The sequence below is a fragment of the Streptomyces sp. TAA486 genome (genome assembly GCF_000426165.1).
On sequence record NZ_AUEV01000017.1, the window covers coordinates 115,343 to 173,013 of the forward strand.

General features: G+C 69.3%; 45 protein-coding genes and 4 pseudogenes (1 of these 49 cut by a window edge). 10 read left to right on the top strand and 39 right to left on the bottom strand.

The window, feature by feature from the left end:
- Positions 1–59: 59 nt before the first annotated feature.
- Positions 60–236 carry a hypothetical protein gene (locus I004_RS0122920; protein ID WP_158677074.1) on the top strand — a complete coding sequence of 59 codons (177 nt, stop codon included), beginning with the start codon at positions 60–62 and terminating at the stop codon, positions 234–236.
- Between the two features lie 1,644 nt (positions 237–1,880).
- Here I004_RS0122920 and I004_RS35495 read toward each other — a convergent pair.
- The 14 genes and pseudogenes from I004_RS35495 to I004_RS40460 all read right to left on the bottom strand — a co-directional run.
- A pseudogene (locus I004_RS35495) lies at positions 1,881–2,174 on the bottom strand (integrase core domain-containing protein); the annotation flags it as partial.
- Positions 2,175–2,178: 4 nt separating this feature from the next.
- Complete coding sequence (locus I004_RS0122930) at positions 2,179–3,540, bottom strand: IS30 family transposase (RefSeq protein ID WP_486580182.1); 1,362 nt, start codon at positions 3,538–3,540, stop codon at positions 2,179–2,181.
- Positions 3,468–4,232 carry a DDE-type integrase/transposase/recombinase gene (locus tag I004_RS35500; RefSeq protein WP_078511665.1) on the bottom strand — a complete coding sequence of 255 codons (765 nt, stop codon included), beginning with the start codon at positions 4,230–4,232 and terminating at the stop codon, positions 3,468–3,470. The genes I004_RS0122930 and I004_RS35500 overlap by 73 nt, the downstream gene beginning before the upstream one ends.
- A 723-nt stretch (positions 4,233–4,955) precedes the next feature.
- On the bottom strand, positions 4,956–6,011 hold the full coding sequence (locus I004_RS35510) for an AAA family ATPase (RefSeq protein ID WP_051345330.1): 1,056 nt from the start codon (positions 6,009–6,011) through the stop codon (positions 4,956–4,958).
- Entirely contained in the window at positions 6,008–6,877 is an 870-nt protein-coding gene (locus I004_RS0122945; protein ID WP_078511667.1) for a bifunctional DNA primase/polymerase, read from the bottom strand. The genes I004_RS35510 and I004_RS0122945 overlap by 4 nt, the downstream gene beginning before the upstream one ends.
- Entirely contained in the window at positions 6,874–7,149 is a 276-nt protein-coding gene (locus I004_RS0122950) for a hypothetical protein (protein ID WP_051345331.1), read from the bottom strand. Before I004_RS0122950 ends, I004_RS0122945 begins: the two co-directional genes overlap by 4 nt.
- 141 nt (positions 7,150–7,290) lie before the next feature.
- Entirely contained in the window at positions 7,291–7,575 is a 285-nt protein-coding gene (locus I004_RS0122955; protein WP_028437437.1) for a hypothetical protein, read from the bottom strand.
- A complete protein-coding gene (locus tag I004_RS0122960) occupies positions 7,575–8,468 on the bottom strand; it encodes a tyrosine-type recombinase/integrase (RefSeq protein WP_078511669.1) in 894 nt (297 codons plus the stop codon). Before I004_RS0122960 ends, I004_RS0122955 begins: the two co-directional genes overlap by 1 nt.
- A 108-nt stretch (positions 8,469–8,576) precedes the next feature.
- Entirely contained in the window at positions 8,577–10,196 is a 1,620-nt protein-coding gene (locus I004_RS0122965) for an RNA polymerase sigma factor (protein ID WP_486580177.1), read from the bottom strand.
- A 409-nt stretch (positions 10,197–10,605) separates the two neighbouring features.
- Positions 10,606–11,598 (bottom strand): FadR/GntR family transcriptional regulator, encoded by a 993-nt coding sequence (locus I004_RS0122970; RefSeq protein ID WP_078511671.1) that lies wholly within the window; start codon positions 11,596–11,598, stop codon positions 10,606–10,608.
- Positions 11,599–11,723: 125 nt separating this feature from the next.
- Entirely contained in the window at positions 11,724–14,336 is a 2,613-nt protein-coding gene (locus I004_RS0122975; protein ID WP_028437441.1) for an ATP-binding cassette domain-containing protein, read from the bottom strand.
- A gap of 121 nt (positions 14,337–14,457) precedes the next feature.
- A complete protein-coding gene (locus I004_RS0122980; protein WP_028437442.1) occupies positions 14,458–15,216 on the bottom strand; it encodes an NUDIX hydrolase in 759 nt (252 codons plus the stop codon).
- Between the two features lie 103 nt (positions 15,217–15,319).
- A complete protein-coding gene (locus I004_RS40455) occupies positions 15,320–17,494 on the bottom strand; it encodes a glycogen debranching N-terminal domain-containing protein (protein ID WP_078511699.1) in 2,175 nt (724 codons plus the stop codon).
- Between the two features lie 107 nt (positions 17,495–17,601).
- Entirely contained in the window at positions 17,602–18,849 is a 1,248-nt protein-coding gene (locus tag I004_RS40460) for a DUF4192 domain-containing protein (protein WP_078511698.1), read from the bottom strand.
- Positions 18,850–18,988: 139 nt separating this feature from the next.
- On the opposite strand from I004_RS40460, the gene I004_RS0123000 reads away from it, so the two are divergent.
- Positions 18,989–21,178 (top strand): RecQ family ATP-dependent DNA helicase, encoded by a 2,190-nt coding sequence (locus tag I004_RS0123000; protein WP_028437444.1) that lies wholly within the window; start codon positions 18,989–18,991, stop codon positions 21,176–21,178.
- Between the two features lie 65 nt (positions 21,179–21,243).
- Here I004_RS0123000 and I004_RS39600 read toward each other — a convergent pair whose 3' ends face one another.
- The 7 genes from I004_RS39600 to nrdR form a co-directional block, all read right to left on the bottom strand.
- Positions 21,244–21,852 (bottom strand): hypothetical protein, encoded by a 609-nt coding sequence (locus I004_RS39600; protein ID WP_078511672.1) that lies wholly within the window; start codon positions 21,850–21,852, stop codon positions 21,244–21,246.
- Between the two features lie 90 nt (positions 21,853–21,942).
- Complete coding sequence (locus I004_RS0123010; RefSeq protein ID WP_028437446.1) at positions 21,943–22,638, bottom strand: ribonuclease HII; 696 nt, start codon at positions 22,636–22,638, stop codon at positions 21,943–21,945.
- A gap of 279 nt (positions 22,639–22,917) precedes the next feature.
- Positions 22,918–23,571, bottom strand: coding sequence for a histidine phosphatase family protein (locus I004_RS0123015; RefSeq protein WP_028437447.1), 654 nt, complete (start codon positions 23,569–23,571; stop codon positions 22,918–22,920).
- A 28-nt stretch (positions 23,572–23,599) separates the two neighbouring features.
- Complete coding sequence (locus I004_RS0123020) at positions 23,600–24,208, bottom strand: YdbC family protein (protein WP_028437448.1); 609 nt, start codon at positions 24,206–24,208, stop codon at positions 23,600–23,602.
- A gap of 84 nt (positions 24,209–24,292) precedes the next feature.
- Positions 24,293–25,156, bottom strand: a complete 864-nt coding sequence (locus tag I004_RS0123025; protein WP_486580178.1) for an SDR family oxidoreductase — start codon at positions 25,154–25,156, stop codon at positions 24,293–24,295.
- 180 nt (positions 25,157–25,336) lie between these two features.
- The gene (locus tag I004_RS0123030) at positions 25,337–28,231 is read right to left on the bottom strand and encodes a vitamin B12-dependent ribonucleotide reductase (RefSeq protein WP_028437450.1); all 2,895 of its coding nucleotides are present in this window, start codon (positions 28,229–28,231) and stop codon (positions 25,337–25,339) included.
- A gap of 139 nt (positions 28,232–28,370) precedes the next feature.
- A complete protein-coding gene (gene nrdR / locus I004_RS0123035; RefSeq protein ID WP_028437451.1) occupies positions 28,371–28,982 on the bottom strand; it encodes a transcriptional regulator NrdR in 612 nt (203 codons plus the stop codon).
- 575 nt (positions 28,983–29,557) lie between these two features.
- Here nrdR and lexA point away from each other — a divergent pair.
- A pseudogene (gene lexA, locus I004_RS0123040) lies at positions 29,558–30,232 on the top strand (transcriptional repressor LexA); the annotation flags it as partial.
- A gap of 98 nt (positions 30,233–30,330) precedes the next feature.
- Here the strand turns inward: lexA and I004_RS0123045 are convergent.
- The 4 genes from I004_RS0123045 to I004_RS35520 form a co-directional block, all read right to left on the bottom strand.
- Positions 30,331–32,364, bottom strand: coding sequence for an ATP-dependent DNA helicase (locus I004_RS0123045; RefSeq protein WP_028437453.1), 2,034 nt, complete (start codon positions 32,362–32,364; stop codon positions 30,331–30,333).
- 52 nt (positions 32,365–32,416) lie between these two features.
- Positions 32,417–34,297: an IucA/IucC family protein gene (locus I004_RS0123050; RefSeq protein ID WP_028437454.1), complete on the bottom strand. Its 1,881-nt coding sequence runs from the start codon at positions 34,295–34,297 to the stop codon at positions 32,417–32,419.
- Between the two features lie 104 nt (positions 34,298–34,401).
- Complete coding sequence (locus I004_RS0123055; RefSeq protein WP_028437455.1) at positions 34,402–35,232, bottom strand: GNAT family N-acetyltransferase; 831 nt, start codon at positions 35,230–35,232, stop codon at positions 34,402–34,404.
- Between the two features lie 34 nt (positions 35,233–35,266).
- On the bottom strand, positions 35,267–37,342 hold the full coding sequence (locus I004_RS35520; protein ID WP_078511674.1) for an IucA/IucC family protein: 2,076 nt from the start codon (positions 37,340–37,342) through the stop codon (positions 35,267–35,269).
- Between the two features lie 288 nt (positions 37,343–37,630).
- Between I004_RS35520 and I004_RS0123065 the strand changes: the two genes are divergently transcribed.
- Both I004_RS0123065 and I004_RS0123070 read left to right on the top strand, forming a co-directional pair.
- Positions 37,631–38,836 (top strand): hypothetical protein, encoded by a 1,206-nt coding sequence (locus I004_RS0123065; RefSeq protein ID WP_051345333.1) that lies wholly within the window; start codon positions 37,631–37,633, stop codon positions 38,834–38,836.
- 182 nt (positions 38,837–39,018) lie between these two features.
- A complete protein-coding gene (locus tag I004_RS0123070) occupies positions 39,019–40,206 on the top strand; it encodes a hypothetical protein (protein ID WP_028437457.1) in 1,188 nt (395 codons plus the stop codon).
- 122 nt (positions 40,207–40,328) lie between these two features.
- Here the strand turns inward: I004_RS0123070 and hflX are convergent, their stop codons facing one another.
- From hflX to I004_RS0123110, 7 genes are all read right to left on the bottom strand, one after another.
- Complete coding sequence (hflX, locus tag I004_RS0123075; RefSeq protein WP_028437458.1) at positions 40,329–41,837, bottom strand: GTPase HflX; 1,509 nt, start codon at positions 41,835–41,837, stop codon at positions 40,329–40,331.
- A 207-nt stretch (positions 41,838–42,044) separates the two neighbouring features.
- Positions 42,045–43,538: a M1 family metallopeptidase gene (locus I004_RS0123080; protein WP_078511676.1), complete on the bottom strand. Its 1,494-nt coding sequence runs from the start codon at positions 43,536–43,538 to the stop codon at positions 42,045–42,047.
- Positions 43,539–43,645: 107 nt separating this feature from the next.
- Positions 43,646–45,832: an HD domain-containing protein gene (locus I004_RS0123085; protein WP_037977422.1), complete on the bottom strand. Its 2,187-nt coding sequence runs from the start codon at positions 45,830–45,832 to the stop codon at positions 43,646–43,648.
- A 211-nt stretch (positions 45,833–46,043) separates the two neighbouring features.
- Complete coding sequence (dapF, locus tag I004_RS0123090) at positions 46,044–46,913, bottom strand: diaminopimelate epimerase (RefSeq protein ID WP_028437461.1); 870 nt, start codon at positions 46,911–46,913, stop codon at positions 46,044–46,046.
- Between the two features lie 49 nt (positions 46,914–46,962).
- Entirely contained in the window at positions 46,963–47,598 is a 636-nt protein-coding gene (locus tag I004_RS0123095) for a hypothetical protein (RefSeq protein ID WP_486580179.1), read from the bottom strand.
- A 654-nt stretch (positions 47,599–48,252) separates the two neighbouring features.
- Positions 48,253–48,588 (bottom strand): hypothetical protein, encoded by a 336-nt coding sequence (locus tag I004_RS35525; RefSeq protein WP_199779450.1) that lies wholly within the window; start codon positions 48,586–48,588, stop codon positions 48,253–48,255.
- 537 nt (positions 48,589–49,125) lie between these two features.
- A complete protein-coding gene (locus I004_RS0123110) occupies positions 49,126–49,440 on the bottom strand; it encodes a hypothetical protein (protein ID WP_078511703.1) in 315 nt (104 codons plus the stop codon).
- 1,055 nt (positions 49,441–50,495) lie between these two features.
- Between I004_RS0123110 and I004_RS35530 the strand changes: the two genes are divergently transcribed.
- The gene (locus I004_RS35530) at positions 50,496–50,747 is read left to right on the top strand and encodes an ANTAR domain-containing protein (protein ID WP_051345334.1); all 252 of its coding nucleotides are present in this window, start codon (positions 50,496–50,498) and stop codon (positions 50,745–50,747) included.
- Between the two features lie 181 nt (positions 50,748–50,928).
- Here I004_RS35530 and I004_RS40465 read toward each other — a convergent pair whose 3' ends face one another.
- The 3 genes and pseudogenes from I004_RS40465 to I004_RS40470 all read right to left on the bottom strand — a co-directional run bounded on the left by I004_RS40465 (position 50,929) and on the right by I004_RS40470 (position 52,897).
- Complete coding sequence (locus I004_RS40465; RefSeq protein ID WP_486580180.1) at positions 50,929–51,057, bottom strand: LPFR motif small protein; 129 nt, start codon at positions 51,055–51,057, stop codon at positions 50,929–50,931.
- Between the two features lie 419 nt (positions 51,058–51,476).
- Positions 51,477–52,271: an SDR family NAD(P)-dependent oxidoreductase gene (locus I004_RS35535; RefSeq protein WP_051345335.1), complete on the bottom strand. Its 795-nt coding sequence runs from the start codon at positions 52,269–52,271 to the stop codon at positions 51,477–51,479.
- Positions 52,272–52,651: 380 nt separating this feature from the next.
- Positions 52,652–52,897 (bottom strand): annotated as a pseudogene (locus tag I004_RS40470) (DUF6411 family protein).
- A gap of 209 nt (positions 52,898–53,106) precedes the next feature.
- On the opposite strand from I004_RS40470, the gene I004_RS0123130 reads away from it, so the two are divergent.
- Together I004_RS0123130 and I004_RS39910 are read left to right on the top strand one after the other, a co-directional pair.
- Positions 53,107–54,339: a cardiolipin synthase B gene (locus I004_RS0123130; RefSeq protein ID WP_028437464.1), complete on the top strand. Its 1,233-nt coding sequence runs from the start codon at positions 53,107–53,109 to the stop codon at positions 54,337–54,339.
- 99 nt (positions 54,340–54,438) lie between these two features.
- Positions 54,439–54,600 (top strand): hypothetical protein, encoded by a 162-nt coding sequence (locus tag I004_RS39910; protein WP_199779451.1) that lies wholly within the window; start codon positions 54,439–54,441, stop codon positions 54,598–54,600.
- Here the strand turns inward: I004_RS39910 and I004_RS40475 are convergent.
- Both I004_RS40475 and miaA read right to left on the bottom strand, forming a co-directional pair.
- A pseudogene (locus I004_RS40475) lies at positions 54,590–54,691 on the bottom strand (sugar kinase); the annotation flags it as partial. The gene I004_RS39910 and the pseudogene I004_RS40475 overlap by 11 nt on opposite strands.
- Positions 54,692–54,825: 134 nt before the next feature.
- On the bottom strand, positions 54,826–55,773 hold the full coding sequence (gene miaA, locus I004_RS0123140; RefSeq protein ID WP_028437465.1) for a tRNA (adenosine(37)-N6)-dimethylallyltransferase MiaA: 948 nt from the start codon (positions 55,771–55,773) through the stop codon (positions 54,826–54,828).
- 242 nt (positions 55,774–56,015) lie between these two features.
- Between miaA and I004_RS0123145 the strand changes: the two genes are divergently transcribed.
- Entirely contained in the window at positions 56,016–56,237 is a 222-nt protein-coding gene (locus I004_RS0123145) for a hypothetical protein (RefSeq protein ID WP_028437466.1), read from the top strand.
- Between the two features lie 41 nt (positions 56,238–56,278).
- Positions 56,279–56,503: an antitoxin gene (locus I004_RS0123150; protein ID WP_028437467.1), complete on the top strand. Its 225-nt coding sequence runs from the start codon at positions 56,279–56,281 to the stop codon at positions 56,501–56,503.
- 140 nt (positions 56,504–56,643) lie between these two features.
- Here I004_RS0123150 and I004_RS0123155 read toward each other — a convergent pair whose 3' ends face one another.
- Entirely contained in the window at positions 56,644–57,366 is a 723-nt protein-coding gene (locus tag I004_RS0123155; RefSeq protein WP_028437468.1) for a class III extradiol dioxygenase subunit B-like domain-containing protein, read from the bottom strand.
- 100 nt (positions 57,367–57,466) lie between these two features.
- A protein-coding gene (locus tag I004_RS35540) for a hypothetical protein (protein WP_051345336.1) crosses the window boundary here: on the bottom strand, positions 57,467–57,671 show its 3' portion. It continues 80 nt past the right edge of the window; 205 of the gene's 285 nt are visible here — the last part of the coding sequence; the start codon falls outside the window, past its right edge; it ends in the stop codon at positions 57,467–57,469.

Here is a 57,671-nt window from a genome sequence, read left to right on the forward strand (position 1 = left end):
CAGGCGGATGAAGCGCTTCGCCTCGGTGCGTGGTGCTGCCGCGCAAGGAAGTCATCGCGGTGAGCTTGAAGCTCGGCCCCGCGGCAGTGGAGCTGGAGGCGGGCTTCACTCGGGACGTGACGAAGGTCTGCTGCCTCGCCTCCGGGGTCGAGGTGAGTCTGCGTTCGCCGGCAGACCTTGAGGCGCGCCGAGGACCTCATCCTGCACAGCGTCGCGGCATCCTGACCGCGGCATGAGAGGGGTGCACACCCGTATCGAGGGTGTGCACGGCGCCTTCGTGCATTCTGGCCTCTTCTCCGACCACGCGCCGCTCCTCCGGCCCAGCGAGATCAAAGTCGTCCTGGGTGAGGGCTTGGGCGGCTTCTGTTCCCTGGCTGGCCCGAGGGCACCGCCCTACGCCTGGTGCCCGAGGGGCACGTCGCCCGCGCCACCACTGTCATTTTCGGTGGTGTTGAAGCCCTTGCAGGCCGGGCACGCAGGTCGTGGAGGACCTGCCGCGCACTGCCGCATGACGCCATAAGGATGCCATCGTCAACCTGCCTGGGGGCGATGACGGCCGTGCGGACTTTGCGGCGCCACCTGGCGAGTACCGCGCGACCGTAGTTGTTCGTACCCGCCGCACGCTCAAGCTCAGCTCCCGTCGGGGTCCGGCCTCGGGCCCGCTCTCGCTGAAAGTGATTCCACATGATCTGCGCAGAGGTGGGCCTGACAGACCATTGAGACTCCCCGAGCCCCCGGCCCCGCTCGGTGGCCGTCGCCTTCTCGTCCGTACCGAGACTGCTGTCGAGACCCGCCGCTGCTGACTCCCCCTCCGCCTCGCCCGGCTCTCGCTCTCAAGCGACGGGTCATGCCCGGGAGTCGGCGAGAGCAGCCGAGCGACCGGTGGCTACCCGGCGACGATCACATGCTGGGGCTGCCACCCCAGATTGAGGGCCGCTGCGATATTGGCGAACAGCGTTGCCCAGCAGGAAAGCCATCCACATCGCGCTCCGCATACGACGGCCGGTTGCCACCTCGGCTTGAGCACCCCCGCCGGAAGCCAGCAACAGCACACTCGCGGCGGCCATCTGCATTCGGGGATGCTGTGAGAACCGCCTCTCGGAGTCAAAAAACCGACAACCTACTGTCTACGAGTTCTATTCGGCACGGCAGCCTGGAAATGAACCCAGGCCGGAGGCCGCGCTCCAGCTTCTACGTGGGGTGAGTTCTCCCTACCACTGGGTGGTCCTCAGTCGCGAAGCTGTCCGTCAGACTGACGAGTGCCTGGATCGAGGAGAGTGCCAGGTGCGCCAAATATCCACAAGAGAGAGAAGCAAGGTGAGTGCGGGGTCATGCGACCACTTTGAGTTACGTCGCCGGCCCCGGCCCCACCTTGGACAATTGCGCCGGTCCTTGCAAGGAAGTCCACTATCGCAACCTCGGGCCCGCCCGGGATCCGTCACTGATCAAGGGGGATGGATCCCCTTGGCGACCTGGCACTGAACCCCTTGCAGGAGCCCCAAGGGGGACGACCCTACTGGAGCTCCAACGGGTGGGATCTCCCCTTGCCGGAGTCCCAACAATGAATTCCTTAAGGGATCCGTTTGGTGGTCGATAGGGACAGGCGCCGACACTGACTGCACTTTTAACGTCCGCTAACGGATTCCTTGCTTTGGTTGCTGCTTACCACTATCAAGTATAAGCATAATCATAGTAGTTGAATAGCATCACACGCAACTACTCTGCTAAACACAGTACATGACGTGTTTAGTGCAAGAAGTAGATGATAGTATTCAATTACTCACAACACTACAGTAGTTGAGCAGTTTATCTGTCAACTATGAGTACAGCTAATATAGTTGATCAGGGGGCCTGATGCACGGGTAGGTGACAGTCGGTTTTCATGCCGCGAGGGTTGTGGCGGGCTTCATGGTGATCTCGTACTCGATGGGGGTCAAACGGCCCAGTCGGTGTTGTCGGCGGCGTCGGTGGTAGGCCCGCTCGATCCAGGTGACGATCGCGGTGCGGAGGTCTTGCCGTGTGGCCCAGGGGCGGCGGTCGAGGACGTTGTTCTGCAGAAGTGCGAAGAAGGATTCCATGGCGGCGTTGTCACCCGCGGCGCCGACCCGGCCCATGGAGCCGACCAGGCCGGGGCGGTGCAGAGCGTGGACGTACTTTCTTGATCGGAATTGGGCGAGTTCAACCGGTCGTTGCAACACCGGGCTGTTGCAGCGAGCGTAGCTGCTCTTCGAAGACCTCGGTCGGCGTCCGCCAGCCGAGGACCTTGCGGGGCCGGTTGTTGATCGCCATGGCGACGGCTTCGAGGTCCGTGGATGACCACCGGGAGAGATCGGTGCCCTTCGGGAAGTACTGACGTAGCAGCCCGTTCGTGTTCTCGTTTGTCGGGCGCTGCCACGGTGAGTGCGGATCGGCGAAGAACACCTTCGTCCCGGTATCGAGAGCGAACTGGGCATGGCCGGAGAGTTCCTTCCCGCGGTCCCAGGTGAGGGTCTTGCGCAGCTGCTCAGGCAAGTTGGTCATCGACGCAATCAGCGCCGCGTTCATCGCGACAGCCCCGTAGCCGCCGAGCGACGGCCCGTTCTTCACATACGGCTTCTCGCCCCAGCCCTCCATGCGTGGCAGATGGACCAGGAGCGTGGAGCGACTGCTGCGCTCGACAAGCGTGCCGATCGCCGACCTGCCCGTCCCAATGATCAGGTCACCTTCCCAATGGCCGGGAACGGCACGGTCATCGGCCTCGGCAGGGCGCTCGCTGAGGACGACGTCGGCGGTGATGTGCCCTTGGGGCTTGTTCCGTGACCGAGCCCTGGGCTCCCGCAGCGCTCGCCCCGTGCGTAGACACGCGACCAGTTCACGCTTGAGCGCACCACGCCCCTCGATGAACAGCGACTGGTAGATCGCCTCGTGGCTGATGCGCATGGACTCATCATCGGGGAAGTCGACCTTCAACCGTTGCGCGATCTGCTCTGGACTCCACGCCGTTGACCACCGCCGGTCTTGGCGATGGGGCTTGTTCAAACCCTTCCACGGCGGCGTCTTGGGGCCCGGGACGATCGTGCCGTCAGGCCCATGGACGTTCCCGGCGAGCCGGTCCTGCACGTACTCACGCAACTGCTCGTTGCCCGCCAGCTTCGCCGCCTTCGGACGCTTCGCCGCCTGCTGCGCCTTCCACTGCGCCACTACGGCGCGGTAGACCGGCTTGCCACCCCTGGTCGCGGCATTGCGGCGCAACTCACGAGAAACCGTCCCGGGGTCGCGGCCGATCGTGCGGGCGATCTCGCGCACGCCCTTGTCCTGGGCCTTGAGCAGCGCGATCTCTTCACGCTCAGCGAACGACAAGTACCGGCCAGTTGGCTCGTCCAGACTCAGCGGCGTCACCCCGCCAGCGTGTCGAAACCATCGAATCCCGACCGGCGCCGACACCCCGACCCCCTCGGCGGCCTGGACCGTTGTGATCCCGGAGGCGATCAGACGCCAGAACTCCCGTTGCACAAATCGCGACGGCTCGGGGCGGCCCGGCGAGCGCATCGGCGCCCGCATCGCCCGGTCCGCGGCCCACTGCCGTCGCGCCCCGGCCGGCTCCTGCGGCATCTGCTTCCTCGGTCGTCCCATCCCACACCTCCGTAATCAAGGTGTTGCGACGACCAGTTGAATCCGCCTTGCGATCCGCGATCGGAATGCACGATGCATCCGGCCACGTCCCCTCTTCTGGCGACCGCGCTCTCCAGCGCGTTCACCGCGAGACGGGCCTTCATCCGGTGATCGATGGAGTACCCGACGATCCGGCCGAAGAAGGCGTCCTTGACCGCACACAGATACAGCTTGCCCTGGCCTGTGGCGTGTTCGGTGATATCGGTCAGCCACAGCCGGTTCGGGGCCCGGGCGGTGAAGTCGCGCCGGACGAGATCGTCGTGCACGGGCGGCCCAGGCTTCTTGGCGTTCTTCGGCCGCTTCTTCCCGAACACCGACCACCAGGCGTTGTCACGGTAGATCCGCCATGCGGTCCGTCCACTCATGCCCTCGCCGGCGGCCTCGGCTTCACCGACGAGTAACCGATAGCCGAACTCCGGGTCATCACGGTGAGCGTCGAACAGGGCGTTCGCGCGGTAGGCCACGGTGATCTCGGCGCTGGTGACCGGCTGCCGCAGCCAGCGGTAGTAGTGCTGGCGGGAGAGCGTGAGCACCCGACACGCAACCGCGACAGGGATCTTGTCGGCGGCGAGCTCTCTCACGAGCGGGTAGAGCCTTTTGCCGGCAGGTGAGCCTGCGACAGGTTTCTTCGACTCACGGTTCTCGGCCGACTCCGACCTGGTGACGCCCGGCCCCTCGCCGTCATCAGACCTTTGCTTGGCGCAGCCACTTCGACAGCGTCATCTCATGTACGCCGAAGTCCTTCGCGATCTACGCGAGGGTGACACCGTCCGGGCGGTTGCGGGCCACGCGCACGAGGTCGTCACGGAACTCTTGGGGATAGGGAACAGGCACAGCAACATCCTTCCAGGCCGCCTCATGGGCAAGCCAGATCAGATGTCACCAGACCCTGCATCAGTCCCCCCTGCATCAGTCCCTGGCTTGTCACGACCTACGAGAGCCCCTACCGGCTTCAATCGAGCGCGGAGCGCGGGCATGGGCGTCGAAGTCGTCAGCCAGCGGGGGCAGCGATGGAGTTCGACCAGCCAGTAGTGATCGGCCAAAGGGGCGTCGTTCGTCCGGCTTCATGTTGTGGTCCACATTCGACATTCCTTGTCTTGATCATTTCCTCAGCCACTCACGCGCTGCCCCATTACAGGGGCAGTGGGGTTCGTGACGGGGCAGCCGAGTAGAAAGGCGTAGGGTGCGTGAGGAGAGCCGTGAGGGGTCTGATCTGCAATTTCTTGCTTCGCGTGAGGGGCGTGAGGGGTAGGTGGGGCAGCTGAGCGATTCGGGCGGCGTGAGGCGCCGTGAAGGGTCGTGGGTCACTGCGCACCCGCCGGGAAGTAGGTATCGGGCTTGCCCAGCGACTGCTCGCCAGGTTTCTTGCTCAGCAGGCCCGACCGCGTGAGCCGGTCCAGCTTCCGGCGGGCCTTCTCCCGCTCCGCAGGGGCCGGCTCTTCCTTGCCGAATAGAATCTGCGCGGCCCGCCTGGAGGTCAGCCCACCATTGCTTGAGTGAGTGGTGGCCAGGGAGACCAGATCGATCTGGTGGACGATCCAGGACACTCCCGCGTCGTGGTCATGCTGGACCTCGAACGGGCCTACTGGCTCGGCAGGCTGCTTCAGGTGTCGGAAGCCCACCACCGGATCTCCAGGGTCACCGGTCAGCAGCACCACGGAGCCTGCGCCTGTCGTGATCCAGGCGGAGCCGTACACGTCGGCGATGCTGTATGGCCTGCCCCCAGTCGAGTTGCGCTTGGTCTGGTGGTGAAGCTCGCTGACGTTGATGCCGCGGGCCAGCGCACCCTGCCGTGCTCTGTTATAGGCCGCCCCCACCTCGTCCTCACTCAACCCGAGCGCGGCGTCTTTAAGAGAGTCGATCATCACCGTGGTGGCGCTCAGCTCCTCGCACATGGCTGTCAGCAGGCTCGGGTGCTTGGCGAGGTCGTACGGCGGCGGCCCCTCCAACACCACCAACCGCTCGTCGAGGACAGTTCGGTCCTCCTCGGAGAAGAGCCGGTGGAAGGCACGCCGAATCTGCATGGGTCGGTCCATGGCCAGGTACAGCAGCTTTCCACCAACGGGCCGCACGGGGAACCCGAGAACCTTGCCGTCACCCAGGCCGAGATGGGCGCGGACCAGCTGTCCGGCGAGGGTGGTCTTGCCGACGCCGTTGCCCCCGCAGATCATCAGAGCTTCGCCCTCAGCCCACAAGACATCCGAGCCGCTACCCCAGACGGCGGGGACATCGGTGGGCACGTCCAGGATGAAGGGGCCTCCGAGCGTGCAGCGCTCGGCGAAGGTGCTCTCGGCCTGACTTCCGGCCTGTTCAGCTTCCGCGCTCGGGGCGGTCGACGGCGTCCACAGGCGGTCGCTCATCGCGCCGGCCCCCGATACGCCGACCGCAGATGCCGCTCGACATCCCGCTCAGTCCACGGCTCCCGCGAGCACGGCCACTGGGACACCACCGGCCACACCAAGTCGCCGACCTCCTGCGGAGTAAGCCCGTCATCCCTGAGAGTGCACACCGCCCAATGCAGGCCCGTGTCCTGCTCCCCCGGCTTGCAACTTGCAAGCCAGCGAAGGGCACCATCGGGCGACAACGGCGACGAGAACGGCAGCGACCTCGGAACGGCGGGAGCGGCCGGCCGCAGCAGTTCCAGAAGCCACTGGGGGGCGGCGACCGGCTCGCGGGCGTCAAGGACGGTGTACGGGCCGAAGTGGTGCGGATCCAAAACGCGCGAGGGCGGCGCGACCACCTGGCCACCGTTTCCGCGAACATCCAGGCCGCGCGGGAGTCCGTTGCTGCTGTTCGTCAGAGCGAAGTCCACCCCGACCCAGGTCCAGTAGTAGTGAACTCCACCACTGCCGGTACCGACGGTGTACGTGAGCGGAAGGTCTCCGTGCTCATGCTCAAGGGAGGCGAGTGCAGTTGAGCCACTGACGTCCTTCTTGTCGTCCACGTCGAGCACCCACAGGTTGGACGCCTCGCCGGTGACGACGTGGACGTTGGCGCCTCGGTGCTCGTACCACCACCTAGTGATCGTGTTCACGTCGATGGTGGCGAGTGTCGGCCAGCCCGCTGGGCTGGGGGACTTCCTATTCGGCGAACCCCAGACGACCCGCCAGCCGCGTGCGGCGTAGGAGAGTGCGGCAGCGACGGGGGTGGTGTCAGCTACGATGTGGGTAGATCTATTGATCCATACTGGATGAGCGCCCTGCCCGGGGCGCTCTTCCGCGTTCATGCCACTTCACCACCCCTGGCGGCCTTGGCGCGGCGGGCCTTCGCGGACCTCTTTGCCATGCGCTGGAAGTGGGCCTTGCGTGCGTTCTCAGCAAGGCGGGCCCGCAGCTCGGGCGGCAGGGAGCCGTCCGGGTCGACCTGGCGATCGAACCGGTCGAGGAAAGCCTTGCGGGCGGGTGCGGTGTGAGCCGAACGATCGACGGTCTGAGACCAGAGTGTGTTCGCGGCGATCTGTGCGCCGAGGCGGCGCTGTGCGCCGGTCGCAGTAGCCATGACAGGAAGAACCCTTCGAAGGATCTTCCCGGCCCGTCGGTCGGCCCTCTGGGGCCGCCGGGTACTGTCGCTACCGCGTGCAGCTCGTCTGCGTAGACGGTTACTCGGCGCCGTGAGCAGCGCCGGACTGCCTAGACTACCTCATGCGCTGTGCGGCAGAGGGGTGATCTCTACGGCGCCCTGCTGTTTGCGATCCCGCTTGTAGGCCCGGCGCTTTATCCCCACACGGCCCTTGACCGAGTCGAAGTCGAAGTCTCCGCACGCGATGTGATGGTCGTTGCTCCACCAGTCGAGTTCGCCGTCCGACCAGAAGGCTGCGACCTTGTGTTTGCAAACGGTGCAGCGCAACACGACGACAAGCTGGCGGGGCTGTTGAAAGACCGCATCCGGCGCTGCTGTGCGGTCGATGGGCGGTAGGTAGGTCATCACAGATCCCCCAGGTTGAGCCCGCGAGCTTCTTCGGCGGCGCGCTTCTCGGAGGAAGCGCGGGTGTAGCGGTCCAGCATGTCCCGTCGAGTCCATCCGGCCACCGCCATCAGACCGCCCTCGGAGCCGCCAGCCGCTAGCCATCGGGCGGCGGCGGTGTGGCGGAGCACGTGGGGGTGGAAGTTCTTGATTCCGGCGAGTTCGGCGCGGTAGGCCAGCGCGCTGTGGAGGCCGTAGTACGTGAAGCCCTTGCCCCGGTCTCCCAGCCACAGGGCGTCGGTGTCGGCGAGCCGGTGAGAGCGGCGCAGACGCTGGTAGCGGTCGATCGCGCGCCCGGTCTGGGGGCCGAAGGGGACCACCCGCGCCCGGTCGCCCTTGGTCTTGTGCAGGACGGCGGCGCCAGCCTTGAGGTCCACGTCGTGAGTCGTCATCGCCACCACCTCGCCGGGCCGGGCGCCGGTCTCGGTCATCAGGCGCACCAGGGCTTCGTCGCGGCGGTCGCGGAGATCCCTGCCACGACATGCCTTGATCAGCATCTTGAGTTCGTCTTCGGTCAGCTCGGGGGTCACCTTGACGTCGAGCTTGGGAGGCTTGAGCTTGGCGAGCTGATCGGCTTCGATTTCCTGCTCCTCCTCCAGCCAGGCGGAGAAACGGCGCAGGGCGAGCTGGCGGGAGCGGGCTGTCGACGGCTCCGCGCCGTCCGCCATCAGGGCGGTGACGAAGGCGTTGACCGTGGGCCGATCGAGGACTGAGGATGTTTCGCTCTGCTTACACCAACGGAGGAAGGCGCGTACGCCGTCGCCGTAGGTCTTGAGAGTCTGGTCGCTCTTCCGCTCGGCTGCGAGGTGGAGCAGCCAGGAGTCCAGAAGCTCACGCATGTCCGAATCGTTCATGCTATCGAGCGTACGACAGAGTTATCTGGACTAGGAGCGCTGTGCTGGCACAGAAAACGCCCCCGATCCCACAAGAGTGCAGGTCGGGGGCGTTCTGCTGTCCTGTCCTCAGTCCAGGTAGTCCCGCAGAACCTGGGAGCGGGACGGGTGGCGCAGCTTCGACATGGTCTTGGACTCGATCTGACGGATCCGCTCACGCGTGACGCCGTAGACCTTGCCGATCTCGTCGAGGGTCTTGGGCTGACCGTCCGTCAGGCCGAAGCGCATCGACACCACGCCCGCCTCGCGCTCGCTGAGGGTGTCCAGCACCGAGTGCAGCTGCTCCTGGAGAAGCGTGAAGCTGACCGCGTCGGCGGGCACGACCGCTTCCGAGTCCTCGATGAGGTCACCGAACTCGCTGTCGCCGTCCTCACCCAGAGGCGTGTGCAGAGAGATCGGCTCACGCCCGTACTTCTGGACCTCGACGACCTTCTCCGGTGTCATGTCCAGCTCCTTGGCCAGCTCCTCCGGGGAGGGCTCGCGGCCCAGGTCCTGGAGCATCTGGCGCTGGACGCGGGCCAGTTTGTTGATGACCTCGACCATGTGCACCGGGATACGGATCGTCCGCGCCTGGTCTGCCATCGCACGCGTGATGGCCTGCCGGATCCACCAGGTGGCATACGTCGAGAACTTGTAGCCCTTGGTGTAGTCGAACTTCTCGACGGCGCGGATGAGACCGAGGTTGCCCTCCTGGATCAGGTCCAGGAAGAGCATGCCGCGGCCCGTGTAGCGCTTGGCCAGCGAGACCACGAGTCGGAGGTTCGCCTCCAGCAGGTGGTTCTTGGCGCGGCGGCCGTCCTCGGCGATGATCTCCAGCTCACGCTTGAGCTTGGGTGCGAGCTTGTCGGCGGCGGCGAGCTTGTCCTCGGCGAACAGGCCGGCCTCGATCCGCTTCGCGAGCTCCACCTCCTGCTCGGCGTTGAGGAGGGGGACCTTGCCGATCTGCTTGAGGTAGTCCTTGACCGGGTCCGCTGTGGCGCCCGCGGCGGCAACCTGCTGGGCCGGTGCGTCGTCCTCGTCGTCGTCGGAGAGAACGAAACCCTCGTTCTCGTTCTTGACCTCGGCCGTGGGGCCGTCGTCGGCGCCGGGTTTGTTCGCGGGCTTGGCCGGCGCCTCGTCGGTCGCCTCGTCGGCGTCCTCGAGGATCTCGTCGACCACGGACTTCTTGGCGGCGGTCTTCTTCGGAGCGGCCTTCTTCGCCGTGGCCTTCTTGGCCGTCTTCTTGGCTGCGGCCTTCTTGGCGGCGGTCTTCTGCACCGGCTCGGAAGCCAGCTCGGCGGCGGCCACTTCGACGGGGTCCACGTCGACGACGCCCTCAGGGGCCGCGACGTCGGCCTCCACCGAAGACGTCTCCGGCTTGGCGGCCGCCTTCTTCGTGGCAGCGGACCTGGCCGGGACCGTCTTCGTGGCTGTGCGCTTGGCGGAAGTCTTGGCCGCAACACTCTTACGGGTGCGCTTGGGGGCCTCTGCGGCACTCACCATCAGCGTCACACCCTCCTCGTCGAGGATCTGGTTGAGGCTGCGCAGTACGTTCTTCCACTGGGTTGGCGGAATCTGGTCAGCCTCGAAGGCCCGACGCACGTCGTCGCCGCCGATCTGCCCCTCAGCCTTTCCCCGCTCGATGAGCGCCACCACAGATTCGGATTCGGCGATCTCCGCAGGGAGCGTACGGGATGTGCTGGCCGACACGAACAACCTCTCGGAACGATGGAAACGGCAAACCGCCGGTGGGGATGAACCGACGGCGCGGGCTGAGCTGTGGGAGGAATACAGGGCCTGTACGAGCACCGGGCTCCTGGGCCAGTATTCCCTCCGCGGCTGTCACCTCTTGAGTCATCGCGCTGGGACGCGAAGCGTTACGGGCAATACACGTGGCCCGGGTCACATCCTCCCTCCATACATTCTGGAAGGAGGCTGACGAAAAGGACATCACTCAAAGAAGCTGCCCCGTATGTGCAAGGGCGGAAACGGCTGCGCCGCCGAAATCCGGCGGCGCAGCCGTGCGTGCCACGAGACGGGACACATCCGGGGCCCCGACGCACAGGGCTCAGGGCCGGATACCCCCGAGCGCGGCACCGGACTCCCGGCATCCGCCCGCTCAGTGCTCGCGGGGCGGGGGCACCACGTGGTCGGACCCGCCGGAGCCGCTCCCGCCGGGCTGGGAGACGGGAGCAGCCGTCTCGGGGCGGCCGCTGAGCACCTGCCGCATCGCGGACTCCGCCGCGCCGCCCTCGCCGGAGGTGAGCGCGTCCACGACCCGCTGGTGCCGGGCGACTGAGGCCTCGGTGGCCACGTCACATCCCGTACCGGTTCCGCCGGACACCTGGAGGGCGGCGGAGACGATTCCCGAGAGGTGTTCGAGCATGCGGTTTCCGGCTGCCTGCAGCAGCTGCCCGTGGAACTCCGCATCCGCGCGCGAGAAAGTCAGAGTGTCTCCCTGGCCCACGGCGTGCGTCATGATTTCGACCATGTCCGAGAGTCGCTGACGCACCTCGTCCCGCACTGCGGCGGCGGCGAGGCGCGCGGCCAACGGCTCGATGGTGCTGCGCAGTTCGCGGAGCTCCCGGCGCTGGTCCTCGCGCTGTGGACCGAAGGCCCGCCACTCGATGATGTCCGGGTCGAGCAGATTCCAGTCGCTGACGGGACGCACCCGCGTACCCACATTGGGCCGGGCACTGACCAACCCCTTGGCTTCCAGGACGCGGAGGGACTCACGCACGACGGTGCGGGAGACCTCGAAACGGTGGCCGATCTCTTCGGGCACGAGGGGGCGGTCGGCCCCGAGGTCACCGGAGACGATCATCTGGCCGAGCTGCTGGACGAGTTGGCCGTGCAGTCCTCGGCCCCGACTGCCGCCCGCACGCCGCCCTGGGCGGTTGATGTCGGCCTCGGAGCCTTGCCATGCAGGGACGTTGCTGGAAGTGCGTGCCGTACCGGAGGACTCGGGATAGGCGTAGCGGTTGAGTTCGCCCGGGCCGGCCGGCCCCGAGTCGGCTGAGCGAGCGGCGGTCATCATGGAGTGCGCAAGGGTAGTCACGCATCCTTTGTCGGCGGCCCTCCCGGCCGCCTTGAGGGCTTTGGTGAAAAGCACACGAAAGGGTGATCACTGACTTCCTGTCAATTGACGCCTTATCGGAAAGAAAGTGTTTGGCGCCATCTGCCCGTCCTTCGCAGCAAGTTGACGTGATTCAGGACCCTCTGAGGCTGGGCTCGTGCCTACTCCGACCTGCTGTTCAGGGTGGTGACGAGGTACCCGGCCAGCAGTGCTGCCAGTGTCAACGCCAGGGCGAAGCCCACGGGTTGTGACGCCAGCTCGACCAGTGCGGCCACCCAGCGTTCGGTTCCGGGCGGCCAGGGCATCAGCAGCGTCGCTTCCAGGCGTCCGGGGAGTCCGTCGGTGGTGTGCCGGGCATCGCCGAGCAATGTCCGTACGACCGGCGCGAGCAGCAGGGGAACCGCCACCACCACAGCCGTGCCGACCACGCCCGACCGGAAGATCCCCCCAGCCAGAACTCCCGCCCAGGCACAGCCGACGGCGAAGGCGAACATCGCTGCGACATGCAGCTGCCACGGGCCGTCGGAGGCCGAAGTGACGTCGGAGGGAAGGGAGAGAGCTCCGGGACCGAAGAACAGCGACACGGCTGCTGCGTTGACGGCCGCGACCGTGATGCCGAGCAGCACCGCCAGCGTCGCGGACACGGCCAGCTTGGCCGAGAGAAGGCTCACCCGGCGCTGTACGGGGGCACGGGCGGGCGCGAGCGCGGGATAACGGAACTCCTCGCCGAACGCGAAGGCCCCCAGCAGGCCCGCGGCCACCGCGACGGGAGGCAGGACGTACACGTCGCCCGAAGGCCAGCCCGTCAGGAGACGCACCGCCGTTGTCAGTGAGTTGTCAGCTCCGGAGGGAAGCCCGAGGCCGGTGCGTGCCATGACGAGCGACACGCAGAGCGCCACCACGACGGTGACCGCCATAGCAATCCAGGTGCTGCGGACGCTGGCGAGACGGCACAACTCGTAGCGCAGGGGCGCGGCCGGGCCCGGGCGGGCGACGGCATACAGCTGCGGCGGGAGTTCGGCGGCCGCACGTGCGGGAGGACTCTTCGGTGTCCAAGGGGACTTGGGCTTGCGGGGGGCGTCCGGGTCGGCGAGGGGCTTCATCAGGACGGGGCGGGTCGGGGAAGGAGCCTCGCCGGAGTCCGGAGCGGAGTCGGAGGCCGGCGCCGTGGCGGCATCGGTGGACGAATCGACGAGAGGACCGTCGCTGAGTTGGAGTGTCGGCGCCTCGGCGGAAGTTGCCGCGGAGGCGGCTTCAACGTCCGGTGCGGGGACGGTTCCGGCGTCCGGCCCGATGGCGCCCTCGGCGTCCGTCGTCATTGCGACTGCCGCTTCCTGGGACGACGCGGGCCCTGCGAGGTCCGATTCGGTCAATCCGGCCGGTGAGTTGGTGGTGACCGCTCGGGCCGACGACGTGGACCCGTACGCGAAGCGTGTCAGGGAGGCAGCCGATGTCGTGACGAGCACGGATTCGTGCTCGGACGGGGGCTCCGACTGGCGTTCGGACGTTGACTCGGATGGGGAGCCGGAATCGCCGGCGGCGGGCCTTTCGGAGGCAGCGGCATGCGGGTCCGTGCATACGGGCGGCGTCTTCCGTCCCGAACTCCCAGCAGCGGAGCGGCTGTCCGAGGTGCTGCCGCGCGCGGAGTCGTCGGAACCGGGGGAATCGGCGGCGGCCTCGGCCGGCTCGTCGTCGAAGTCGTCGAGTTCCTCCAGCGTCAGCACCGGTTCCGTTCCGGAGCTGGTGCCGGGGGGCGCCTCACCCACAGCTCGAGTCCCGTCCGGCGCCGAACTCGGCGTGAGCGGCAGCGGATCCGGCATCGCGCTCTTGCGCGTCGAGCGGCGACCGTCGGCGCGGTCGAGCGGGCCAGGGGCGTGTGCATCCCCGATAGCACCACGCTCATCGGTGAGTTGGTGGACGAGAATGCCGTGCCGGTGGGCGTGCTCACCGACCTCCGCGCAGCTGCTGCCGTACACCGAGATCCTGGTGCCGCCTTCACGGACGACTTTGATGGGACCGTTGGCACGGTCCTTGCCCGCCTTGCGTCCCTCCACGTTGAGTACGGCGACGAGGCGGTCGGCATGCGGCGTCCGGACGGCGACGCGTGGACGCAGGCGGGTACGCACGAAGTCGGCTACCTGCTGGTCGGCGACGAGGCGGCCCGAGTCGATACTGACGATGCGGTCGCCGAGTTCGGCCGCCTCATCGGACGTGTGCGACGTGGTCAGAACAGCACCGCCCTGACTCGCATAGCCGCGCAGCAGCGAGTACAACCAGGCGGTCTCACGCGGGGACAACCCATGGGCCGGCTCGTCGAGGACCAGCGTGTGCGGGTCCCCCAGCAAGGCGCAGGCCATGCCGAGGCGACGGTCCATGCCACGGGAGTAGGTGCTCATCCGCTGGTCCGCGAGGCCGCTGAGGCCGACGACGTCGAGAATTTCGTCGGCTCTGGTATGAGGGACACCGGCGGCGGCGGAGAGCATGCGCAGATGCCCTCGGGCCGTTCGCCCTGGATGACCGTTCACTTCGCCGAGCAGCACACCGACTTCGCGCGCCAGGTGCTGGATCCGGTGGACGGCGCGTCCGCGGAACAGGGCCGTCCCGCGGCCGGTCTCCAGCTGGAGCATGAGGCGCAGGGCAGTTGTCTTGCCCGCGCCTTCCGGTCCGAGGAGCACGGTGACGCGGCCGGGACGTGCCTCGAAGGTGAGGTCGTCGACAGCGGGCCTGAGTTGGTGGCGGCGAGGCAGGCTGGTGAGCCCGATTGCCTGGATCATCACTTCTCCCGCGTGACGCATGGGGGCTGCACCCAGGCAAGATAACGCGACATGTCGCGCTTTCACCGGCAATGCGGCTTCCCCGGCCAAGTCCATTGCGGACGAGCGGGGTGTCGTGCCGTCAGACTTCGGGGCGCAGCATCGGCGGGTTGAGCAACGTCGCACCGCCCGCACGGAACAGCTGCGCGGGACGCCCGCCCTGACGTGTGGTCGTCCCTCCGCTCGGAACCAGGAAGCCTGGTGTTCCTGTCACCTTGCGATGGAAGTTGCGCGGGTCGAGCGCCACGCCCCAGACCGCCTCGTAGACCCTGCGCAGCTCGCCGACCGTGAATTCCGGTGGGCAGAAGGCGGTGGCGAGCGAGGAATACTCGATCTTGGAGCGCGCCCGTTCCACCCCCGCCGCCAGGATCCGTTCGTGATCGAAGGCGAGCGCCTTCTCCCCTCCGTCCGCGCGCCGGGGGGATCCGTCGCCGGCACCGACGCCGAGCAGATCGTCGACCGGAGCCCAGCGGGCGCCACGCGCGTCCCCTCCTGGCGTGGGCGACGGCAGGTCCGGCGCGAGCACGAGGTGGGCGACGCTGACCACCCGCATCCGCGGATCCCTGTCCGGGTCGCCGTAGGTGGCGAGCTGCTCGAGGTGCGCACCGGGGCTGTCTGCGTCGTGCGCCCGCAGACCGGTCTCCTCCGCGAGTTCGCGTGCCGCCGCCGAGGCGAGGTCCTCGTCGGCACGCACGAAGCCCCCGGGAAGTGCCCACTTCCCCTCGTACGGCGCCTCGCCCCTGCGTACCGCCAGCGCGCAGAGCGCGTGTCTGCGCACCGTGAGCACCACGAGGTCGACGGTGACGGCGAAGGGAGGGAAGGCCGACGGGTCGTAGGGCATGAGGTGATCATAGTCGTCTCCCTGACGATAAACAGGCGGTTGCCCGGCGCCTTCCTCAACCGCGTCCGGGGTCTCGCTCCCGCTGCTGCTGCCCCAACTCCGTTCAGCCGACGGCAATTCGGAGACCGTCCGCCACCTCCTCCACCTCTGCCTCGCCCGAGCCGCCCACACGTACCGAGAACGGCCTCCCTGCGATGCGCAGTCCTGCGATGCGCACGGCCCCGAGCGGTGCATCCGCCAGCGGGCGGACGGAAACCGTGCCCGCCGGGACGTCCGGGCGTACTCCGGCAAGAGTGGCGATCAGATGCACGGCGCCGGCCGCGGCCACCGCCGCGGGACGGCATGCCGCTGGATGCGGCAGCGGCACCCCGCCGTCCGACCGTTGCTCTGCTGCGTACATCTCCGGGAGCCGGAGGCCGAACGACGATGCCGCGTCGAGCACCCCCCGCAGCAGGGATCCGGCCTCGAGCTCGTGACCCGCAGCGGCGAACCCCGCGACCGCAGCGACGGACTCCTGGACATGTGCGGCGCCACCGAGGTGCCCGAACGGGTTGTACCGCGGGTCGCCCCGGCCGAGGCTGCGCAGTCCCCACCCGGAGTCGAGGGCCGGGCTCCGCAGATTCCGGCAGAGCTGCCCGGTCTGCTCCGCAGTCAGCAACCCGCTGGCGTGGCATCCCCCTCCGGTCAGCCCCGTATCGAGCAACTCCGCCGCCGCGGCGCTGGGATGGGTCAGGGCCGCCCCGTCCTGGGTCCTGACCATCACGAGCTCTGCCCCTCTGCCCTCTTCCCGCCAGAAGTCCTTCCGGAAGCGGCGGCCCAGCTCCGCCCCCCAGTCCCGCAGCTCCGCTCCCCTGTCGCCACCGCATGCGTCCAGCAACTCGGCGCCGAGCAGTGCCGCGCGGTGCGCGCTCGCCTGTACTTCACAGCGATACGGACCGTCAGGTGCCGGGTCTGGGACGAGATTTCCCTCTCCGCCCGCTCCGATCATCCAAGTGAGGCAGCGCTCTGCGGCAGGCAGGAGTTGTTCGATGTCGCATTCGGGCAGCCCCCACAGGCGAGCTTCGGCGAGGACCGCGGGGAAGAGGAGGGTGGCTTCCGCCCCGCTGCAGCTCGGCGGAGCGTACGGTCCGGCATGGCGCAGGGAGCCGGGGATCCTGCCCTCGTCGGGGCCCGGTTCGATGAGCTGACTCCGGGCGAGGGTGCGCAGGGTGCCTGCCGCCAGGCGTGTGCCGAGTGGCAGCAGCAGCCGGGCCGCACGGAGGGACTCAGCCGGTGCGAGAGTGCACCTCCACGGCGCCCCCGCCGCGAGATGCAGGTCGGACGGAGCTACCGGATCACTCAGCAGCAACGCGTTGGCGTCATCGAGACCGGCGCGGAAGAAGGCCGCGACCCTCCTGTCGTCAGCGTTCACGTGGGCGCCCCGCCAGAGTCGCGGCGGTCTGGAGCGCCGAGGGGCGACCACTGAGATCGGGCCGGGGGCTCCCTTCCTGGCCTTCCCCCTGCCCTTGGTAGTGCTCTTGTTTCCACCTTTCCGGGGATCGGCGGGCCCGGAGGCCATACGGGCCAGATCGGTCCTGAGCAGGACGGTGCGCTCGGCGCCGGGCGCCAACTCCCAGTCCCACCTGAGCAGTCCAAGGCGAGCCCAGCTGGTGTCGGGCTGCGGCTCCGCGGTCACGGTGGCTCGGAGGTTCCCGGCCGACCAGGACAGGCCCGAACCGTGGACGGAGGCGGGAAGCTCATCACCGGCGCGCCCGACGGCGATGGCGGCGATCTCGGCGAGATCCGTCCCGAGGTGCATCTCGAAGGGAAGCCTCACGGGGCGGCCACCCGCGTTGCGCACGGAGACGCGCTCAGTGCCGTTGGCCGACCGCAGCCGGTCGACGACGATCTCCGGATCGGGTCCCGTTCCGACCGTGGTCGGCGCCGTCGCCGTGAACCGGGCCTGCCTGGCACCGACCATGCGCCCCTGGAGCGGCAGTGGTTCCTTGCCGCCAAGGAGGACGCGGCAACGGGAGATCACCCGTCTGCCCGCGTAGTAGAAGCCCTCCATGCCCTCGCCGTTCAGCTGACCGTGCTCGGCGGAGACCACGAGATGCGGTGCCGCGACACAGACCAGCGCGGCGTGAGCCGACCGGTGTTCCGCTGAACCGGGCGGAGGATCCGGAGGGATGCGTCCACGGGCCGGATTCCCTCCTGGCCCCGCGGCACGGGCGGGCGAGGCTGCTCCCGGCGCCTGCCGACCGGTGGTGTGCGACTGCGGCGAAGCCGGCTGCGACATCGTGGACACGGGCGTTCCTCCGCTTCCTCTTGTGTGGGGTCCGGCCACGGCCGGTGCTGGAGATGAGCGGCGTCTGCACTGAGATGAACGGCTGACGAGGACGCTGGTCACGGCACTGTGCAGGTCGCGGGGCCTGCCGGACCCTGCTTTTCCTGCGCTTGGCGCAACGCCCGCTCCTTGCGCATGCAGCGACGCAACGGCTCCGGATCCACGCCGTCGTTGAAGGCCCGGTGGAGCAGCTTGGCAAACACGTAGTCCGGGTCGCTGCGAAGGGCGCGGTCGAGGGCGACCCTGGCTGACGGTCCGTCGCCGGCCGACCAGGAGACCCATCCCGCGAGCGTCAAGGGAGCTGCCGCGTGCTCGTCGTACGGCCCGACGCAGCGCCGGGACAAGGCCCGCCAGAGCCGTACCGCGGGGCCGCAGTCAGTGCCTTCCATCCACTCGGCGGCCCGGTCACGCGTCCTTCGGTCCTGAAGGCCGATGATCATCGCGGCCGCATCGTCATGGCCGAGGAGTTCGTCGTCGTGGGCATCCGCAAGGGAGACGTCGACTTCGTCGGGGAGGGCATCTCCGAACTGGATGATCAGTGACCAGGCCAGCCGGAGGGTCTCGGCCCTCACAGCCGCGCACTCGTCGGGGTCCAGCATGCGGGGGACGAGGGCCGAGCTCGCGGAATCAAGGGCCTGTTCCTGAGCCTGAGCCACGTCGGCACCGATGGCTGTGAGCCTCCGCTCCATCTCCCGGAGGGAGCCCCGCACCTGGATTCCCGCGAACGCGGCAGCGGCGGCCATCGCCGAAGTGCCGGCCTCGTCCTTGGGACGTCCCCCGGGCGGACAGCACTCGGAGTCCGGACAGCAGTACGACCTGTGGAAGCCGTCGGACAGGCACAACGCCTCAAAGACCGGGATCTCCCGGGCTCCGCAGGCAGTACGCAGCGCCTGGGCCAGCGGCCGCAGCTCCTCCATGACCTCCTCCCTCTTCTGGGCGGGGCCGGTGTCCTGGCAGAGGAAGACGATGGCCCCCTCGGGCCTCCGGTCGCGGGATTTCACCTCACTCTCCAGACACGCGGCAACCTGTTCGGCGACTGCGGGCCATTCGTCCCGGTCGGAGGGAATGCCGATCCTGATCCGGCCCCCGAAGCGTCCCCGGGGGCCGTGCAGGGCGACGACGACGATGGAGTCGTCGGGATAGAAGCCGAGGAGGTATGGCAGGGCATCGGCCAGCTCGGCGGGGTTGCGCAACGCGATCTCGCTCTTCGCCTCTGACGACGCATGGAGCGGGACCGGCACGATGCCGTCGGTCTCGCGGGTGCTCTCTTCGCGGTGGCCGTGGCGTGGGTTCTCTCGCTGTGTCATGAGGCAACCGTGCAGGTAGAGAGTCCAAGCTCGCCCCGAGTTATCCACAAGCACCCCGGTTAGTACTCCCGTCATATCGCAGGTCGGTTATCCACAGGCTCATTGGCCGAATGCGTCCGGCATCCGGTTGCATGGAGCCATGAACGACACGGAGCTGCGCCTCAAGGCCGATGCTGTTCTCGCCCGACTCGTCGGTGACCCTTCGGGCGAGTCCCGGCTGCGCGACGACCAGTGGCGTGCGATTGAGGCCCTGGTCGCCGAGCGGCGGCGGGCTCTCGTCGTCCAGCGCACGGGCTGGGGCAAGTCGGCGGTCTACTTCGTCGCGACGGCGCTGCTGCGGGCCGCCGGTGAGGGGCCCACGGTCATCGTCTCTCCCCTTCTTGCGTTGATGCGGAATCAGGTGGCGGCCGCGGAAGGGGCCGGTATCCGCGCGAGCACCATCAACTCCGCGAACACGCAGGAGTGGGAAGCGATCCAGGACGAGATCACCGAAGGCAATGTGGACGTACTGCTGGTGAGTCCGGAGCGGCTGAACAATCCCGATTTCCGGGATCAGGTCTTGCCCGAACTGACCGCGGCCACGGGTCTGCTCGTGGTGGACGAGGCTCACTGCATCTCGGACTGGGGTCACGATTTCCGGCCGGACTACCGCCGGCTGCGCACCATGCTCGCCGAGCTGCCGGCCGGCGTGCCCGTCCTGGCCACCACCGCCACCGCCAACGCCAGGGTGACGGCGGACGTAGCCGAGCAGCTCGGCACACACGCCCCTGCCGACGGCTCCGGCCCAGCGTCCAGGGAGGGCGCACTGGTGCTGCGCGGGCCGCTGGAGCGGGAGAGCCTCAGCCTCGGCGTGCTCAGGCTCCCCGACGCCGCCAACCGGATGGCATGGCTGTCCGACCACCTCGAAAAACTGCCGGGGTCCGGAATCATCTACACCCTGACCGTTGCCGCCGCGGAGGAGGTGACGACCTTCCTACGGGGCCGGGGACACACCGTGGCCGCCTACACGGGCCGATCGGAGAACTCAGAACGGGAGGCAGCCGAAGCGGACCTGCTGGCCAACCGGGTGAAGGCCCTGGTGGCGACATCGGCACTCGGCATGGGCTTCGACAAGCCCGACCTGGGATTCGTCGTCCATCTCGGCTCGCCCTCCTCCCCCATCGCCTACTACCAGCAGGTGGGCCGGGCAGGCCGCGGCGTCCAGCACGCGGATGTGCTGCTTCTGCCGGGCCGGGAGGACGAGGCGATCTGGCGCTACTTCGCCTCCCTCGCCTTCCCCTCCGAGGATCAGGTGCGCCGGACCCTGGACGTGCTGGGCGCCGCGGACCGTCCCCTGTCTCTGCCCGCGCTGGAACCGCAGGTGGAACTGCGCCGGTCGCGCCTCGAGACCATGCTGAAGGTCCTCGACGTGGACGGAGCGGTGCGGCGGATTCGGGGCGGCTGGACCGCCACGGGCCAGGCATGGGAGTACGACGCGGAACGGTACGCCTGGGTCGCGCGGCAACGGGAGGCCGAGCAGGAGGCCATGCGGGAGTACGCGGCGACGGCTGAATGCCGCATGGAGTTCCTGCGCCGGCAGCTCGACGACGAAGAAGCGGCAGCCTGCGGGCGCTGCGACAACTGCTCGGGCCCCCGGTTCACGGCCGATGTCTCCGCGGTCACGCTGGAGGCGGCCCGCGGCGAACTCGCCCGGCCCGGGGTCGAGGTGGAGCCCCGCAAGATGTGGCCGACCGGACTGCCGGCTGTCGGTATCGACCTGAAGGGGCGCATCCCGGCCGGTGAGCAGGCTGCCACCGGCCGCGCATTGGGGCGGCTCTCGGACATCGGCTGGGGCAACCGGCTCCGTCCGCTGCTCGCGCCGGGGACGGACGACGCTCCGGTGCCTGACGATGTCGTGGCGGCGGTGGTGGATGTGCTCGCCGACTGGGCCAAAGCACCCGGTGGCTGGGGCACGGGCGCCCCGGACGCTCCGTCCCGCCCGGTCGGTGTGGTCACCGTCGACTCGCGCACCCGGCCCCAACTGGTGCGGTCGCTGGGCGATCGCATATCGGAGATCGGGCGCATGCCTCTGCTCGGCACGGTCACCTACGGAGAAGGCACTCCACACGGCGCGCCCGCGCGCAGCAACGGGGCACAACGGCTTCGTGCCCTGCACGGCTCGTTGACCCTGCCCGAGCCGCTGGCGGCGGCAGTGGCGGAAGCGAACGGTCCGGTGCTGCTGGTGGACGATTTCACGGACACCGGCTGGACCCTCGCGGTGACGGCACGACTGCTGCTGCAAGCCGGGGCGCAAGGGGTCCTGCCGTTGGTCCTCGCCGTACAGGGGTGACCGGGTGCGCGGCGTCGGTGCCGCCGCGCACACCGGGGCAGGGCAGTGGCCCTGCCCTCGTCCACTCAGAGGAGCTGGCGCAACCGCTGCGGGTCACCGACGACAATCAGGCTGCGTCCTGCCTTGGCGAGCGCGGCGGGCAGGGCCTCGGCGGCCTGCGCGTCCGTACCTCCGTTGACGGCAAGGACAACGACGCCCCGCCGCGTGACGCGTGACGTCGCCGAGGTGTGCACGCAGAAGACGTCCTCAGCGTCGGCTAGTTGACGCCAATAGGCGTCCTCACCGAAGGAGAGTTCGTGCTGGGCCCACGGATGCTGCTCGCCGGTCGTGACGACAAGAACGTCACCCGGCGAAGTTCCCTCGTCGAGAAGCTTGTCCACGGTTTCGTCCGCTACGTCCACGGCCGTCGCGTCGGTGGCGGTGACCAGTTCGATCGCCGCAGCGGTGCGGGCGGGCGCGGCGGTTGCGCGCTGCGAACCACTGCGCACGGAGCCGGGACGGGCCGGGGTCGGTCCCTTTCTGTCCGCGCGCGGCGGTGTGGGACGCGAAGGTGCCCTGGGGCCTGGGATGGGTGCTGCGGGACGGGAAGCCTGCGGAGTCCGGGTCGCTGCCGCGGAGTTGCGGCTGCCCTGGGCGCTCTCCTGAATCTGTGGCTCCTCGGGAGTGAGAGGCATGAGGGATTGTCTATCAAACGCCGGAACGAGCTGCGTAAGCGGGTTCGGCCAGGGATTTCCAGGTCGGATCCCAGGTCTCGGGGACCCGTCTCAGAAGAAGCCCATCTGCTCGGCGGCCGGGGTGTCTTCGTCCGGGACGACGCGCGTGCGCTTCAGGTGCTGCCAGCGTGGCAGGGCATCCATGAACGCCCACGACATCCGGTGAAGCGGAGTGGGGCCGAACGCCTGCAGCGCCGTCTTGTGCACCGGAGAGGGGTAACCGGCGTTGTCCGCGAAGGCGAAGTCGGCGTGGTCCGCTCCGATTTCGGCCATGAGGGCATCCCTGCGCACCTTGGCCAGAACGGAGGCAGCCGCCACGGAGATGCACGACTGGTCGCCCTTGATGACGGTCCGCACCTGCCAGGGAGTGCCGAGATAGTCGTGCTTGCCGTCGAGGATCACCGCGTCCGGGCAGACGGGCAGGGCATCGAGCGCGCGCGACGCGGCCAGCCGGAGCGCCGCCGTCATACCCAGCGCGTCGATCTCCTCGGAGGAGGAATGGCCGAGGGCATGAGCGGAGACCCATTCGTCGAGAACACCGGCGAGTTCCGTGCGCCGCTTCACCGTGAGGAGCTTGGAGTCGGTGAGTCCCTCCGGCGGTCGCCGCAGCCCCGTGACTGCGGCGCACACGGTGACCGGCCCGGCCCAGGCTCCCCTGCCCACTTCGTCGATCCCGGCCACGACTTTGGCACCCGTCTTGGCGCGGATCGACCGCTCGACGCGATGGGTGGGAGGCATGATCGGCATGGCCGGATCAGCGTAGCGCCGTTCCTCCGCTTCTTGCCCGGCGGGCCCGGCACAAGGGCCGGTGCTCCTTTGTCCGTCGTGCAGTGGGCCGTCCCATGTGCCGTGCGGAGCTTGGGCCTTGCCATCCGGACGGACCGTCTGGCCGTCGTCTGCGGGGTCTTGAGGTTCGGCGTTCATGATGATGCGTTCACGTTGCGTCGTTCGGTTCTCGTCGGCCACGTGGGGCGTCCGCTCGGTTGCCACCTTTGGCTCCCGGCCGACGGCCACGCGGCGTCACGTTCAGGTTCCGTACGAGCGCGGTGTGCACCATTGCTCGAAGGGGCGGTCGAGGTGGTAGCGCCCGTCCTTTCCCAATTCCAGCGTACGGGTCTCCGCGTTTCCCGGGTTCGACAGCGATTCGAACTCCGCGACGGTCCAGTGCAGCCACCGCATGCAGAAGAGCCGCATGGTCAGGCCGTGCGTGACGATCAGGACGTTCGGCGGATGATCGGGGCGCTCGAAGCTGCGCCAGAGGCTTTCCAGAAACGCGCCGGCCCTGTCATAGACGTCCGCGCCGGACTCCCCCTGCGCGAAGCGGTAGAAGAAGTGCCCGTAGGCGTTCCGGTACTGCTTCTGCTTCCGTACGTCCTCGCGGTCCTGCCAGTTCCCCCAGTCCTGCTCCCGCAGGCGCGGCTCCTCGCGTACACGCAGCAGGGCCGGGTCGAGCGCGAAGGCGGCGAGCGTCTGGAGCGTGCGCCGGTACGGGGAGACGTAGGCGGAGACACTCTCCTCGCCGAAGAGCGCCCGCAGCTGCTCACCGGTCGCCTCGGCCTGCCGCACGCCCTTCTCCGTCAGCGCCAGGGCATGATCGGGCACGCGCTCGTAGATGCTGTCGTCGTAGTTCCCCTCCGACTCTCCGTGCCGGACCAGGACGATGCGCCTCGGTCGTGCCATATGGCCACTCTATGGCGCGTGGCAGAAGTCAGACGGTCCACGAGGGCTCGAGGTCGATCACGTCACCGGCGATCCCGGTCACATCGGCTCCGATCTGGGCACGGAGTGCGAGCCGTTCCACCCGCTCCGTGCGGTACTTGCCGTGCTCCGCCGCGGAGTCCCACATCGAGAGCACCATGAACTCGTCCTCGGTCTGCGCCTGCGTGAACACTCCGCGCAGCATGCCCGGCGATCCGGCCATCGCCGGGTTCCAGACCTTTTCCTGCATCAGCGTGTAGTGCTCGATGCGGTCGCCGCGCACACGGCAGTGAGCGACGCGCAGCAGATCGGCGTCGGCAAAGACCGGCCGGAAACCGGTCTTCACATCGAAGCGGTACTCGAAGAGCCGGACGCGCATGTCCTTGTAGGTGCCGACCTGGGCCGCGTGCAGCCGGTCGTGGGAGCGCGCCATGAACGAGTCGTAGAAGGCACGGCTCTCCCAGAATCCAAAGAGGTGCGCCACGTTCTCCCTGGAACGGCTCCATCCACCGCCCTGCCCCCGGAAACCCGGCTCACCGAGCAGCCCAGCCCACTTCCGCTGTCCCCGTTCGAACCCCCGACGGTCCACGACGGTGCAGCGCATCCACTTGACCAGCACTGCGCCATGGTACGGCCAACCGGGTGACAAGCCGTACGCATACGGTCCCCGGCGCGGAGGATCCACGCCTTCGGCACCGGCGCATCACCGCTTGCGACCGTCTCCGTCGGCAGCCGCGGCGGCGACCAGATACTCGGCGTAGGTCCTGCGGCCCACAGCGTGTCCGGGCGTCGTGTGGTGCCCGGCCCGGTAGCCCCGGGCGGCCTTGCCCGCGAGAGGAACGGGCAGCAGCGGACGGCGTCGCCGGTACGCGTACAAAGTCAGCTGCGCAAGCTCTCGGGAGGTGCGCACCTCGGGGCCGCCCATGTCGTCCACCCGTCCCGCAGGTGCTCCGAGGGCCAGTCCCACCAGGCGGTCCGCGACCTCCCCCACCTCGACCGGCTGGAAGGACAACCCGGCGGGATAGAGCGTGACGGGCAACCATCGCTGGACCGTCGTGACGCGCGCGATCAGGTCGTGGAACTGGGTGGCGCGGAGAATCGTCCACGGCAGCCCGCTGCCCTGGACGATCCGCTCGGCCTCCGCCTTCGCCCGGTAGTAGAAGAACGGCACAAGATCGACGCCCACGATGGAGATATAGATCAGGTGGGCCCCGCCTCCGGATCGGCTGAGCGCCTCGGTCAGCCGTTGCGTCGCCATGACGTCCTTGCCGGTGCCGGTCGTGGCGCAGTGGATGACGCTTCCCACCCCGGCCACCGCCTCGTCGAGCCCGGCGCCCGAGGTGAGATCGCCCGTCGCCCACTCCGGCTCCGGCGCTTCTCCGACCGTCTTGCTCCGGGTCCGGTCGTGCGGGCGCGGACGGCGGCTGAGCACCCTGACCGCGTGCCCGGCCTCCAGCAACTTCCGTACGACTGCCTGTCCGAGCGTCCCCGTTCCGCCGGTGACCAGGATGGGACCCTCCGGACCGTCGCCCGTCCTGCTTGCGCCGTCCGTCATCGGTTCGTCCATGCCAACCATCCTGCGCCAGAGCCGCGACCGCGCCCAGCGCGTACCCGCACCCGCGCCCCTACGGTCAGGCTCCTGTTCGTGCGACGCTGCCAGATCCCGGTCCGTACAAGCGAATGCGGGGACCGGTGCGTGCCGGTCCCCGCATTCGCGGCCCTGTCAGGCCTCACACATCAGCAGTCGTCAGCTGCATCCGCTGGTCGAGCCGCATCCCTCGCAGAGGTAGCAGCTGCCCGCGCGGCGCATCTTCGTGCCGCAGGAGAAGCACAGCGGCGCGTCGGCGTTGAGGCCGAGCTGCATCTCCATCAGCTCCGTGGAGTTGTGGGCACCGCCGGGCGCGGGGACCGGAGCCTGTGACTCGCCGACCCCCTCGGCCTTGGCTTCCTCCTTGGCCTCTTCCTTAGCCTTCTCCTTGGCCTCCCTGACGGTCTCGGCCTTCGGCGCGGACTGGGCGAGGCCCTCCACGTCGAGCTCCTCCTCGGACGGCTCGTACGAGCCCGTCTCCAGGTGACGCTGACGCTCGCTCGCGGAGTGGATGCCCAGTGCGGAACGTGTTTCGAAGGGCAGGAAGTCCAGGGCCAGACGCCGGAAGATGTAGTCGACGATCGACTGCGCCATGCGCACATCCGGATCGTCGGTCATCCCCGCCGGCTCGAAGCGCATGTTCGTGAACTTCGAGACGTACGTCTCCAGCGGCACCCCGTACTGCAGGCCCACCGAGACGGCGATGGAGAAGGCGTCCATCATGCCCGCGAGGGTCGAACCCTGCTTGGACATCTTCAGGAAGACCTCGCCCAGCCCGTCGTCCGGGTAGGAGTTGGCCGTCATGTAACCCTCGGCGCCACCCACCGTGAAGGAGGTGGTGATGCCGGGCCGGCCCTTGGGCAGACGCTGCCGCACCGCCCGGTACTCGACGACCTTCTCCGGCTCGGCCTTCTCTTCCTTGCGCTTGGCGGAGAGCGGCTGGCCGACCTTCGAGTTCTCGACGTAGACGGCGAGCGCCTTCGTGCCGAGTTTCCAGCCCTGCAGATAGATCTCCTCGACGTCCTCGACGGTGGAGGACGCCGGCATGTTCACCGTCTTGGAGATCGCGCCCGAGAGGAACGGCTGAGCCGCGGCCATCATCCGCACATGCCCCATCGGGGAGATGGAGCGCTCCCCCATGGCGCAGTCGAAGACGTCGTAGTGCTCGGGCCGCAGGCCCGGCGCGTCGACGATGTTGCCGTGCTCCGCGATGTGCTCGACGATCGCCTCGACCTGCTCCGCCGGGTAACCGAGCCGCTTGAGCGCCTTGGGCACGGTGTTGTTCACGATCTGCATCGAGCCGCCGCCGACGAGCTTCTTGAACTTCACCAGGGCCAGGTCGGGTTCGACTCCGGTGGTGTCGCAGTCCATCATCAGCCCGATGGTGCCGGTCGGTGCCAGCACGGACGCCTGCGCGTTGCGGAAGCCGTGCTTCTTGCCGAGTCGCAGCACGTCCTGCCACGCCTCGCTGGCCGCCGCCCACACCGGGGTGTCCAGGTCGTCGGCGCGCCGCGCCAAGTCATTGGCACCGGAGTGCTGCCGCATCACGCGGTTGTGCGCGTCGGAGTTACGTGCGTAGCCCTCGTACGGACCGACCACTCCGGCCAGTTCGGCCGAGCGCCGGTAGGACGTGCCCGTCATCAGCGAGGTGATGCTCCCGGCGAGCGCACGGCCGCCGTCGGAGTCGTACGCGTGGCCCGTGGCCATGAGCAGCGCGCCCAAGTTGGCGTAGCCGATGCCCAGTTGACGGAAGGCACGCGTCGTCTCCCCGATCTTCTCGGTCGGGAAGTCGGCGAAGCAGATGGAGATGTCCATCGCGGTGATGACCAGTTCGACGACCTTCGCGAAGCGCTCGGCGTCGAAGGACTGGTGGCCCTCGTCGTCGTCCCGCAGGAACTTCATCAGGTTCAACGAGGCGAGGTTGCAGGACGAGTTGTCCAGGTGCATGTACTCGCTGCACGGGTTGGAGGCGGTGATCCGGCCCGATTCCGGCGAGGTGTGCCAGTGGTTGATGGTGTCGTCGTACTGGATGCCCGGGTCGGCGCAGACGTGTGCCGCCTCGGCCATCTTCCGGAAGAGTGCCTTCGCGTCGACCTCGTCGACGACCTCGCCCGTCATGCGCCCGCGGAGGGCGAACTTCGAGCCGGACTCGACCGCCTTCATGAACGAATCGGTCACGCGCACCGAGTTGTTGGCGTTCTGGTACTGGACGGACGTGATGTCGTCGCCGCCGAGATCCATGTCGAAGCCCGCGTCGCGCAGGGCACGGATCTTCTCCTCCTCCTTGACCTTCGTCTCGATGAAGGCCTCGACGTCCGGGTGGTCGACGTCGAGCACGACCATCTTGGCGGCCCGGCGTGTGGCGCCGCCCGACTTGATCGTGCCGGCGGAGGCGTCCGCTCCGCGCATGAAGGAGACGGGCCCGGAGGCGTTGCCGCCGGAGGAGAGCAGCTCCTTGGAGGAGCGGATGCGGGAAAGGTTCAGACCGGCCCCGGAACCGCCCTTGAAGATCATCCCCTCTTCCTTGTACCAGTCGAGGATCGACTCCATGGAGTCGTCCACGGAGAGGATGAAGCAGGCGGAGACCTGCTGCGGCTGAGTCGTCCCCACGTTGAACCAGACCGGGGAGTTGAAGCTGAAGATCTGGTGGAGCACGGCGTGGGCCAGCTCGTGCTCGAAGATCTCCGCGTCCTCCGGGGCGGCGAAGTAGCCGTGCTCCTCACCGGCCGCGCGGTAGGTCTTCACCACGCGGTCGATCAGCTGCTTGAGGCTGTTCTCACGCTGTGGCGTCCCCACCGCGCCGCGGAAGTACTTGCTGGTCACGATGTTTGTCGCGTTCACCGACCAGAAGGCGGGGAATTCGACGCCACGCTGCTCGAAGTTGACCGAGCCGTCGCGCCAGTTGGTCATGACGACGTCACGGCGCTCCCACTCCACCTCGTCGTAGGGATGAACCCCAGGAGTGGTGTGGATGCGCTCGATCCGGAGCCCCTTCGCCACCTTGCCGCCCTTCACGCGGGAGCCGCGTGCCGGGCCGCTCGTCGTCTCTGTCATTCCGCCTCCCTGTACGGGCATAACGCCCCGATGCGCCCCGAATCTTCCCGGGACACCTTGCTGGTTCCATGGCTCTCGGCGGCACGCGCCACGATGCGCACCCCCGCCGGAGCCCAGGGTCTTCTCGACGCTCCGACGCTCAGTCGGCAGCGGATGCCGTTACCGGCGCTCCCTGACCACCGCCCGCGCCGTCGGCGCCGCTCTCCCCGCGGCCACCACGGGCCTCGCGAGGCTCCTGCACTCCCGGCTCCCCCTCGCCCCCGTCACCTTCGCCGCCTGCGCCGTTGCCGGCCGGCGGGCCGTCCGCGCGGGCCTCCCGCAGCTCCGTCACGGCATCCTCGAAGTCCTCGAGGGAGTCGAAGGCGCGGTAGACGGAGGCGAACCGCAGGTAAGCCACGAGATCGAGGTCCTGGAGCGGGCCGAGTATCGCGAGTCCGACGTCGTGCGTGGACAGCTCGGCGCTGCCCGTCGCTCTGGCGGCCTCCTCGACCCGCTGGCCGAGCTGAGCCAGCGCATCCTCGGTGACCGGGCGACCCTGACACGCCTTGCGGACGCCGGCGATCACCTTGTCCCGGCTGAAGGGCTCGGTGACACCGCTGCGCTTGATCACCATCAGGGACGCGCTCTCCACGGTGGTGAAGCGGCGGGAGCAGTCGGGGCACTGGCGGCGCCGCCTGATGGCAGTGCCGTCGTCGGTGGTCCGGCTGTCGACCACGCGACTGTCGGGGTGCCGGCAGAAGGGACAGTGCATTTCCACCCTCCTTGAGCCTGCGAAAGCCCGCCTCGTGCATGACTGTTGCGCCCTCGCGCGGCCCCTTCAGGGGTCCGCGAAGTTGCCACAAGCATAGTCCACAAGCTCCCAACTGGGAGCAGGGGGACCACAACTTGTGGTGGCGCGCGCCAATCTAACCACTAGATCTGGTGCTAGCACGCCAGTTGATGGAAAGCGTGTCGGGATACGCGACAGCAGACGAGAGTACGCGAGAGCGGATGCGCCCCCCGTGGGCGGGGCGCGCCTGCGACACTCTGTGGGACGGCGCCGACGCTCGGCAGCATGCGGCATCTACACCGCGGGCACGAACCACCGCCAGCCGATCCCGGGATTTTCACTCGAACGTGTGTTTGGCGCAACCTTTCGAAACCAACTACCGTTGTCCCACTAGGGAGAAACGCTCGAGAGGGGCCGACGTGACCACCACAGCAAACAGCGCCACCATCACGTCCCAGAACCGTGCCGCACAGTCGCTGGACCACATCCCGCCGGTGGCACCGGTGGACGACGCGGACGGCGCGCTGGACGCGGAGGCGCAGGAAGCGCAGCAGGCGAAGCGCTCGCTGCCGGGGCGACCTCCCGGTATCCGTGCCGACAGTTCGGGACTCACAGACCGCCAACGCCGCGTGATCGAGGTGATCCGTGACTCGGTGCAGCGCCGGGGCTACCCACCGTCCATGAGGGAGATCGGTCAGGCCGTCGGCCTCTCCAGCACCTCTTCGGTGGCGCATCAGCTCATGGCGCTGGAGCGCAAGGGCTTCCTGCGGCGCGACCCGCACCGTCCGCGCGCCTACGAGGTGCGCGGCTCGGACGCACCGGCCACCCAGGTCACCACCGACACCACGGGCAAGCCCTCCGCCTCGTACGTACCGCTGGTCGGCCGGATCGCCGCCGGTGGCCCGATCCTCGCGGAAGAGTCGGTCGAGGACGTCTTCCCGCTGCCGCGTCAACTCGTCGGTGACGGCGAGCTGTTCGTGCTCAAGGTGGTCGGCGACTCGATGGTCGAGGCGGCCATCTGCGACGGCGACTGGGTCACCGTGAGGCGTCAGCCCGTCGCTGAGAACGGTGACATCGTCGCGGCCATGCTCGACGGCGAGGCCACCGTCAAGCGCTTCAAGCGCGAGGACGGTCACGTGTGGCTGCTGCCGCACAACTCCGCGTATCAGCCCATCCCTGGTGACGACGCGACGATCCTCGGCAAGGTCGTCGCGGTGCTGCGCAGGGTCTGAGGGCCCGCGCAAGGCCCGGGCCCCGGGCCCCTCGCGAGTAACGGGCCGCCGGTTCCACTGCGCCGGAACCGGCGGCTCCGCCGTGTGCACACTCGCGGCTATGCCTTCGTGGCACTCTTCCCGGCCCCGGCCGCGGATTCCTTGGCCTTCGCGTCGATGGCGGCCAGTGAACGCCGCACCTGATTGCGGTCCGTCGTGTACCAGAAGTCGGGCATCGAGGCCCGGAGAAAGCCCCCGTAACGCGCCTTCTCGAGCCTCGGATCCAGCACCGCGACCACACCGCGGTCCCCGCAGGCCCGCACGAGCCGCCCCGAGCCCTGCGCCATCAGCAGGGCCGCGTGCGTGGCCGCGACGGCCATGAAGCCGTTGCCGCCGTGCTCCTCGACCGCCTTCTGCCGGGCGCTCATCAGCGGGTCGTCGGGGCGCGGGAAGGGAATGCGGTCCATCACCACCAGCTGGCAGTTCGCCCCCGGGACGTCGACGCCCTGCCAGAGCGAGAGAGTGCCGAACAGGCAGGTCTCGGCGTCCTCCGCGAAGCGGCGGATCAGCTCGCCCAGCGTCTCCTCGCCCTGAAGCAGGATCGGGACCTCGAGCCGGCCGCGCAGATCCTCCGCGGCGGTCTGGGCGGCCCGCATGGAGGAGAAGAGCCCCAGCGTACGGCCGCCTGCCGCGCCCACCAGATCGGCCAGCTCGTCGAGCATGTCGCTCCGCGACGGCTCGCGGCCGGGCGGCGCCAGATGCCGGGCGACGTACAGGATCCCCTGCTTGCGGTAGTCGAAGGGGGAGCCCGCGTCGAGGCCGCGCCACTGCGGGGTCTCGTGCTGCGAGGCCTCGCCGTCGCCGCCCGGGGAGTCGTCGTCGAGCACGTGCTCGGCAGCGAGGCCGAGTGAGGCCCCGACACCGTTGAAGTCGCCGCCGAGCTTGAGCGTGGCCGAGGTGAGGACGACCGAGCGGTCGGCGAACAGCTTCTCGCGAAGCAGCCCGGCGACGGACAGCGGCGCGACACGCAGCGAGGACCCGTAGCGGTCGTGCCGCTCGTACCAGATCACGTCGAACTCGGAGGCCTCCACGACGCGTTCGGCGACGTCGTGCACGTTCTCCATCGACGCCAGGGCCTGCTTGCGCACCGCGTCCTCGTCCTGCACGGACCTGTCGCGGGTGTTGCCCAGAGCCGTGACCCCGGCGCGAGTGGCGTCACGCAGCGCCATGAGGACGTGCCCGAGATCGTCGGGGACGACTTCGAGCCGGCCGGGCAGGGCCAGCTCCATCACCCTCTCGAAGCCCTCCGCGGCCGTCTGGAGCCGGTCGGCGGTCTTCTCGTCGATGAGCTTCGCGGCGCGGCGGACCGCTCGGTTGACGCCGCCGGGCGTCAGTTCGCCGGTGGCCACGCCCGTGACCCGCGAGACCAGTTCGTGGGCCTCGTCGACGATCAGCACTTCGTGCGCCGGCAGCACCGAGGCGTCCTCGATCGCGTCGATCGCGAGCAGCGCGTGGTTCGTGACGATGACCTCCGCGAGCTTGGCCCGCTCGCGCGCGCTCTCGGCGAAGCACTCCGCCCCATAGGCGCACTTCGTGGCGCCCAGGCACTCGCGAGAAGAGACCGACACCTGGGACCAGGCGCGGTCGGAGACGCCGGGCCGCAGATCGTCCCTGTCCCCGGTCTCCGTCTCGCCGGACCAGTCGCGCAGCCGCAGCAGGTCCTTGCCGAGGGTGGACGTGGGCGCCGCCGCCTCGAAAGGATCGAAGAGGCCGTCCTCCTCTTCCTGCGGTACGCCCTCGTTCAGCCGGTGCAGGCACACGTAGTTGGAACGGCCCTTGAGCATGGCGAACGGGGCGCGGCGGCGCAGCAGCGGATGAAGCGCCTCGACCGTACGGGGCAGGTCTCGCTCCACGAGCTGCCGCTGCAGGGCGAGCGTGGCCGTGGCGATCACGACCGGCTCTCCGTGCGCCAGCGCGGGAACGAGGTAGCCCAGGGACTTGCCGGTGCCGGTTCCCGCCTGGATCAACAGATGGGTGCCGTCACCGACCGCCTCTGCGACGGCTTCGGCCATGGTCACCTGACCAGGCCGTTCCGTACCACCGACAGCGGTGACGGCAGCGTGCAGGAGCTCGGTGAGGGCGGGCTTGCTCATAGATCCGACACCCTACGCGGCGCCTCTGACACCGCGTCCGCTCCCGGTCGGCTCACGCCAGGTGGAGGGGGTTGGCGACGGTGCCGTGGACAGCGGCGTGCGGGCGCTCGGAGCTGTCGCGGTAGCCGTCCATGTGCAGACGGTTCCGGTTGAGGCAGAGCCGTTCGATGCGCGGAGTGAGCAGGTCGAAGGTCGAGAAACGGTCCTTCAGCTCGGGGAAGCGGGCGTGGTGGCGCTCGGTCTCCGCGCGCAGCAGCGACCAGAACTCCCCCTCCGGAACCTGCAGTTGCTCCTCGCACAGCGGAGCGAGATAGCGGAAGACGCCGACGAAGAGCCCGGAGTGGATGAACTGGGTGAGGAACTGCGGAGGCTCGGTCAGCAGCACCTCGCGCACCTCGTCGGGCATGTCCTCCAGCTCGGGCAGCGGATCGGCGCTCACGTTGACGTCGTCGACGAAGTCCTTGACGGCCAGCCGTACGGGCACGTCGTCCTCGTCGAAGACCACGATCGCATTCTCGCCGTGCGGCGAGAAGACCGTCCCGTAGCGGTAGAGGAAGTGCAGCAGCGGAGGCAGGAGGGCCGCGAAGAGGCGGCGCAGCCACACGCGGGGCGGCAGCCCGGAACGCTCGACGAGCTCAGCGGTGAGCGACTTCTCGCGTGCGTCGGTGTGGATCAGGGAGGCGAGGGTCCGGGCCCGCTCACCGGATTCGAGCTGCCCGGTCAGCGGCTCGCGCCAGATGCAGCCCAGCAGTTCGCGGTACTGGTACGGAACCTGCGGCAGCCTGTCGTAGAGGGGGTGCCTGACGGTCACGGAGGCGACCTCGCCGAGCAGGATCACCCGGCACTCGTCGCGCAGGAAGGCGTCGCGGTCGCGCAGCCCGTGGATCCACCGCGTGACGGCCGGCGCCGCGAGGGTCCGTTCCGTCGGAAGACCGCGCCAGACAAGGGTGTTGAGCACGGAGAGCGGCAGCTTGACCGTGTGCCGTTCGGGGCGGCTGGTGTTGAGGAAGGTCCGAACCGACTGCTGGGCCAGGCGCAGGTCCCCGTCGGTGCGCAGCGGGACGATGTCGCCCTTGGCGAGCGAGTCGGCGAAGAGCGGCACGATGGTCTCGTCCCACTGCCAGGGGTGTACGGGCAGGAACAGGTAGTCCTCGGAGGGCAGTCCGCGCGAGCGCAGTGTGTGGCGGAACTCCCGGAGGGTGTCGGGTCCGAGTTCGCGCTCGTAGAGCCGGTGCGGCTCGGCGAGCGTGGGGACGCCCCTGTAGTCGGCGAGCCCGGTGCGCACCGCGAGCCAGGGAAGGCACTGCTCGCGGCGCGCCTCGGGAGCCCAACGCGCCGCGTCCGACACGGAGAAGCCCAGGCGGCCCTTGTTCGCGACGAGCCAGGGGTGCCCCTTCTGGTGTCCTTCGAGTTCCGCGTAGCCGAGCTCGGCGAGGCGGGCGGCGGGCAGTTCCCGCTCGTTGAGCCGTACGTCTGCGAGGAGTGTGACGGACAGTTCGCGGATGAAGTGGCCGGTGGTGTCGCCGGTCAGCCCCAGAAGGGTCTCGTGGGCGCGGAGCAGGAAGGCGAACGGGTCCGTGCCGGCCGGGGTCAGTGAGGCCGGGTCGATGATCCAGTGTCCGTAGGCGCCGAGACGGGCGCGGAAGCGGATCGTGAGGTCGTCGCTGACGCGGAGGCGGTACGGGCGCGTGGCGGGGGCGCCCGGCGATGCAGCGGCTGGGGCGGCCTGTTCCGTGCCGGACCGGCCCTCGGACCCGGCACGGGACTCGGTCCCGGTCTCGGTGTCCTGCTCCGTGCGGGGCTCCTTGTCCGCCTCCGTGTCGGGCTCCGGCCGGATGATCTCCTCGTACGCCAACTCGCTGATCATCTTCACGAGTAACCGTCTGCCGGCCCTGCGCCAGCTGTCCGGGTCCATTCCCGGCGGCAGGCTCATCTCGCCGGGGCCGCGGGGATCGTCGTGGGATTCGTCGGAAGCCGGCAGGTGCACTGTGAGATTCCTTTGCTCGGGGCCAGGACAGGAAGGCCGGGGCAGGGCCGTCAGAGCACTTCGCGCAACGCCCGGTCCCGGACCATGAGCGCCGCGCGCTTCCCGGGCAGATCGACCTCCGCCGACAGCCGGAACCCGGCGCTCAGGAACGCCGCGACGGAGGCGACGTTGCGTACGTCCGGCTCGGCCAGCACCCGGCCGCAGCGCGGCCGTTGGTCGAGGACGAGGTCGGCGACGGCGCGCAGCAGCGCCGTGCCGATGCCGCGGCCGCGGTCGGGCACGCCGCCGATGAGCAGGTGCAGGCCGGTGTCGTGGGGTTTGGCGCTGCAGTACCGGGCGATCGGGTCGAGGTCCGCGCGGTAGATCTCCCAGTAGCTCATCGGGACGCCGTCCAGGAGGCCGAGGCAGGGGACGCTGCGTCCGTCGCCCTCCAGCTGGGCCCGCAGGTGCTTCCCCGTCACCTCCTGGGGGCCTGACAGCTCCCAGAAGGCCGCCACAGCAGGGTCGTTCATCCAGGCGGCGATCAGCGGCAGATCGCGGTCCATGCGGACCGGCACGAGCCTCATGGTGCCCACCGGCGTCCGCGACGACGGCCAGTCGCCGACGCGGTCGAGCAGGTCGGATTCCCGGGTCTGCCGCGAAGCCGCGGGATGCTCCGCCGGTAAGTCCCTTCCCTGACGGCCGTGTTGACCCTGGCCGTCAGGGACGCCGAGTGCTCCGTACCGCTCGTGTTCGGCCAGAAGCGCCGCCAGGTCACCGGAGAGCCCCAGGTCGAGAGTGTCGTCGCTGCCCGATACGCCGGACGGCACGGACTCCCCCTGTGCGCCGGGCTGTCCGGAGGTCTCCGGTGTGCCGGAGGCAGCGGGGTGGGGACGGTTCACGTGAGCGCAACTCCCTTCGCGGCCCTCACACCGGTCACCGGCACAGCGGGTTGGTGACGGTGACGTACACGGACTGGGTGTCGACGGGGCCGACGAGTTCGTCCATGCCGTGCAGCCGCGTGAGCAGATTCGCCTTGCAGCGCAGCGTCGGCGACTCCAGCAGCAGGGCGGGCAGCGCCGATACGGGACCGCCCTCGCCCGTGCGGGCGCGCACCCGGAGGAACTGCCGCGCGGCGGCGAGCAACACCCCCTCGTCCGCGAGCCGTTGGACGCCGAAGGCACCGATCAGCCCGAGGACGTTGTTGATGCCGAGGTAGTACGCGAAGCGCTCGTCGGCCACGTCGTCGTCGACGAAGGAGTCGCTGTCCACGCCGAGTTGCATGCCGGGCAGCCGCTGCTGGAGTGCGTCGCGCCGCGACGCGCGGAAGTAGTAGCCCTGGTTGTCGCGGTAGCGGCCGCCGCACGGCCAGCCGGCACCGTCGAGCAGCACCAGAGTGTTCTGCTGATGGGCCTCCAGGGCGATACCGGCGTGTGCGTCCAGCCACAGCACGGGCCGGACCACGGCGTCGAGGTAGCGCAGGAACCACTCGGTGGAGACGGTCCTGACGGGCCGGTCCGTCCGCGCGGCGAGGCCTTCCACGATGTCGGCCAGGCGTGAGCGCAGCGCCCCGTGCGGCACACCGGGCCGGGGCTGCTCGGCGGTCAGGCCGGCGACGCAGACCGCGTCGTCCGACGGCTCGAAGGGGTTGTGCCGGATGACGGTGTCCAGACCCTGCACGGGCAGCCCGTCGGGCCCGTCGACCCCGAGCCACGCCGGGTCGCGGACGATGTCGAAGCCCGGGTGCACCGCGCGCCACTGCGCGCCGAGGCCCGAGCGCAGCAGCCTGTGCACCTCCAGGCCGCGAAGCAGCTCCTTGCGGAGGTTCTCACGGCGGGAGTTGGTGATCGGCAGGCCCAGGGAGAGCTTGAGCATCGCAGGCCCGCCCGGCCGCGCCACCGTGCGCACGGACGACGTGGGGTGCCAGACGTCACCCGCCTCGCCCATGTCGTGCAGGAGCCCGTCGGCGAGGAGGCGGGCCACGGCGGGACGGTGCGAGAGGCTGCGGGCCTGCCAGGGGTGCAGCGGCAACGGCACTGTCCCGGCAGGGAGTCGGGACGTCAGCGCCTCGCCCGCGAGCCGGGCGGCGAGCTGCTGGGCACTGACGGCGCGGCCGCGTTCCGTCCAGGCCGAGTCGCACGCGACGACGGACTCGTCCACGGCGATCCAGTGGAGTGGGAAGGCCGCTCGCGTTTCCGGTGAGTAGGCCCGGCACTCCTCGTCGGAGAGACCCTGGCGGCTCTTGGGCGCCGGGTGCAGCGGGTGTCCCAGGACGAGCGACTGTTCGGCGTCCAGGAATGGGCCGTTTCCCGGCGGGAGTTCGGGTGCCGCACAGCGCTCGGCGAGGAACCCGGTGGCGCGGCGCACGGAATCGGCGACACGGGCGACGAGGTCGGCGGCGTCGACGGAGGCGGGAGCAGCCGCGAGGGGCGCGACGGGGGCGGGACCGCCGCTTCCGTGCAGGGCCTCGGGGCGGTCGGCGCGGCTCCGGTGAACGGCCTCGCGCGCGATGAGTGCGGCGAGGGCCACGGCGTCGAGCGGCGCGGCACCGCTACGGGCGCCGTCCAGGAGCGGCGGTCCGAAGTCGTGCCGTCCGCTGGGCGACCAGTAGCGCACCGGGACGCGGAGGACCACACCGGTGGCGTCCATGGGGAGCACGAGGGTGTCCCGGTCCTGTGCCGGCCGTGGGATGTCGTTCTCCCGTACCCAGCAGCACAGCAGGTTGTTGACGGCGGCGGCGTCCGCCGTCCGGGCCGGGTCGTCCGTCCCGGCCTCCGCAACCGCGGGCACGTCCGTACGGGCGGTACGCGCGGGGCTCTGCGCCTGCTCGGGCAGGAGCGCGGAGGGCGCCGGCGCGGGGGCGGGGGCGGAGGACGGGCCGGCAGGGGTGGAAGGGACACGTGATCCGGACGGGGCGGGTGGTACGGGTGCCGAGTGCGGTACCGGAGTACCGGTCTCCTCACGGACGAGCTCACGCGGGACTGACCGGTCCGCTCCGGTACGGGCGTTCACAGAGGTCTCCTCCGGTGTCGACTCGGCGCCGCAGAAGAGCGGGCCGCCTCCCCCGTCCGTACCAACGAAGCCGGAGCGCCCTGATCACGGGCGACGTGAAGATCTGTGACGTGAACCGGTCGGAACGTGGACCCTGCCGGTCCCGTCCCCCACCCCACGGGGCATAGTTTCCCCTGGCTCCGCCGGTGCGGCCCCGGGCCGCCCGTACGGGTGGAGGCTCCAACTCGCCGCCCCGCAGAGGGCCGTGACAATTCAAGAGGCACAAGGACATTCAGGGGGAGTTCATTCATGTCAGCCGACACAGGGCACGTGCGGCGACGGCGTACGGCGCTGGCCGTCGCGGCGGTCGTCGCCGCACTCGCCGTCACGGCCACCGCGTGCGGGCCTGAGGACGACAACGCGGGCGGCGATCCCAGCGCCTCGCAGTCCGCCGAGCAGGACCAGAAGAAGCGGGACCTGGGCCTTCCGGAGAACCTGCCCAAGGACCTGCCCAGCTCCCTCGAGGACCTGGACAAGTGGCGCAACGGCGAGTGGAAGAACTGGGACCGGGACGAATGGCTGCGCCGGGCCAAGGAGTTCATCAACCCGGTCATCGATGACCTCTGGGACCCGGACCGGATGAAGGACGCCGACGGGAACGACCGCAAGGTCGACGAGGACGAGATCGACGACGGCGGGAGCGGCGGCGACACGGACGAGGGCCACACCGACCCCACCCCCGCGCGCGTGCCCGCCAAGCAGGTCAAGCTCCCCTACACCAAGTCGAGTCCGCCGGTCGGCAAGGTGTTCATGGACACTCCACAGGGCTCGATGGTCTGTTCCGGCACCGTCGTCACCGATCCACGGCACCCCGGCAAGTCCAACCTCGTTGCGACCGCGGGCCACTGTGTGCACGCGGGCCGGAGCGGCGGCTGGTTCCGCAACGTCGTCTTCGTGCCCCGCTACAACCCGAAGGGCCTCTCGAACGCGCAGCTGGCGAAGGCGGCGCGGAAGGACGTCGCCCCTGACGGCGTCTGGTGGGCGAAGTACGCACGTACCACCGACCACTGGATCCGGAACGGGTCGAAGACGGGCGGCAAGGGTGCGCCCCAGGACTTCGCCGTGATGAAGGTTCGCCCCGAGGACCGGAGGTCCGGTCCCTCGCTGGAGGAGACCGTGGGCAAGGCGGCGAAGGTCAACTTCAACACGCCCCGGGTGAAGGCGATCCCCGGCCTGACCGCCCACGGCTACCCGGCCGCGCCGCCGTTCGACGGGACGAAGATGCTCACCTGCGCGGGCAAGCCGGCGCGTCTGACGCTCGACACCCGTCAGCCCACGATGTACCGCCTCGGCTGCACCATGACCGGCGGTTCGTCCGGAGGCGGATGGCTCAGCCCGAGCGGCAAGGAACTGTTCTCGGTCACGTCCGTCGGCCCCGTCGAGGGCGGCTGGCTCGCCGGACCGCGCATCGGCAGGGAAGCCAAGGGCGTCTTCGACAGCCTCTCCGCCAAGTAACCGCGAACGTCGGGTGTTCAGGGCGGGCGCATCCCGCTTGCCCTGAACACCCCGCTCTCGGCTGCCTCTTCCGGCGGCTCCACGGCGCGGCGCTCTGCGCGGCCCAGGCGCTCGCCAGGGGCGCCGCTCACCGGGGCCGTTCCGACTCGGGCTCCCGTTCCACACCCAGGGGGATCGTTCACATGTCACCGATACGCAGGCACGGGCGCCGGGTTGGGACCTCGGCAGCCGCCGCGGTGCTGGCGGTGCTCGCGCTCGCCGCCACCGCCTGCCAGGCCGGCAGCGGCGCGGAAGCGCAGGCCTCCGCGGAGCCGTCGCCGAGCCAGGGTCTGGGACTTCCGGAGAACCTGCCGAAGGACCTTCCCTCGTCCCTGAAGGACCTGGAGAAGTGGCGCGACGGCGCGTGGAAGGACTGGGACCGCGACCAATGGATCCGTGAGGGCCGCGACTTCGTGAATCCCTACATCAAGGACCACTGGAAGCGGGACCGCATGGACGAGGCGGAGGACAACGGCAAACGCGTCCCCGAGGACGTTGAGTCCGCCTCCGGGGCGAGCGCCAGCGGCCCCGAGCCGCGGCCCGTGAAGGCGCGCGGGGTCGACACCCCGTACACCCGGAACGCGGCACCCGCAGGCAAGATCTTCATGGACACCCCGAAGGGGCCGATGGTCTGCTCCGGCACGGTGGTCAAGGACCCCCGGAATCCCGGGCGTTCGAACCTGGTAGCGACCGCGGGCCACTGTGTGCACTCGGGCAGGAACGGCGGATGGCTGCGCAACATCATGTTCGTGCCCGCCTACAACAACCGCGGCCTCCCGCCGTCGCAGGTGCGGGGCGCGCAGCCCCAGGACGTCGCCCCGTACGGCCAGTGGTGGGCCGAGTGGGCTCAGACCAGCGACTACTGGATCAAGCAGGGTTCCGCGTCGGGCGGCGGCGGCTCGCAGCAGGACTTCGCTGTGCTGCACGTGAAGCCGGTACAGCCCGCCGGCAAGTCCCTGGAGGAGACCGTCGGCGCCGCGGTGCGGATCAACTTCCGCGCGCCGGGCGCGGAACGGTTCTCCGGGCTCAGCTCGTACGGCTACCCGGCGGCACCGCCGTTCGACGGCGCGAAGATGTACAGCTGCACCGACAAGCCGGGCAAGCTCACAATCGACCCGTCGCAGCCCGCCCTCTACCGCATCGGCTGCACCATGACCGGCGGCTCCTCCGGCGGCGGCTGGTTCATGAAGGGCAGGAACGGCAAGGCCGAGCTGGTGTCGGTCAACTCGATCGGCCCGCAGCCCGCCACATGGCTGGCAGGGCCGCGCCTCGGGCCGACCGCCAAGGGCGTCTTCGACGCCGTCAGCAAGAAGTACGCCGGGAAGAACTGAGCTCCCGGAAGAGACGCGACACCGCAACGGCCGCGGCCCGCCCCCGGGTGCTCCGGTGGCGGGACCACGGCCGTGCTGTCGTTGCCGCTCGTGGACGACTCCGACAGCTTCGGGGCGCGCCGCTACAGCCTCTGCGGGCCTGCGGCCTGCGGCTCGAACTTGCGCAGTTCTGCGGCGAGTTCGGCGTGCACACGCGCCTTGAGCAGAGTGCCGTCCTCGGTGTGCGTCTCGGAGAGCACTTCACCCTCGCTGTGCACACGCGAGACCAACTTGCCCTCGGTGTACGGAACCAGTGCCTCAAGCTCGACGGAGGGGCGCGGTAGCTCCTCGTCGATGAGGGCACGCAGCTCCTCGATGCCCTGCCCGGTGCGGGCGGATGCCGCGATTGCCCGGCTCTCCGCACGCAACAGCCGCTCCAGGACGAGCGGTTCGGCCGCGTCGGCCTTGTTGACGACCACGATCTCGGGCACGTGAGAGGCTCCCACGTCCCTGATCACACCGCGGACCGACGCCAGTTGCTCCTCGGGAGCGGGGTGTGCGCCGTCGACCACGTGCACGATGAGGTCGGCGTCGGCCACCTCCTCCATCGTGGAGCGGAAGGCGTCCACCAGGTGATGCGGCAGATGCCGGACGAAACCGACGGTGTCGGTCAGCGTGTGCACCCTGCCACTGGGCGTCTCGGCCTTGCGCACTGTCGGGTCCAGCGTCGCGAACAGGGAATTCTCCACGAGGACGCCGGCGCCCGTGAGCCGGTTGAGCAGCGAGGACTTGCCCGCGTTGGTGTAGCCCGCGATGGCGACCGACGGCACCTTGTTGCGGCGCCGCTCCTGCCGCTTGATCTCACGGCCGGTCTTCATGTCCGCGATCTCACGGCGCATCTTGGCCATCTTCTCGCGGATGCGCCGCCGGTCCGTCTCGATCTTGGTCTCACCCGGACCACGGGTGGCCATGCCGCCTCCGGCCGAGCCGGAGCCGCCACCGCCCATCTGCCGCGACAGCGACTGACCCCAGCCGCGCAGCCTCGGCAGCATGTACTGCATCTGCGCCAGTGACACCTGCGCCTTGCCCTCACGCGACTTGGCGTGCTGCGCGAAGATGTCCAGGATCAGGGCCGTACGGTCGACGACCTTGACCTTCACGACGTCCTCGAGATGGATCAGCTGGCCGGGGCTCAGCTCACCGTCGCAGACGACGGTGTCGGCGCCGGTCTCCAGGACGATGTCCCGGAGTTCCTCCGCCTTGCCCGACCCGATGTACGTGGCCGGGTCCGGCTTGTCGCGGCGCTGGATGACCCCGTTCAGGACGAGCGCTCCCGCCGTCTCGGCGAGGGCTGCTAGCTCCGCGAGGGAATTCTCCGCGTCCTGTGCGCTGCCGGAGGTCCAGACGCCCACGAGCACGACCCGCTCGAGGCGCAGCTGCCTGTACTCGACCTCGGTGACGTCCTCCAGCTCGGTGGAGAGACCCGCCACGCGGCGCAGTGCGGCCCGCTCGCTGCGGTCGTACTGGTCGCCGTCACGCTCGCCGTCGATCCCGTCACTCCAAGCAACGTCCTCTTCCATCAGGGCGTCAGCTCGGCGGTCGGACTCGGCGACACGCTGGCCATTGTGTGGAAGAGAAGAGGAGTAGGTCATTTGGTCCTTACGTCGAAGTCAGAGATGCGGGACGGAGAGATGCGTGAGCGTCCCAATATGTCAACGCCCGTCCGGCGGTATTGATTCCCGCCTTCGGCCCCGCGAAGCGCGTCCTGCGCCGGATGAAATGGTGGCACGGGCGGTCAGCACAGTCATCCGGATTTGCACCGCACGGCGCCCGGGCCCCCTTGGGCGGCGGGCCGCCGGTCAGGAGCTGCGCCAGTCCGGATGGCCCGGCATCGGCGGGGTCTTCGCCCCGTAGAGCCAGTCCTTGAGGAATTCGCTCAGGTCCTTCTTGGCGACGGCATTGACGAACCGGACGAAGTCCGCGGTGGAGGCGTTGCCGTCGCGGTTCTGAGTGATCCATTCACGCTGCAGCCTCATGAAGTCCTCGTTGCCGATCTTCTCGCGGAGTGCGTAGAGCGTCACGGCCGCGCCGTCGTAGGCGCTCTTGCGGAAGATCTCGATCTTGTTGCCCGGTTTGGGCGCGTGCAGCCTGGCCGGAGGACCGTAGTTCTTGCGCCAGGTGTCGGACTTCTTGTACGCCTCCCGCACCCGCGAGGTCAGCGCCGCCCCGCCGTGACCAGCACCGTAGAGCCACTCGTACCAGGTGGCGTGGCCCTCGTTCAGCCACAGATCGTCCCAGCTCCTGGGTGACACGCTGTTGCCGAACCACTGGTGCGCGAGTTCGTGGACCATGACCTCCTCCTTGTACCAGGAGGGCACGACGGGGGCGGCGAGGAACTGCTTCTCGAACAGCGAGAGCGTCTGGGTCTCCATGGCGAATCCGAGGTCGGCGTCGGCGACCAGCACCCCGTACGTCTCGAACGGGTAGGGACCCAGGCGCCGCTCCAGCCATTTCAGGTGACCAGGGGTCTTCTTCAGGTAGGGCAGCAGTTTCTCCCGGTCCCGCAGCGGCACCACGTCCCGCAGCGGCAGTCCGTGAGGACCCTTCGCTTGGCGCACGTACGAGCGGCCCACGGAGACCTGGGCGAGCTCGGTCGCCATGGGATGCGCGACCCGATAGGTCCACCGGGTGTTCTCCCCGCGGCGCACCTTGCTATGGAGCCGGCCCCCGGCGACCACGGTCAGCGAGCTCGGGGCCGTGACGTGGAAGGTGAAGCGGGCCTTGTCCGAGGGGTGATCGTTGCCGGGGAACACGCGGTGTGCGGCGTCGGCCTGGTTCGCCATGACCAGGCCGTCCTTGGTGCGAACCCAGCCGCTGGTTGCCGCCTCCCGCGTCGGGCTGGTGTGCCGGACGACGACACGCATGCGCTGGCCCTTGCGCAGCTTCTTGGAGGGGGTCACGACCAGGTCCTCGCCGGCCCGGGCGTACCGAGCGGTGCGTCCGCCCACGCTGAGGGAGGTCACCTTGCCGGAGCCGAAGTCGAGGTTGAAACGGGCTAGTCCGTTCCGTGCGGTGACGTGGGCGTCGATGACCGTACGGGCGTCGAGCGGTTCGGTGTTGTCGCGTCCCCAGCGGAAGGAGATGTCGTACGCGCGCACGTCGTAGCCGGGGTTGCCCAGGTGGGGGAAGAGCCGGTCACCCACGCCGAGCGGCTTCGGGGACGGCAGTCCGGCACCGACGAGCGCCAGGACGGCGCAGGCGACTGCCGCGGAGGTACGGGCACGGGAGCGGATGACGGGGTGGGTGCGGGGGGTCCGGGCGGGCCTGTTCACTGCGCGGGACGAGTCGACCATGCGCCAGTGCTATCAGCAGATTGATCGGCTTCCGGGTCGGCGCAGCAGCGCCCTGCCCCGCCCCACCCGAAAGAACTCCGGGGACCGCGAAGTGCCGGGACGGCCGGTCAGCGGGCCGGCAGCGGGCGGGCGGCCCGCGTGACGTCGTAGACGCCGGCGACGCCGCGCATGGCACGCATCAGGGCGGGCAGCCCGGCGGCATCCGGGAGTTGCAGCGTGTACGTGTGCAGCACGCGCTGCTCACGGGGCGGCTCGACCTCGGCGGAGACCACGGTGGCGCCCTGCGCCGCGATGATCTCGGTCAGGTCGGCCAGCAGGTGTGTGCGCCCCAGGGCCTCGGCGCGCAGCGTCACGCGACAACCGGAAGCGCCCTGCTCCCAGCGCACGGGCACGGGTCTGCGCCCGGTGGCGGTCATGCGGGCCACGGAGTGGCAGGTGTCGCGGTGAACGGTGACGGTGCCGCCGCGCACGGCGAATCCCGTGACGTTGTCGGGCGGCACCGGCGTACAGCAGCCCGCCAGCCGTACGACGGCGTGCGGCTCCTCCACCACGACGGAAGCGGCGGCCTCGGCGACCGGGGCTCCCTCGCCCCACTCCCTGCGCCGGGCGGTCCGCACGCCCCCACTCCCGTCGGCGTGCCCCTCCTCCGCGGCGCCACGGGCGGACGTCGAAGGACCGGTGCCCGCGAGGCGCCCGGCGTAGGCGTCCTCACCGCCGCCCGCCGCAGCCGTCGGCGCCAACTCCGGTTCCGGTGCGGGCGGATGGGCGGCGAGCCAGTGTCGGATGGCGATGCGCGCGGCCGGTGTACGGGCGTGCTCCAGCCACTCCGGCGAGGGGCCGGAGGGCACCGAAGCCGCCGCGGGCTCCATGAAGAGCTGCACGGCGTCGCCGTCCCGCAGGACGGTGCTCAGCGCGGTCAGCCGCCCGTTGACGCGGGCACCGATGCAGCTGTGCGCCGCCTCGCCGAACCGTGCGTAGGCGGCGTCGACGCACGTCGCACCGGCGGGCAGCGGGAGCGCGCCGCCGGCGGCGGCGGGCGCCACTCCGGGTGAGGCGCAGTAGACGGTGATCTCCCCGTCCTGCGCCAGCTCGTCGTGCAGTTCCGCCCAGAAGGTCTCCGTGTCGGTGGCGTGGCTCTGCCACTCCAGGAGCCGGGAGAGCCAGCCGGGACCTCCGGGCTCGCCGCCGCTCTCGCCCTCTCCGCTCTGCGAAGCCCGGTGGGGGTCGCCCAGAGCGATCACGCCGGCCTCGGCGACGCGGTGCATCTGCCGCGTACGTACGAGGACTTCGGCCACGCGGCCCTCCTCGTCGGCGAACGCGGTGTGCAGCGAGCGGTACAGGTTGAACTTGGGGGCGGCGATGAAGTCCTTGAACTCGGCGACGAGCGGCGTGAAGCATGTGTGCAGTTCCCCGAGGACCGCGTAGCAGTCGGCGTCCTCCTCGACCAGGACCAGCAGTCTGCCGAAGTCGCACGGTCCCAACTCGCCGCGTTTGAGGCGCAGTCGGTGCACGGAGACCGTGTGGCGTGGCCGGATCAGCACCTGTGCGGCGATGCCGGCCTCGCGCAGCAGCCGCCGTACGGACGTGGCCACGCCGGTGAGCGGATCCGGCTCCCGCGCGTGCTCGGCGATCAACTCCCGGGCTAATGCGTGCTCTTCGGGGTGCAGGATGGCGAAGGTGAGATCTTCCAGCTCGCTCTTGAGCGCCTGCACACCGAGGCGTTCGGCGAGAGGGATCAGCACGTCGCGGGTGACCTTGGCGATGCGTACCTGCTTCTCGGGCCGCATGACGCCGAGCGTGCGCATGTTGTGCAGGCGGTCGGCCAGCTTGATCGACATCACCCGGACGTCGTTGCCCGTGGCCACGAGCATCTTGCGGAAGGTCTCGGGCTCCGCCGCCGCGCCGTGGTCGACCTTCTCCAGCTTGGTGACGCCGTCGACGAGGTAGCCGACCTCCTCGCCGAACTCCTTGCACACCTGCTCCAGCGTCACGTCCGTGTCCTCGACGGTGTCGTGCAGCAAGGAGGCGGTCAACGTGGTTGTCTCGGCGCCGAGTTGGGCCAGAAGCAGCGTCACCGCCAGCGGGTGAGTGATGTACGGGTCGCCGCTCTTGCGCATCTGCCCGCGGTGCGAGGACTCGGCGAGGACGTACGCACGCCGCAGCGCCCCGAGATCCGCACCGGGATGGTGGGCGCGGTGGACCTTGGCCACGTGCTCCATGGCGTCGGGAAGGCCGTCGCGGCGCGGTGCCTGTCCCAGCAGAGCCGCGCGGCTGAGCCTTCGCAGACTCCTCATGGCACCTCCTGCTGTTCGCGTCGAAGCAACGCCCCGGTCAGGCCCGGGCCTGTGATGGTACCGACCCCAGCACACCCTGATGTCCGGGTCCCGCCCAGCGTGAAACGGATCACCCGTCCGAGGGACGTTTGGACTCTGGCCAGTTGAGGGTGCGGTTTCTGAATGCCCTTCAGCGGTGCACCGGGACGGACGTACGCGCCCGGCTACGCGATCAGGCGTAGAGCCACTCGGGGTCGAGGGTGCCCTCGGCGACGATCACCGCGGGGCCCGTCATCTCGATCCCGCCGTCGGTCCGTTCGGTGATCACGAGCGTGCCGCCGGGCACGTCGACCGTGTACGTCGCGTCCTCGCCGTCGGCCGCGGGGTCCAGTCCGTCGCGCCGCGCCGCCGCCACCATCACCGCGCACGCACCCGTGCCGCACGACCGCGTCTCGCCCGAACCGCGCTCGTGCACGCGCATCGCGACGTGCCGCGTCCCGCGGTCCACGACGAACTCGACGTTCGTGCCGGCGGGGTAGGCCGACGCGGGCTCCACGTCCGGAGCGTCCAACAGCCTGCCGGCGTCCGCGAGATCGCCGACGAAGGCGACCGCGTGCGGATTGCCCATGCTCACGTGCAGGGCGGGCCAGCCGAGGCCGCCCACCCGCACCGTCACGCCGCCTCCCGGCAGCACTGCCGGGCCCATGGAGACGGTGACGCCCGAACCGTCCTCGGCGAGGTGCGTGCGCTTCACGCCCGCGCGGGTCGCGACGGCCACGTCCCCCGGCTTGACCAGCCCGGCGCGCTCCAGATGGCGCACGAAGACGCGCACCCCGTTGCCGCACATCTCCGCGACCGAGCCGTCGGCGTTGCGGTAGTCCATGAACCACTCCGCGTCGCCTGCCATGTCCCGGGCCTCCGGGTGGGCCGCGGAGCGCACGACGCGCAGCAGCCCGTCGCCGCCGATCCCGGCCCGCCGGTCGCACAGCCGCGCGACCGTCCCCGGCGACAGCTCGAGGAGCCCGTCCGGGTCGGGGAGGATCACGAAGTCGTTCTCGGTGCCGTGCCCCTTGAGGAACGGCACGGGCTGTGCGCTGCTCATGCTGACGATCGTACGGGAGCGGGGCGTACCCGGCCGGGGCACGGTCAGGTCAGCGCAGCCTGGCCACGCGCCAGATCGCGAGCACCACCACGGTGCCGACGACGACCGCGTACAGGGCGACGATCCGCCAGTCCGGGCGCTCACCCGATCCCGGAGCGGGCAGCCCGGGCCAGGACAGTCCGACGCGGCGGGCGGCCATCACGGCCCAGCCGGCAGCGCAGCCGCAGATCAGCAGTCCCAGCATCGAGACGACGGCGCCCGTGCCGCCGCCGGGTTCGAAGGCGAGCGGGAAGGCGAACATCAGCGAGCCCAGAGCGCTCAGCACCACGATGGGGGCGAGCTGCCACAGCCGGAGCTTGCGCGGGGGCCGCAGTTCCTGCGCCTCCACGTCGGGGTCCCGGGCTTCGGGCGGTGCGTCGGAGCCGTCCAGGTCGGCGGCGCCGTCCGGCTCGTCGTCGATGTCCAGGTCGTCCGCGGAGCCCGCGTCGGCGGCGGGATCCAGATCGTCGCTCACGCCCCCTGCCCCAAGCGGGCGGTCGGCGGCGGAGTCCCCGTTGCCGAGGGGCACGCCTCGAGTGCGGCCCTCGAGACCCGAGAGATCGTCGATACGTCCCACGGACCCGGCGCGCTCAACCTCGTCGACAGCGGTCTCCTCATTGTCACGAGGGCCGGCCTCCATCGCCACCCGCCCTCCCAACTACAACTGCAGGCTCCGAACGATGGTCGATGATGGCACGCCGGAATGACTACGGCAGACGCCCAGGACGTCCCGATGCCATCACGTGATCAGGCTGTGACCGGCCGTTCTACAACTCATCGCGATTGTGGCGATCACCAGCACAGCAGTGTCTCGGTGCGGTCGCCGATGGGTGTCATTGGTCACTGCTGCCCACCCCACCGCGGCCCCCGGACGGCCCGGTTCCCACGGCGCATCCCCGCCCTGCCCAGCGGATCTCTTCGTCGACGGATTCAGGGGCGGCGGCCGGCAAGGACGCAGAAGTCGTTCCCCTCCGGGTCGAACGGGACAGAACCAGCTCTCATCGCCGTTCCGGCCCGACCTCGGCGTGCCGGCAGGCACCGGAGGGGAGTCAATTGTGAGGATTCCGTCGCCTTCGTCCTCCACCTAGTGGTCAAGGACCGAGCGCCAGAACCGGGCGGGGCCGTCGGGATCGGCGCTGTCGACGGCAAGCTCGGTGACCCTGCTGGTCATACCGGGACTCCCGCCCATGCAGCGAGTCCGCCGGAGACCGCAGGCTCATCGCGGTGTTCGACAGCCAGCTGGGCCGCGCGTAGTGTGCGTTCGTGAAGTCCCCTGCCCGGGGCAGGGACTTGCCTGCTGTCATCTCGGCTGCCAATCCGGAGCTTCCCGCGGCGGCACACCGGTCGGAGTCAGACGCATCGTTGCGTCGTCCATCTGATTGACCTTCACGGGTCGCATCTTCGCGGCGATCCCGTGCCCGACGAAGAGGTAAACAAGGGCAGGCAGAACGTAGTTGAGAAGGATGATTACGTATTCGTTCCCCACCGTGAAAATGTTCTGGGACCATCCGGCGATCCAGTACGCCATGTCTGCCATGTACCGGACGAACAAGTTTCCTTCGTCGGCACCGAGCAGGTAGAGAACGATCCACAGGCCCACGAATGCGGCTGCGATGTCGGCGATCGTGTGGACCACGAAGGGAGGCCATATTGATGGCGACTCATCGCGAGGTCCGCTCTGTCGACGACTCTTGCGGGCGGGTTCGTAAGCGTGACTCATGACGGTCCAATCTCTGTGGTGCGCGTGTCTCAGGAGCACCGGAGGGCAGCCCGGCGTGGCCTCCGTCACTCTTCGGAGGCCCGCCGTGACATGGTGCGGACGACTGGCTCCTTCGTGCGTTCCTCCCTGCGCACCTTTGCGTTGAACGACCTGGGCACGCAATTCGCCTGCCGGCACGGCCGGGGTGAAGTCCACCAGACCGCGGGCTCCGGCTCTTGGGCAGGGCCGGTGTTACAGGCCGTGAAGAACCGTACGACTGTCGGGAGCGGCACCGGCACGGTGCCGCCGCAGGTCCATCAGTCACCCGTGTACCCGCTCGCCGCGGCGGAAGTGCGCCCCTTCGACTCCCGCCGCAGATCGATCCCCCACAGAGGATCGAGCGCCGGCCAGGGCAGCGAACGACGCCGCATTCTTCAACGCGTCATTTCCGAGCGGAACTTGATGTCGCGGCGCTCATCCCCGACGCATTTTCGCGGCGATTCCGTGGCCGATGAAGAGGTAAACAAGAGCGGGGAGGCCGTAGTTGAGTGCGAAGCGCACCTGCTCGTTCTCCATGGTGAAGATGTCCTGCGACCAGCCTGCCAGCCAGTTGGCCATGCCCTCGACGAACTGGACGAATACATTGGCCTGGTTGGCTCCGAGAAGGTGGAGCAGGATCCACAGACCGAGAAACGCGGCCGCGATGTCGGCGATCGTGTGGATGATCAGCGCTGTTCGCTTCGACGCCGGTTCACCACGGGTGTCGGTGTGTGCATGACCCGTGGTCATCGGCTCGGGGGTGTGACTCATGACGCTCCAGTCTCCGGGGGCGAATTCCTGGCGGAGCAGGGTTGTGGCACGGCGAATGCGGTGAGTTGACCTGTGTGCTTCATCAGGCTTTCACCGCCTCCTCCTGCGCCTGATCCCGCGCGGGCTCTGCCCTGTCCCACGCACTCTGCGAAGAACGCCCTGACCGCGTTGCGTGGTTGCATGCCCCCAGAGGTAGTTACGAGAGTTCCACACCCGTTTCACAGGGAATGGTGTGATGGATTTCTCCTCTTGTGGGCCGGAAGGGAACGCGGCGGGGGTCGTTTCGTCCGTGCGAAGTCGAGGGTCTCCGGGCCTCCTGCCCTGTGCCGCGGCGCGGATGGCCGGACGCGACCCCTGTGGGCGGCCCTCGGCGCTCACGCCCGGAGAAGCTGCTGCACCTGTCCCGGAACACCCAGCTCGGTGAAGATCGCTCGGGAGGGACTCGCCGAACCGCTCTCTGGCGCGCGGCCCCGGGACTCAGCTGATCCAGCCCACCCCACGCAAGGCCCGGGCCGGGCCGAAGGGTGACGGAAACGGCTCCCCGGCCCCTCGAGGCTGCTCAGTCCCATGATTCCCCCGTGGTCCTGCCGGCTCCAGGACCGTCCCCGGCGAGGCGGGCCGGCATGAGCCTCTGGGCGCAACAGGCTCAGTCGTGCCAGCACCAGTGTGATCAACCTCCCTCCCGATCAGGGAAGTTGGACGGGCAACCCTTTCGTGGGCGAAGTCCGCTGATGAGCGCGACCCTCGGCGGCCTCGCTCCTCAAGGCCGGTTCGGGGTGTCATTCGGGCGCCGCGGCATGGCTGCAAGCCGTCAGCGTCTTCCGGGACCTCGGCGTATCGCGCTCCCGCCAGGTGGCGAAAGTTCGCTGTCGGTCAATCTTGTGGCTCGCCTCGCACCGCTCGGCAGGCGCCGGAAATCGGCGCCATACCGATGCCGTATGCGCTGTGTATAGGCTTTTGTGGGCATCGGTGGATGCGTCAACTGCATGAAAGGGGCGAGGGCGGCCGTGTCTGGTGAGGCACCGGATGAGTCTGTGGAGCTTGAACAGCTGCGGAACGCGATGGAGACCCGCCCGGTCATCGATCAGGCGAAGGGCGTCCTCATGGCTGCGTACAGCCTCCCCCCGGAGGACGCGTGGAAGATCTTGGTGACCGTCTCGCAGCACTCCAACACCAAGCTCAACGCGGTTGCGGATGAGATCGTGGCGAGCACGCAGGAAGGCGTCGTGGACGGACGTCTGCGCACCATGATCGAAGCGGCGCTGAAGCAGTTGAGGTCCGGCTGAGCCTCACGTCCACCAGCCGGGGCGTGTGAGACGGCTGACAGGCCAGGGCGGCACCCGTCGCCCCGACCGGAACCAGCCCTGCACCAAGTCGTGTTGGCCGAAGAGCCGCGTTGGCCGAAGGGGCATGGCTCTGCAGCCGGCGTTGTTTCCACCGCTCAGCTGCAAGCCACCCCGGACGTACTCAGTGCCTGCCGTGAGCGCTGTCCGAAATGCCACCGAAAAGGCGGGCGACGAGGCGGAAGGGGAGCGTGACGATGGTGGCGATGGCGCCGCCGATCGTGCGCAGAACATCGGCAATGGCCTTGAACATGTCTGGTCCTCCGTTTACTTGGTCCGAAGATACGAAGCCGCGCGACCCGTGCCGTGCGGCCGGTGCATGAGTTGCCCGCTGCGGTGGGGCGAAACGTCACCCGCGCTTGTCGCGCGCCCTGCCGGATCTTCGGGACCGGGAATTCGAGGGAGCCGCTGCGGCGGCGCCGCATCCCCGCGGCTCTGGGCCCACAGGGTTCACAGGTGGCGACGGTCTCCTTCTTCCCGTCCTCCACCTACGTCTCCGCCGTCAGCACCGCACAGCAGGTGAACCAGCTCGGGGAGATCATCGCGCTCGTCCTCAGCCGAGTTCCAAGATGCACAGCGTGTCGGACGCGAAAGGACTGCCACTGGTCGTCGGGATCAGCGCCGCCAACGTCCGCAGCCCTGTGCTGCTACAAGCGATACATCCGTCTCACCTCATAGGACACCGTCTTCGCCCTCGCCTCGGCCCTGGTCCGGATCGTCGTTGAGTACGCGCGGCGGATGGCCGCGATCGAGCACGATCGCTCTGCCGACCGCGGAGTCGTCCGTGATGAGCGTCACGACGTGGTCGCACAGTTCCCTCAGCGGTACGAGCGGCGGCTGCGCCGCCCGCTCTTGCTCGCTCATGGCAGCCAACTCCCGCCGCGCACGGTCCGTTTCGATCCAGTCGGGTACGACGCAGTTGACGCGCACGGAGTGTGTGCGCCGCAGGTGTACGAGCGAGGTGCTGGCCCGAATCAAGCCTGCCTTGGCTGCGGCGTACTCCACGGACCGGTGGTGACCGGTGCCCAGCCCTGCCGTGGAGCCGATGTTGACGACGGCTCCGCTGCCGCGCTTGCTCATAGTGCCTAGGACCAACTGGGTGGCGAGCAGGGGCATGCGCAGGTTCAGGTCGAGGAGGGCGCCCCACTGCGCCGGCGTCGCGTCGGGGAAGTGCGGCGGAATGTGGCCGCCGCCGCCCGCATTGTTGACCAGAATGTCTACGCCGCCGAATGTCTCAACGGCGAATTCCACTGCGGCCTCGACCTCGGCGGCATCGGTCAGATCGGCCTGGCGGAACACCCCTTTCCCGCCCTGGTCACGGATGCGGCGCAGTGTCTTCTCGCCCTCCCGCGCCGCGATGTCGACCAGTGCCACGGCCGCGCCCTCGTCGGCCAGGCGTTCGGCGATGGCCTGGCCGCTGCCCACGGCAGCGCCCGTCACGATGGCGACCTTGTCCTCGATCCGCATCCGCGACCTCCACCGGCGGGTCCGTATGTGTCCTGCGCCCGGATGGTCCCACGCTGTGGATGCGCTGCGCCGTCTTGCGTCGGTCCCTCGGATGTCGACGCTTCGAGACATCGCACAGGCCGTTCCTGAGAGAACGACCCCACCGGCTGCGTTCCGAACCGGTTGGGGTCTTCGCCACTGCCAGGCCCGGGCCAGGCAACGACGCCCTTCTTGGGTAGCCCGCACAGCGCAGTTCACACTCCCTTCGCAATCATCGCCCTGGGACCAGTAGTTCACGGTTCCGGGAGAGTTGGGACAGGAGCTCGCCCACCCCGTCGTGCAAGGGCCTGGCGGCGTGACCGTGGCCCGGCTGACTGAGAAGGAGGCGTCTGCCGGATCCGTCAGAAGGGCATCCGCCGACGCGCTCGGCGGCCTGCACGTCCGCTCTTGCCGACGGCGCGGGAGCTGCTGCGGAAGGGTGTCGGCTGAGCAGCCGTCCGGCCTCCCCCGGTGCCTTGCCGGCCATCTGTGAACCGGCCCCGAGCGAACGCTGCGCTCCGCGCTGGGGACGGTGGGAGAAGCGGCGGCAGCAGAAAGGCGAGCACTGCCAGGACCACGCACACGACCGCGACGATTCCGATGACCACAGGCACCCCCGAATCGCTTCGTGCCAAGTGGCTGCCCACCCCGACACAGCCGCATGCCAGACCATGACAAACCATCTGACACGGCCCACGACGGTCTTGACCGACCTGGGGTTACCAATGGTTCACCGCGATGGGTACAGTCCGCCCGGCGAACACCTCGATTCGGGGCCGTGCCCGCGACCCACCCGTTCCTGACCGGCAGGTGACCCATGACAACCGCCCAAGGCTCGCCCCAGCCCCCGTCCCAGCGCGGCCCGCAGTCCGCGGAAGCCGTTCCGGCAACCGGTGAGGAGAAGCAGCGACGCATACGGCGCCGCCTGGAACGCCTCATCGGCATCGCCGCCACCGAGGGGAATTCCCTTGCCCCGCTGCGCAACGGGGACGAGATATTCACCGCGATGCTGGCCCGGATACGGGCGGCGGAGCACACGGTCGACATGATGACGTTCGTGTACTGGCGCGGCGACATCGCACGGCAATTCGCCGAAGCGCTCGCCGATCGGGCCCGTAACGGCGTGCGGGTCCGGCTGCTGCTCGACGGCTTCGGCAGCAGGCCGATCGAGGAACATCTGCTGGATATGATGCGCCGGGCCGGTGCCCATGTGGCGTGGTTCCGCAAGCCGTTGTGGTCCTCACCGTTCAAGCAGAATCACCGCTGCCATCGCAAGGTTCTCGTCGTGGACGAACAGGTCGCCTTCACCGGCGGCGTCGGCATCGCCGAGGAGTGGTGCGGCAACGCCCGCAACGAGAACGAGTGGCGGGACACCCACGTCGAGGTACGCGGACCGGCGGTGGACGGAATCGCCGCCGCCTTCGCACAGAACTGGGCCGAGTGTCACGACGAACTCTTCGACGAACGCGACCGCTTCATCTCGCTACAGCCCCAGGGCGACGCCGTGATCCAGGTGGTCCGCGGCTCGGCCAGCTTCGGCTGGCAGGACATGCAGACCCTCCTGCGCGTGGTTCTGGAGTCGGCGCAGGAGCGCGTCCGCATCACGACCGCCTACTTCGCCCCCGACCCGTACTTCGTCGACATGCTGTGCAGCGTCGCACGCCGGGGCGTGGAGGTGGAGATCCTGCTTCCCGGCCCTCACGCGGACAAGCGGGTCTGCCAACTGGCGGGCCAGCAGCACTACCAGGAGCTCCTCGCCTGCGGGGTGCGGATCTGGCAGTACCAGCCGACGATGATGCACGCCAAGGTCATCACGGTCGACCAGGTCACCTCGCTCATGGGCTCCACCAACTTCAACCGCCGCTCCCTCGACCACGACGAGGAGGTCATGCTGGCCGTGCTCGACGAGACCTTCACCGCCCGGATGGACGAGCACTTCGAGGAGGACCTCACTGTCAGCGAGCGCATGCAACCGGGACGTTGGAAGAGGCGCCCGGCCGCGCAGCGATTCAAGGAGGCCGCGGTCTCGCCCATCCGCCGCTTCATGTGAACTCGTCGCGCACCTGCGCCGGTTCACCCGCCGGGCTGCCACGCTCGCGACGAGCCGGCTGTCCAACCGTCCGGATGCGGGGCTTCTTGCCGGACTGCAATGAACCGGCGCCCGAGCGAGCCGCGCGAACGCATCCTGGCCTGCGCGTATGAGCCGTTCTCCCGGCGCGGCGTGCGCGATGTGGGAATGGACGAGGTGTTCGGAGACTGGTTCAACAGCGACGAAATGGCCCGCGAACTCCTGGCCGTCGCCCCTGTTTGACCACGAGCACCGCCGGCTCGGGCAGCCGCTCCCTGAGCGCCTCGGGGCCGCCGGTCACGCCCCACGCCGCGGCGGCCTCGTCACTGCTGACCTCACATCTGACGCCTGGCCGAGCTGCGCTGAACAGCCCCTGGCGGCTGCGTGCGTTCGGGGCCCCCTCCCCCAACTCATCGTCGCAGCGGCCTCGTTGGAGGTCCGCGGCGCTCCCGGTCGGCCCGGCGCCGATCAGGCCGTGACCGCCTCATCCAGCAAGGCCAGTGCCTTCCCCGTGAGTTCCGGCCGGTCTTCCGCGGCGCCGCTGAGCCAGTGCACGCGCGGGTCCCGGCGGAACCACGAGTCCTGGCGGCGCGCGAAGCGCTTCGTGGCACGCACCGTTTCCTCACGTGCCTCCTGTTCGGTGCACTCACCGGCGAGCATCGCGAGGATCTGCTGATAACCCAGCGCACGCGAGGCCGTACGGCCGGTTCGCAGCCCGGCGGCCTCCAGCTCGCGCACCTCCTCGACAAGGCCCGCCTCCCACATCCGCCCGACGCGGGCCGCGATCCGGTCGTCGAGCTCCGGTCGGGCGACGTCGACCCCGACCTGGACCGTCTCGTAGACCGCCTCGTGGCCTGGAAGGTTCGCGGTGAAGGGGCGGCCGGTGATCTCGATGACCTCCAGGGCCCGTACGACGCGGCGGCCGTTGCTCGGCAGGATCACGCGAGCCGCCTGCGGGTCCGCCGCGGCAAGCCGCTCGTGCAGCGCTCCGGAGCCCTGAGCTGCGAGTTCGTCCTCCAGCCTGGCCCGTACGGCCGGATCGGTGCCCGGGAAGTCCATGGCGTCGATGGCACCCCGTACGTACAGGCCGGAACCGCCTACCAGGACCGGGACCCGTCCCTCGGCGCGCAGCCGGTCCATCTCGGCGCGGGCGAGCCTCTGGTACTCGGCGACGCTGGCCGCGACCGTGACGTCCCAGATGTCCAGCAGGTGGTGCGGTACGCCCTCGCGCTCGCTCCGCGTGAGCTTGGCCGTGCCGATGTCCATGCCGCGGTAGAGCTGCATCGAGTCCGCGTTGATCACCTCGCCGCCGAGGTGGCGGGCGACCGCGACGCCCAGGTCGGACTTGCCGGCGGCGGTGGGCCCGACGACGGCGACGACGGGCGGGGCGGAGCCGCGGCGGGACGGAGATGTCAAGGGCCCTCCGGGCGCCACGGCGGGGACCGGGGACGGGTCTGCGGCATTCACGCGGCCAGTGTCGCAAACCTCCCGCACACCTCCGGACCCGAACGAGCGACGTGACGGCGGCCCTGCGGTTTCGTTGCCTGTTGCGAGGGTCCCAAGGCCGATTTCCGGGACGGTTCCGCCGCAGGCGGGGAGCTGCGCCCGTTCCCGGTGCGCCGGATCGCAGCGACATTAGTAAGGTCAGGAGTGTAGATATGGGCGTCTTTGCACGACTTCTGCGGCGTTCTTCCGGGTCACCCCGGAAGCCGGCCGGTGCCGCCCCCGCAGCTGAAGCCGCAGCGGGTGGGAAGGCGAGGGAACAGGAGGTCTCGGCGGCTGCCGGAGGCGGGGACGAGTCCGAGGATGTCGGCATCCCGAAGCAGCAGTCGGCCGACGGAGCAGCCGACAGCGAAGCCGCGGACGACGCCCGCAACTGAACTGCCGCCGAGGCACACCGGACGGAAGGAAGGTGGCCACCATGGGCTTCATGGACAAGGTCAAGGGGATGCTGGGCCAGCACAGCGACAAGGTGTCCAAGGGCATCGACAAGGCCGCGGGCATGGCCGACTCCAAGACCAAGGGCAAGTACAGCGAAAAGATCCGGTCCAGCAGCGAGAAGGCCAAGGAACAGGCCGAGAAGCACGGCCGTGAGGGCGGCGGCTCCCAGGGCCGCGGCGGCAAGGGCCCCCAGGGCGGTTCCTGACCTCAGGGCAGTTCATGATCGTTCCCGGGTCCCGGCAGGCCGCCGGCGCTTGGCCGGGAGCCGGGCCATGAGCGCGAAACGCGGGCGTGCCCCCGCCGGAATTCCGGTGGGGGCACGCCCGTACACGTCACGTAGACATGTCAGGTCCAGCTCGTGACGAAGTAGCCCACTCCGTAGGGGGCTTCGTCGTACAGCAGCCGCCCGCGCAGCGCACACCCGCCGTCGGCGGCCGCCGCGCCGGCGAGCACCTGCCAGCACGAGCGGCCTGACGCGTTCAGCTCGTAGCCCAGTTCCTCGTCCAGCGCCAGCAACGCGTCGGCGTCCGCGCTTCCCAGGGCGCGGGCCGCCTCGGCGTCGAAGGCCGTGGCGCGTTCGTCGAAGTAGCCGGGGGCCTTGACCGTACGGCAGTTGGTGCCGTCGCCCATCACGAGAAGGGCCACCCGTTCGGTGCCGCCCGCGAGTTGACGCCCTGTCTCCTCGCAGCGCACCCGGCTGAGCGGTTCGCCGACGCCGAGGCCCTCCACGGGCGAGGCCGTCCAGCCCTCACGGGCCAGCAGCCATGCGCCGACGGCCAGGGACGAGGGAAGCGGACGCGCCTCGGCGGGAGGCTCCCCCTTGCCGAGGGAGACGTCCAGGTCCACACCGAAGCCGCGGAAGGAACCCCGCGCGCCCTGCGGGTGCGTGCCCCGGGCGGGCTGCTCCGCCGGGCCGATGACGACGAGGCTGTCGGGGCGTGCGTCTGAGAGGGCGCGGAGCGCCTCGTCGCACGCGGCGCGGGCGGCATCCATCTCGTGGGCCGCGCCTCCGGCGACCTCGGGGACGAGCAGGGGCGGGCTGGGGCACGTGGCGGCGGCGACAAGCATGGCGCGCAGCTTAACGCCGTGAGTCGCTCTGCGTAACCGCGCGATGCAACTTCGTGCGGGGCCCTGCCGGCTGCCGGTCGATCTTGCTCCCCGGCCGGTGTCAGCCCTTCTTCGGGTTGGCGTCGTGGACGAGTTCCGCCACGGAGAAGCGGTGGTGGAACGTCTCGGTGGCGCCCTTCGACATGACCAGATAGCCGTCCGCGATCGCGTAGATCGTCTGCCGTCTGACGATGCGCGGATGCTCGGGCTTGAACGCCTTCGCGCGCTCCAGCAGCTTCGCCAACGCGTCCTCGCGAGTGCCGTCG

Bases quoted from the DNA above. Each gene is read 5' to 3' on its own strand.
- I004_RS0123000 (WP_028437444.1), top strand. From the start codon at position 18,989: ATGAACGACACGGAGCTGCGCCTCAAGGCCGATGCTGTTCTCGCCCGA.
- I004_RS0123085 (WP_037977422.1), bottom strand. From the start codon at position 45,832: ATGAGGAGTCTGCGAAGGCTCAGCCGCGCGGCTCTGCTGGGACAGGCA.
- I004_RS40465 (WP_486580180.1), bottom strand. From the start codon at position 51,057: ATGTTCAAGGCCATTGCCGATGTTCTGCGCACGATCGGCGGCGCCATC.
- I004_RS0122945 (WP_078511667.1), bottom strand. From the start codon at position 6,877: ATGAACGCGGAAGAGCGCCCCGGGCAGGGCGCTCATCCAGTATGGATC.
- I004_RS0123110 (WP_078511703.1), bottom strand. From the start codon at position 49,440: ATGACCACGGGTCATGCACACACCGACACCCGTGGTGAACCGGCGTCG.
- I004_RS0122930 (WP_486580182.1), bottom strand. From the start codon at position 3,540: ATGCGGGCGCCGATGCGCTCGCCGGGCCGCCCCGAGCCGTCGCGATTT.
- I004_RS0122975 (WP_028437441.1), bottom strand. From the start codon at position 14,336: ATGATCCAGGCAATCGGGCTCACCAGCCTGCCTCGCCGCCACCAACTC.
- I004_RS0123030 (WP_028437450.1), bottom strand. From the start codon at position 28,231: ATGACAGAGACGACGAGCGGCCCGGCACGCGGCTCCCGCGTGAAGGGC.
- I004_RS0123070 (WP_028437457.1), top strand. From the start codon at position 39,019: ATGTCACCGATACGCAGGCACGGGCGCCGGGTTGGGACCTCGGCAGCC.
- I004_RS0123015 (WP_028437447.1), bottom strand. From the start codon at position 23,571: ATGGCACGACCGAGGCGCATCGTCCTGGTCCGGCACGGAGAGTCGGAG.
- I004_RS0122950 (WP_051345331.1), bottom strand. From the start codon at position 7,149: ATGGCTACTGCGACCGGCGCACAGCGCCGCCTCGGCGCACAGATCGCC.
- I004_RS40460 (WP_078511698.1), bottom strand. From the start codon at position 18,849: ATGACACAGCGAGAGAACCCACGCCACGGCCACCGCGAAGAGAGCACC.
- I004_RS0123045 (WP_028437453.1), bottom strand. From the start codon at position 32,364: ATGAGCAAGCCCGCCCTCACCGAGCTCCTGCACGCTGCCGTCACCGCT.
- I004_RS0123145 (WP_028437466.1), top strand. From the start codon at position 56,016: ATGGGCGTCTTTGCACGACTTCTGCGGCGTTCTTCCGGGTCACCCCGG.
- I004_RS0122960 (WP_078511669.1), bottom strand. From the start codon at position 8,468: ATGAACGATTCGGACATGCGTGAGCTTCTGGACTCCTGGCTGCTCCAC.
- I004_RS0123065 (WP_051345333.1), top strand. From the start codon at position 37,631: ATGTCAGCCGACACAGGGCACGTGCGGCGACGGCGTACGGCGCTGGCC.
- I004_RS0123130 (WP_028437464.1), top strand. From the start codon at position 53,107: ATGACAACCGCCCAAGGCTCGCCCCAGCCCCCGTCCCAGCGCGGCCCG.
- I004_RS0123010 (WP_028437446.1), bottom strand. From the start codon at position 22,638: ATGCCGATCATGCCTCCCACCCATCGCGTCGAGCGGTCGATCCGCGCC.
- hflX (WP_028437458.1), bottom strand. From the start codon at position 41,837: ATGACCTACTCCTCTTCTCTTCCACACAATGGCCAGCGTGTCGCCGAG.
- I004_RS0122955 (WP_028437437.1), bottom strand. From the start codon at position 7,575: ATGACCTACCTACCGCCCATCGACCGCACAGCAGCGCCGGATGCGGTC.
- I004_RS0123050 (WP_028437454.1), bottom strand. From the start codon at position 34,297: ATGAGCCTGCCGCCGGGAATGGACCCGGACAGCTGGCGCAGGGCCGGC.
- nrdR (WP_028437451.1), bottom strand. From the start codon at position 28,982: ATGCACTGTCCCTTCTGCCGGCACCCCGACAGTCGCGTGGTCGACAGC.
- I004_RS35510 (WP_051345330.1), bottom strand. From the start codon at position 6,011: ATGAGCGACCGCCTGTGGACGCCGTCGACCGCCCCGAGCGCGGAAGCT.
- I004_RS0123155 (WP_028437468.1), bottom strand. From the start codon at position 57,366: ATGCTTGTCGCCGCCGCCACGTGCCCCAGCCCGCCCCTGCTCGTCCCC.
- I004_RS39600 (WP_078511672.1), bottom strand. From the start codon at position 21,852: ATGCCTCTCACTCCCGAGGAGCCACAGATTCAGGAGAGCGCCCAGGGC.
- I004_RS35535 (WP_051345335.1), bottom strand. From the start codon at position 52,271: ATGCGGATCGAGGACAAGGTCGCCATCGTGACGGGCGCTGCCGTGGGC.
- I004_RS0123080 (WP_078511676.1), bottom strand. From the start codon at position 43,538: ATGGTCGACTCGTCCCGCGCAGTGAACAGGCCCGCCCGGACCCCCCGC.
- I004_RS0123150 (WP_028437467.1), top strand. From the start codon at position 56,279: ATGGGCTTCATGGACAAGGTCAAGGGGATGCTGGGCCAGCACAGCGAC.
- I004_RS39910 (WP_199779451.1), top strand. From the start codon at position 54,439: ATGAACCGGCGCCCGAGCGAGCCGCGCGAACGCATCCTGGCCTGCGCG.
- I004_RS40455 (WP_078511699.1), bottom strand. From the start codon at position 17,494: ATGTCGCAGCCGGCTTCGCCGCAGTCGCACACCACCGGTCGGCAGGCG.
- dapF (WP_028437461.1), bottom strand. From the start codon at position 46,913: ATGAGCAGCGCACAGCCCGTGCCGTTCCTCAAGGGGCACGGCACCGAG.
- I004_RS0123025 (WP_486580178.1), bottom strand. From the start codon at position 25,156: ATGGACGAACCGATGACGGACGGCGCAAGCAGGACGGGCGACGGTCCG.
- I004_RS0122980 (WP_028437442.1), bottom strand. From the start codon at position 15,216: ATGCCCTACGACCCGTCGGCCTTCCCTCCCTTCGCCGTCACCGTCGAC.